Here is a 57,671-nt window from a genome sequence, read left to right as displayed (position 1 = left end):
GGTTGGCACGGGTGGCGTGGGGCGTGCGGTGGCCTTTGGACTGGCTGCACTTGGCGTCCGTGATCTGCGCCTTGTTGATTGCGATATGGTCAAGGCGGACGCGTTAGGGGACGTGCTCCGTCAGATCGCGCCAAGCACCAAGATCAGCGTTTGGGACAATGCGGAAAATGCAGCACAAGGTGCCGCCGGTGTTGTGAATTGCTCACCTGTTGGAATGGTTGGTTATGGTGGCACACCTTTGGCGCCAGCTGCAATGTCAGGTGCTGAATGGGCGTTCGATGCCGTATATACGCCGATCAACACACAATTCCTGACCGACGCGTCAGACCAGGGGGTGTCGATCATTTCAGGGTGGGAGTTGTTCTTTTACCAAGGCGTCCACGCGTGGCGTCTTTTCTCAGGAACCGACCCGGATGAACACGCGCTTCGGCAAGCGTTGAACTCTCAATAAACGCAAAATAAGACCGGTGCAGGTGTCTTTGAGTTCGTATGAAAATCCTTTCTTGCAGAACGTCGCAAAGCCGCTAACGTGTTAGCGCAATCAGACGAAAGGGCGGAAATTAACCCCTTCAAAACACCTAAACTTAATAATCTGATGCAATTCCATTGGGAGGAATAAAATGAAGAAACTGCTTTTGGCCAGTATGGCCGTTGCTGCGATGACTGGTAGCGCTCTTGCAGAGCGTTACGTGATGATTACCCACACGCAAGGGACCGATCCGTTTTGGCCGGTGGTCGAAAAAGGCGGACGCGATGCCGCTGCTGCGATCGGTGCCGAGTTTGAATATAACTTTGCCGCCTCTGGTGACATGTCGGACATGGCCAAGCTCATCGAAGCTGCCACCGCGACACAGCCGGACGGTATTATCGTTTCCTTGCCGGATGCCGATGCGTTGGGCGGAGCCATTAAGTCCGCGGCTGACTCGGGCATTCCGATTGTTACGATCAATTCCGGGCTGGAAAGTTCCAAGACCGTTGGCGCGTTGATGCATGTTGGCCAGCCAGAGCGCCTCGCGGGTACATCTGCAGGTGAGCGGGCGAAAGCCGAAGGTGTCACCAAGGGGCTGTGCCTGAACCAAGAAGCGTTCAATACCGCGCTGGTTGACCGGTGCTCCGGCTATTTCGACGCGCTTGGCGCCGACCTGAACCAGATTGACGTGTCCAATGACGTGGCGCAGATCAAGACCCGTACAGCTGCCGCTATCCAAGCTGATCCGTCGATTGACGGCGTTCTTGCTGTCGGCCCGCATGTTTGTGAAGCCGCCGCCGAAGCGATCGAGGAAGTCGGCGCAGACGTGCATTTGTCTTGCTTTGACATGACCCCCGGCGTGATCAACCTGATCAAAGACGGCAAAGTCCAGTATACGATTGACCAACAGCAGCGCCTGCAAGGGTATATTCCGGTTATCGTTTTGCATCTTTACAATACAAACGCTGGCATGCTCCCGGGGGCTAACGTCCCATCGGGCCCGGGCTTTGTTGATGCGTCGAATGCCGCCGCTGTGGAATCACAGGCTGGCGTTAATCGTTAATCGGATCGTCACTTAGAAACCAATCACGCAGCCGGAATGCTCCGGCTGCGTCCAAATAAATTTTGCCACATCAAGGGGTCGCCGATGTCCGACCGGAATGAATCTGACCGTCTTCAGCAAGAAAGCACTTTTCAGCGGCTGATCCGACGCCCGGAGGCGGGGTCTTTCGCAGTGATGGTGGTGGTGCTGGTGCTGATCGCGTTCGCGTCCAACGGCAACGCGATGAATGCGCTTGGGATCAAAAACAACCTCTCTATCATCTCCCAATTCGGGATTATCGCCACTGGGGCGGCACTTTTGATGATCGCGGGAGAGTTCGATCTGTCTATCGGATCGATGATCGGGTTCGCCGGCATGTCCATGGCGATGATGCTGAAATGGGGCCTCCCGTTCGGCCTTGGCGAAGCCACGCCGTTTTCGGCGTTTTTCATAACACTCGCAATGACGCTATCCTTGGGCTGGCTGATCGGCACAATTGTTGTGCGCTCCGGTTTATCGAGCTTCATCGTTTCGCTGGGGTTCTTGTTTGGCTTGCGCGGCGTGACCGAGGTCACATTCCGCCTGATCAACCAATCGACGCAAATCTCCGGCTTGCAAGACTTCAAGGAAACCAGCTTCTTCGCGCGCCTGTTCGGTGGTGAAAGCTTCGGGTGGTTCTATGATCTGGCCTTTGCCTTGGGCTTCAACCTGAACCGGCGGGGCGAGCAATGGGTCACGGGGCTTGATGCTCGTGTCGTGTGGTGGATGCTCGTCGTGCTGATCGCGTATATCATTCTTAGCCGCACCCAGATCGGTAACTGGATTTATGCCACGGGCGACAACAAAGAAAGCGCGCGTGCCAATGGCGTTCCGGTCAATCGTGTGAAAGTCGGCCTGTTCATGACGACCGCCCTTTGCGCGACCATTTTTGCGGCCTGCCAAGTGTTTGACACCAACACGGCCGATGCGGCTAAAGGCAACCTGAAAGAGCTGGAAGCCATCGCCATCGCAGTTGTGGGTGGTATCTTGATGACGGGTGGTTTCGGCTCGGTCATCGGGGTGGCCTTCGGGGCTGTGACGTTCGGGCTGGTTGCCAACGCCGTATTCTACATCCCGTGGATCGACGGGTCATTCTACCGCGTTTTTGTGGGTGCTGTGTTGCTGGCTGCGGTCTTCGCCAACGAGCGTATTCGCAAACGTATCACGGGGGGGATTTGAGCCATGGCTGAGCCATATGTAAGACTTGAGAATATCGTCAAGCGCTTCGGTCCTTTCACTGCGTTGAACGGCGTTAACTTGGATGTCCATTCCGGCGAGGTGCATGCGCTTTTGGGGGATAACGGCGCAGGGAAATCGACCTTGATCAAGGTCATGTCCGGCGTCCACGCACCCAGCGAGGGGACGATTTACGTGGAGGGTAAGCCCACGGTGTTCAATTCCCCGCGTGATGCAACCGTGGCAGGCATTGGTACAGTGTATCAAGACCTCGCTATCAACCCGCTGATGTCCGTCACCCGCAATTTCTTTATGGGCCGCGAGCTTTATAAGGGTCCGCGCGGTTTGGGCATCATGAAGATGGGGGAGATGAACGAGATCGCGCATGACGAGATGCTCAAGATCGGCATTGATATCTCGGACCCGACGCAAGCCGTCGGCACCATGTCAGGTGGCCAACGCCAAACGCTCGCCATCGCCCGCGCGATCCATTTCGGGGCCAAGGTACTTATTCTGGACGAGCCGACTTCGGCACTTGGGCAAAAGCAACAAATGGGCGTTCTGAAGACGATCAAGAAGGTGCGCAAGCGTGGTGATATCGCTGTTATCTTCATCACCCATAACGAAATTCATTCGCAACTGGTTGCAGATAGATACACCTTCCTTGCCCTAGGTCAGGTCATCGGTGCGGGCAAGAAGGACGAGCTTGAGCATAATGAAATCAGACGCCTGATGGCAGGTGGCGCGGAAATGCGCGATCTGGAGCAGGAGCTGGCTGACATTTAAGGCAAGACGCCATGACCGAGATGGAAACCCTCAACGGCCCCAAGCCAAGCTTTAGCACGGTCAATGAATGGCTGCGCGGGCTGAATGGTGACGACATTCCGCCGCAGGTTATGACAACCGCCAAGCTGCTGGTATTGGACCTGCTTGGTGTTCTCGCTGCCGCCCATAAGTTGGACGCGGGCCGTATCGCCCGCGACCATGCCGTCCGGCACTGGGCCGCGGGAGCAGATGCACCCCATGCGCGGCTGGCCTTTGACGCGCGCGCGGCGTCGTTGCCCGGTGCTGCGTTCGCCATGGCGACACAGCTCGACAATCTTGACGCCCACGACGGCTGGCAGCCCTCCAAAGGTCACGCAGGGGCGGCATTGTTACCCGCTTTGATGGCCTTGGCCGAGGATGCGGAGGAGCTGCCAGGCCGTGAGGCATTGGTGTTGATGATTGCGGGCTACGAAATCTCCTACCGCGCCGCGGCAGCGCTACATGCGACGGTGCCCGACTATCACACATCCGGCGCTTGGAACGCACTTGGGTGCGTCGCCATGGGCGCGCGTTTGCGCGGGGTGTCGAACGGCGTGTTCCGGCACGCGCTTGGCATCGCAGAATACCACGCGCCGCGCAGCCAGATGATGCGCGAGATTGCCAACCCGACGATGCTCCATGACGGGACGGGCTTCGGCGCGCCCGTGGGCTTGTACGCGCTGCTCGTGGCGGAGGACGGCTTTACAGGTGCGCCCGCCGCAACCTTTGAGTTTGATGATGCGGCAGAGCATTGGAGTGATCTGGGACAGAACTGGCTGACCTGCCAGCAATACGTGAAGCCCTATCCGATCTGCCGCTGGGCCCATGCGCCGATTGATGCGGCGTTGGGGCTGCGGGTGGCCCACAACATCGACCCGCAAGATATTGTTTCTATTGAGGTTCACACCTTCAAGTATAGCGCTGATCTAAGCGCGAGCGTCCCCGACACATCGCCCAAGGCGCAATACTCGTTGGCATGGCCCGTGGCCTGCGCCTTCGCGCGTGGCGGGGTAGGCGTCGACGAGGTAATGCCAGAAACGTTCGGCGATCCTGAATTGATCCGGCTCACAAATCTTGTGACGCCCTATGTCGATGCGGCGTTGGAGGCGGACTACCCCGCGAGGCGGCAAGCGTCTGTACGGGTCATCCTGCGCGATGGACGCTGCTTTGATAGCGGTGTTGTAGAGGCGTCAGGAGGCCCTGACCCGCAGCCAACCGAGGCCGAGATTGTTACGAAATTCAGACGCTTTGCAGGCAGTGTGCTGGGCGCGGATCAGGTGGCTGAATTAGAGAAAATGGTCATGGAACTGGACAGCTTTGGGGCCGATTTTAAAGCCCTTGTCGATCTCGTATGTCACATGAAGGTCGATGCTTAACTATATGGCTTCATCCAGCTAATGCCATCCGCCATAGATGTTCTAGGCTTGTATTCCGCGCCAAATGGCGTGGTCCAACCCAAACGTACCAACTCGGGCAGCAACCAAGTGTAATTCACCTCTCCGGCGTCGGGCTCGCCCCGATCCGGTACGGCCGCGAATTGCACGTGGCCGATTTGGTCTTGGCACCCCTCGAACAGCTTTGCCAGATCGCCCTGCATGATCTGCAAATGGTAGCAGTCGAACATGATCTTAAGGTTTGGCATGTCCACCGCGGCCAGCGCTTCTTGGGCTTCAGGGACGGTGCCGATGTGGTATCCCTTCGCGTCACGGCTGTTCAGCGGCTCGATCAGGATCGTGCGTTGCGTCAGGGCGGCTTGCGTACAGGCATAGCGCAGGTTTTGCACAAAAGTCTCCTTGGCGGCAGCGCTTTGGTCGGTGAACCCCGCCATCACATGGACGCTCATCGCATTAATGTCACGTGCATAGACCAACGCTTCGTCGATATAACCGCGCGCTTCCTCCTCGCGGCCCGGAATTGCCGCGCATCCATTGTCACCCTTCGCGACGTCGCCGCGCTGTGTGTTGAGGCCAAGGCAGGGCAGGCCGGTTTCGTCCAACGCCGCTTTGACGTCCGCAGAGGGCGTGGCGTAGGGCCAGTGCAATTCCACCGCAACAAAGCCCGCGTCTTTGGCTTTACGAATGGCCTCGGGCAAGGGCAGGTCGTTCCACAGAAAGCCTAGGTTGGCCGAGAATTCTACCATCAGTCCCACTCCACTTCGAATTTGGTTACAAGGTTTTGCACCTGCTCCGGGCTCAGTGCCTTCGCATCGTATCCGCGCATCAGCATGGCCAGACGGGCGGTGTCTTCAAGCTCTTCAATCGCGTTGCAAGCCGCCTCGATGTCCTTGCCGGCCACGACCGGTCCGTGATTGGCCAGCATCACCGCCGAGCGTTTTCCTGCAAGCCCGCGCACGGCGTCCCCCATCGCCGGATCACCGGGCATGAAGAACGGCAGCAGCTTCACTTTGCCAAGTTTCATGATGGCATAGGGGGTCAGGGGCGGCAGGAAATTGTCCTCATCGACATCGGGCATCATCGACCACGCAACGGAGTGACAAGAGTGCAAGTGAACAACAGCGCCAGCGGTCGCGCGCGTGTCATAGAAGGCAGAGTGCAGCGGCATTTCCTTGGTCGGTTGGTCGCCGTCGATCAATTGACCAGCGGCGTCAAACCGTGACAGACGGGCAGGGTCCAAGCGCCCGAACGACGTTCCCGTAGGTGAGACCAGCAACCCGCCATCATCCGTGCGCGCGGAGATATTGCCGGTCGAGCCGCCCGTCAGGCCGCGATCAAACATGGATTTGGCAAGCAGGCAAATCTGCTCGCGCAACTGGGTCTTGGTCATGGGAACCTCCGCTGGGTTGCAGTGTTCATCGCCGGAAAAGGCCGTTTGATCAAGCTTTTACCGAAGCCAGTCGGGGGCGAACTCCAGATTGGTGACAGACGCAAGCGCCGTGCTGCGCGCGATGGCACTGGTCAGGGCTTTGGTGCGACCGCTGCCCATGCGCACGCCGACTTCGGGCCAGAACGCCCGCACCGCCATTTTATCGCGCGCACGGTCTGCCTTCATGTCGATGCGCCCGATCAGGCGGTCGCCTTCCAGAACGGGGAAGACGTAGTAGCCGTATTGACGCTTGGCCTCAGGCACGAAGACCTCGATGCGGTAGTGGAACCCGAACAGCCGTTCGGTGCGTTTGCGGTCCCTTAACGCAGGATCGAACGGTGACAATATGCGGATGCGCTTGGTTGGCTCCATCAGTGGCACGTCCAGCACATTGGGCCGCGCGAAAGAGCGGCGCGGTTTGCCTTGCGCTGTCTCTAGCTCCACTTCGATCAAGCGGCCCACTGACAGCTCTGCCGCGCACCACTGCTTGGCCTCCGCCGGTGTGACGAGGTCCCAAAATGCAGCGAGTTCGCCAGAGGTCGCGAACCCTAAGTTGTCCAGCGCCGTCGTGCAGGCGTGGTTTATCGTCTCTTCTACCGCGAACTGCGCGTCCAAATGCTGCTGCGGGATCACGCGCTCTGTCAGGTCGTAGAACTTGCGAAACCCCTGTCGATGGGTGACCGACAGCTTGCCCGCGCGCCACAGGTACTCCAGCGCGGTCTTTGACGGATGCCAGTCCCACCAGCCACCTGAGCCCTTTTTCTCGTCCTTGCCAACATCGGACGAACAGCACGGTCCGTGGTCGGAGATATGCTTCAGAACGGTGTTGAATTTCTCCTCGTAGCCGTCGCGCCGCCAGTTCTTGTAACGGGCTTTGACGATGACCGCGTCGCGGGCGAATTTCAGCTTCCAATGGCCAAAATTCTCCATGTCGATGATGGAGGCATCATGGGTCCAATGCTCGAACGCCAGCCGATCGGCCAGCAACTTGTCCAGCGCCTTGGGGCGGTAATTCGTGCGCCGGGCGTGCAGGATCATGTGATGCGCGCGCGACACTGTGTTGATGCTGTCGAGCTGCACAAATGTCAGGTCTTGCAGCATTTGATGCAGGTCTTGCCCTTTGCCAGCACCCGTCGGGGCCTCGCACAGCCTGTGACGCGCCAGATGATGGTGGCGCACGGTTGCAAGAGAGATCAGTGGAAGGGTCATTGGGGGCGGCTCCAGCGGTGTTTTGCCACTATGGCCAGCTACGCCCTTTCGCGCCACCCGTATCCTGCGTATCGTCCGGCAAAACAAATCGGGGCAGCAGAATTCCATGACGAAAAGACGCGCAGTGATTGCGGGGGGTGGCATAGGCGGCCTTGCTTGCGGGTTGGCTTTGGCGAAGACTGGCTGGGACGTTGAGGTTCTCGAACAGGCACCGGAGCTCAGAGAAGTCGGCGCAGGTATCCAAGTCAGCCCGAACGGTATGGCGATGTTGGAGCGTCTTGGTGTTTTGCCGTTGATTGAAGACACGTTGTTCGAGCCGGACGCGATCGAGCTGCGCATAGGGCGCACTGGGCGCAAGGTTTTCCGGCTACCGATGAAGGGGTATGCGCAAAATCGCTGGGGTCACCGGTTCATCCAAATCCACCGCGCGGACCTGCATGATGCACTTGTGAACGCGCTGCGCGCGCAGCCCTCAGCGCAACTGCGCACAAATGCCAAGGTCACCGGATATGTGCGTGAGCGGGGCGGGGCGTCGGTCTATCTGGAGCGCGGAGACCGCGTGTTTGGCGATCTGCTGGTTGGTGCAGACGGTGTGCGGTCTGAAATTCGCGGGCAAATGTGCGGCCCGGACCGCGCGCGGTTCACGGGCAATGTCGCGTGGCGCTCGGTGGTACCGGTCGCGGCCTTGGGCGACAACGCGCCGCCACCGTTCGGTGTGATCTGGGCAGGGCGCGGCAAACATGCGGTCACCACGCGCGTGAAAGGCGGCAGCCACGTCAATTTCGTGGGCATCGTCGAGCAGGACGACTGGACCGAAGAAGGTTGGTCGATCCCCGGCAGTATAGAGGACGCCTTGGCGGATTTCGGCGATTGGCAACCCTGTCTGCGGTCGGTGCTGGAGGCGTCCAGCGGGTTGTTCCGGTGGGCACTCTATGGCCGCCCGCCACTGGCTATGTGGTGCGATGGCCCGGTGACCCTACTGGGTGACGCGGCGCATCCGATGCTGCCGTCCATGGCACAAGGTGCGGTGATGGCGTTGGAGGACGCGGTGGTGTTGGCGGACGTGTTATCGCAAGACAGCGACCGCGCCCGTGCAGTGCAAACCTACGAGGCGCTCCGCAAGCCACGTGTCACACGCGTGCAGGCGCGATCGGCGGCAAATGCGCGGATGTTCCACCGTCACAACGGCTTGGCGCAGCTTGGCACCTACGGACCAATGGCGGTGGCGTCGCGACTGTCTCCTACGATCATCCAACAGCAACAAGACTGGATTTATGGCTTTGATGCAGGGGCTTGACGGGATATCTTCAAGTGGAATTTGGCGGCATATCGTCAACCACATACTCTACCGCAAACTCTTCTGATTTGGTGGCTTTCGCGAAGGCGGCCCACATGGTGTCGAACTCGGAGCCTGAATGGGAGTCATGACGCTGCGGTTCATGCGGCTCGATCATCAGCACACGGGATCGGGCTTTGTCGATCAGCGCGTGCTCAATCGCTTTCATCGGGTGCCGCCACGGGCGCTTTTTGCCCCACGCCCATGTTTTGTTTGACGGAACCATAGCCACAAAATCACCCGCATAATCGCCAAGCGCCATCCAGTTGAGATTGGCGTGAGGGCTGTCCAGCGTGCCGTTTAACGTCGCGTTGTGCGAGCCGTGATGCCCCGCCTTGTAGAATGTGCAGCGGGCCAGCAGGTCTTTGGCGGTGACGGTGGTGCCGTCCACATCCCACGACAAATCGGACCACGAAACCCAAGAGCCGCGCTGCGCGTCGCCGGTGAACAGCAAGGTGCGCCCGCTACTTTCCAACTCAAACGCAAGGACCAGCGAGGTGTTGTTTACCTCGGAATTCAGCCGTAGCGCCAACGCCTGCGCTTCGCCCATCCAGTCACCGTCTATGCGGCGGTCCTCGTCGTTCTCGGCCAGGTAGGTCATCGACAGATAGGCCAGTTCTGGGGCTGCGTCTTCTGCGATGCTGTCTGAAACCTCGTCCTGCCTGATTACGTATCGGGGGGCGAACGGAGATGTCGAGCTGGCATCCTCGCCGCCGTCAAAGGCCGCAAACAGACCCGCACCAGGTTCGCCCATGGCAAAGGGGCCAACGTGAAATTCCTCGGACTGGCGCGGGTTGAGGCTGGTGAGCAGCTTCTGATCACGCGGTGGTCCGAACGGGAACACACGCACGCCCTTAACACCTTTCAAGGGTAATGGCGGGTCGCCGGGGGACAGGAACTTGATCTCGCCTTTGACCATCGCACGCAGCCCTGCAAGGCGCTCTTTGTAGCGCTTTCCGCGGATTTTGGTACGTCGCGCGGCGGCAAAGGCTTGGGCTGGCCCTGCGCTGATGTCGCGCGGGGCAACACCCATTTCGATGCAGGCCTCTTTGAGAACTTCCGCACCGGTGCGGTGGCCGGTTTCCAATTCCAGAAACTCCGCAATCTCATCCGCCACACCGTCCGGTACGCCGACACCTTGCAACGCGCGCAGCTTTTCGTGGGCCAACGCCAAGGTCAGCAACTTATCGCCATACAACTCGCGAAAGCGATTGGCGTCAGGGTCCGCGCCGTCTTCTGTCCATGCGAGCCAAAGGTCTTCCACATGGAATTTGGAGAACGGATGCGTGTCGTCTCCCGCCTTGGGAAAGCCAGAGACGTGATCCTCGTGCTCATGGGTGACCACGACCACGTCAAGCTTGCCTCCGGTATCCGTCCACAACGCTTCGATCACGGCGTCCATGTCGATGTCTTTGTCTTTCAGATCGGCGGGGGTGCTGCCTTTCTTGCGACCGCAATCTATCAACATAAAGAACGGCTTGGTGCCGCGGCTGCGCCTGAACGTCAGCAGAAAGCAATCGCCATGGCCTTGGCGATACATGCGCACGCGTACGCCGGATTTTGGGGCTTTGATACGGGGGGTGGGGGCCTTGGTCATGAGAAACCGTCCTTGATATGGGGCGGATGGTGGAGGGCTGCAAAGGCCGCAGATCGAGGCGAGCGGCCCGAGTAGAAGGCGTTCGGCGCTTGGGCGTCGGTGCCGTCGACATAGGCGCGACATGCTTCCAAGCCAACGGGGTCATCGACCGCATATGCGGTGCGGATCAGCCGCCGGATTTTAAAACTGCGGGCATCCACAAGGAAGGTCGTGCCCGCGCGGAATTTGAAGTCACAGTCGCGGTTGGAGTCTTTAGGGTCCACAGGTTGCGCGTCCTCGTGAAGCTGCCTGTCGATGTCAAAATATCCGCGCCGCGTCTGGATGACCTCAATTACATATTCACGCTCTGGCTGGCCGCGTTGGCCCTGCCTGCGGGCAATGCGTACGGCTGCGACATGCACCGATGGCAGCTCGGTGATCTGCGACCGGCGCACGGTGGCGGGGGCATCGGGCGAGAAGGTCAGACCGGTCAATTCGGCAAAGCGGGGCGAGCTCGCGGAATTCATCAGCAACCACAAGAGTCGCTGGTAGTGGCATGACGCATGATAGACAATTTCGCGGTCGCGGCTATCATCGACCTCAAGCAGGTTGACGTCCATGTGTAGCGTTCGCGCGGGAACTTTTTCGCGCACGATCATGGTGGTGCTGGCCTCGTTGAAACGGGTCAGGCGTTCGTGGACCAGCTGGCCGACCCTTTGTGCCTCCTCGGCGGTGCGCTCTACTTCTAGCTGATAGCGTGCGCGGCGGTCCTTGCCGTCAATGCTCATCGGGCTGGAGAAATATGACAGCATTTTGCGCGGTTGTGACAGCATAAGCCCCAAGTTGGAGTGAATTTTGTCGAGCCATTCCGTGTCTTCCGAGATGCCACGCCGGGCCTGACGATCCGCCTCGGCGTTGGCGACAGTTGGCCAACGCAGTGAGGGTTCGGATATCGTGGGCATGTTGGCAGGCAGAATGCCCCAGCTGGCGAAGGCTTCGATAAAGGCGGCGCGGTAACCTTGGGTATCCTCGGGGAACAGGTCGCGGTCGGCGGTGATGATTGCACGGAGGTAGTCGCCAAAAGTGACATTGACCGGCGGGGTGTAATCCATTGCACGGATGCAGATGCGCATGACGCGGCGCGCGCACTGCGCGGCCTCTGCGGCAAGGCGACGTTTGAGATCGGGATCAATCGTGCCATCACGCAACACGCCGGAGCCGTTAGACGCGATGCGGAACAAATCTTCCACACGGGTTTTGTAAATGGTCATGAAGGCGCGGAAGACTGCTGCCACAAGGACCGCGCCACGCTCATGGGGCGCGGTGGAATTGCGCAGCTTCGTTGGGTCGGGCTCTATCGGCTTCCAGACACCGTGTTCGTTGGTCTCGCCCAGAAAACTGCGCAACGCACAACCGCGCCCGACCGCTTGTCCGAATTCCTGCGCCAGTTCTCCCAGCAGGTTTTGGCGGCTGAGGTCGCCACGGGTTTTGGCGATCTGCTCTTCCAGCACCGTCGGAAACGAGAACAGCTGGAACAGCGCGATGATGTCGGCAAAGGCCTCGTGCAGCGCGCGCATGTCGGGGTTGGAATCTTCGGCAAAACTGGGGTGCAACCCGTCCAGAATAGCGTGGACAGTCTCATGCACGATGATGTCATGGCTCAGACAGGTGAAAACGGTGGTGCCAGAGGGTGCGCTGGTGCTTTCGGGACCGGCGGTGAAATAGCCGAATAGCAGCGCCTTCTTGTCAGGATTGTAATAGGCGTTGGCCTCGCGCAGGGCGTGCGGGTAGATGCGCAGCCGCCTCGTGAAATTGTAATGCCATTCAGCTTCTTTGCCCTTTTTTTCGACCTTCTTGATGGTGGGCGCCCATTGGATTACCCGGCCTAACGCCTCCTCGAATGCGGAAACGGTGTTCATCGACACCGCATAGACCATTTGTTGATGAAACTGCGGGTCTTCGGGCGAGGGGGGCAGCCCGTCGTTGAACATGACCGCATCGTCATTCAGATTGATCGGCGCATAAAACGCACCGCTCGCCGGATCGTAATCGACCACCTCCACGTATTTGCCCTTGGGACCGAAAAATGGCTCGCCCGGATCTTGGGGATCCAACTCATAAGGTAGCGTGATCTTAACCGTGCGCGCGTTGCGGTTGGCAAAGCTGCGCGCGGTAGATGGGTCAAATGCGAAGACGTTGAGCCTGCGCGGCGGGCGGAACTCGGTGCTCATGGCAAGACTGGGGCCGCAGCCGGGGCCGGTGCTTCTGGCATGACAAACCTGCGGATCGTCCCGTCGGCGTAGGAGTAGCCCGCCAGTACCGCCGCGCGTTGAGTCTCGACCGGAAATTTCTTGAGCCGCGTGGCCATGTCAGCGGCCAGTTTCATCTGTGCAGGGCTGGCTTTGAAACCGTCCCACGCAAGATTGTGCGTCGGTGTTTTGATGGTCCAATAGGCGCCATTGCGTTCCTTCAGTTCGTCGGCCAGTTGGTTGCGGAACATGTTGACCAGCATCTGTTCGCGCCAGTTCACCGAGACATCAAGGAAGGTATTGACCACCCGCATCATCATGCCCAAGCGGAATTGCGATGCCTTGGCGGGGTTGTTCGATCCCGCGTTGGACGCGAACAGGATACCGCAACGCTTCCAGATCGGCTCCAGCCCGATATTGTCGTAAACGCCGCCATCCACCAGCACCGGGTTTTTGCGCAAGGCGTCCGAGTCGTAGCGCGCACCAGCAGGGGCGGTCACCGTTTCGTCGCTGAGATCCAACCGCAGCGGGGCCAGAATGGGCGGAAATCCGGATGACGCGGCAACCGCCTCACTGAGTTTGATATTGTGCGTCGTAGAGAAGAACGCCTGCCAGTCGGCAACGTATTCCTTGGTGAACCGCACCAACCCGCCGGTTTGCAGGTTCGCCGCACAGAACAAGAAGCGACGGCTGTCGGTTATGGTATTCAGCTTTGCGTCGTGAAAAATGTGCTTGTCGTAACTGCGCGCCAGTTGATTGCCACCGGAAATCCCCGGCACGAAACCCAGTATCGAGACACCGACGTCAATGCTAAGCGACGTCGCATCCATCAACGGCTTGATGAAATGTTCGGTCATGGCCTCGTGGGTGGCAACACCTTCGGATTTGCTGTTCCAGTCGATCTTGTCCCAGTTCATCGCCAGAATGCCTGTGGTGATCGATCCGCCCGACACCGACGCGATGCGGCTGGCTTTGGACAGAATGCCCAGCTCGTTCAAGCGGATCACCGCACCAGCGTGAAACAGGGACGCGCGGTAGCCCCCGCCTGAAAACGCCAAGCCTATGGCGGCAGGGTCATACTTGCTGTCCCGACTCTCGGACGAGCGGAAAAAGCCTAATTCGGTGGAGGCGGGATCTAGGGGCATGCGTCGTTCTCCAAGTCAATTTTGTTTTTTAATTAAATAGCTTAACGGTCTCGGACTCAGCTTTTCTTAGGGAAACATACAGGTTCTTCAAAACAACTTTCATCTTGCGATCGGCTCCGGCCGCGTCGGCGTTGATGGCCTTTACCTTAGCCACTTCGGGCAAATAAACCTCGCGCACAGCGTCGGCGTGGTTGGCCGTCCGCGCTTCCAAGACGCGCCGGATCGCGGCCCGTTTCTTGGCGACGAAATCCTGCCGTCCTTTTGGTGCGCCTGACCTTAGATAGTCCGCAGCGTCGCTGGCAAAGCCGTTGGTATCGACCGGTGCCGTGACAGTGTCGGCGGGATGTTTGACGGTCGAGGTCACCTCGGCCGCCAACGGGCGGTAGATAGGCACGGCGAAGCCGTCATCGTCAGCATAGCCCAGAATTTTCGGTTTGTCGGCAAATAGCGGCGTGGCCTGCAATTCGGCCAATCGGTCCAGCCGCGATTGCAACTTGCTGGTCGCGTTTTTGTCGGACGCGAGCTTGATCTTCTGTTTCTCTTGCGGATCAATAATTTTATGGGATTTTGCCTGATGAACGAAGGACTTATCAAGAATATGGTCGTATTCGACAAAGTCTCCTAAGCCCGCAGTTCTGGCACCATATTTTTTGCCGATCCCTTCGATCTTGATCAAATTCTCGCCGCCGGCTTGGCCGCCTTCAAACAAGATGTCACTGCCATTTTTGGTTGCCATCTTGCTGATGTCATGTGCCGTGCGTTTGGGCTGGATACGGTCCAGACCATAGAGCGCCATGTTCTGAGACTTTAACGTGGTGAGCCCTTTGCGCACGTTCGCTTTCACCGCCTCGGACGCGTTAGGGTCGGCGTTGTACATTTTTTCGACCTCAGCAGCCTCGGCGTTGAGTTGCGCCTTGATCGCTGATTTGACGTCATTGACCCGCTCGGGAACGGTTTTCTTTTTCATCGCCTCGGCGATGATCGCCGCTGCCTTGGGCAGGCCCTTGCCTTTCAGGTTGATGTGGTTGCGATGGTAAACCGCGATGGCAGGGAAGCCGCCTGCGTCCGGCCCGATCTTGTCTCCGGTGGCCTTGCTGTTGAGTTGGCCAAGAACTGGTGCCGCACCTTTCTGAACACTGGCGTTCAAACTGGTGCCGGGCAGAGGGTTCGCGCCGGTTTTTTCAGCCTTGGCTTTGCGAGATGCGCGCAGAAATTGGGTATCGGGTTGCGGTGTGGCGGACAGGTCGTTGAGCGTGTGCAGTTGTTCGAACACGCCCAAGGGAAAGCGCTTTTCGATGGTGTGATCCAGCTCGTAGAACCGCGACAGGCGATAGCCGTCTTTGGGGTCGTTCTTGGACGCGGCATCGGTCAGCTTGCTGTAGGTCTCCACCTGACCTTCGAAAAACTCGGAGCGGGGTTCTTTCGCGCGCAGCAGCGCTTGGCCGTCCCCATCGGTGTCAAGGAACGGGTCGGTTTCGATGTCGCGCCCCAACAGTTCGAATTCCGCAGCGGCCTCTTCAAGTTCGGCGTGCAGCGCGGCAAATTTGGTTTTGTTGTTTTGCTTTTCGGATTGCGGGTCGATCCCTTTGGTTTCCGCGTTCGTCTCCTCGGTGGACTCGTTGCTGGATTTCTCCAGCTTGTTGGATCGCTCGGTGGCGGTTTTGTCGTCGATATCCTTGGTCGCGGCGTTGGTGGCGGGACCTTTGCCTTTCAGCGGCCCTTCATCGCTGGCCATGTAAACCTCGATCTTGCGGCCAACTTTCTTGCCAAAGATCGTGTGAGGTGTGCGCCCGATCTTGAACGCCTTGGAGGGCAGCTTGCGCTTGCCGTTCAGCTTGCCGATCAGTTTAGAGAACAGCGCTTTGGCCTTCTTGATCACGAAGGCGATCATCTTGCCCATCGCCTTTTTAACAGGCGCTTGCAGCTTGGTGATCACCGCCTTGATCTTCGACGAAATGCCACCAAGCCCCAGGGCCGCGGCGAGGAAGGCGATGACGACCGGCACCGTGCGCCCGATGGTTTGCTCGACAAAGTTGGCCGCCGCCTCGGTCTGGCCGCGCGCAATGGCCCCGACGGAGGAGAAGATGGACTGCGCCACATCCATGATCTGTTGCAGCCGCTCGATGAAGGCCACGATCAGATCGTAGATGCCCAAAACGACCTTCACCACGGCCCCCACGGGATTGGACAGACCCGCCAACCACGAAATCCCCGCCTTGATCACCGTCGTGATCACCATGGTCGAAATGCCGCCGATCAGAGTGGCTTTGAAGTTCTCGATCATCTCCAGCATTTTTTGCCAGATGCCCGCGAAGCCTTCTTTCAACAGCACCTTCACGATCTCGACCGATTTTTCAATCAGCGCCACTTTGCGTTCCCCTGATGGCCCCAGCTGCTTGACCAGCTGCGCGCGGAAGGTGGCGTAGGTCAGGCCGAGGATTTGCATGACCAGCGACATCAACCCCTTGAAGTCGAACTTGGCGGGCAGGGTGATCCCTGCGCCTGCAATGGCCCCGAACAGCCAGCCGAGCAGACCCTTCTTGAGGTGCTGCAATATGTTGGCCCCGAATTTCATAAAGCCGCCGCCGACGGCCTTGATCAGGTTTTTGGCAAAAGCGAGCGGGTTCTCGACGATCAGATCCAACACGTCGCCCGCTTGCTGGATGATGGCCCAAACCTTGTCCGCGTAAGGCCCAGCCAGTTTCAGCGCGCCGCGCACGGTGAATTCCAACACCTTCTTACCCACATCCACCGCGAAAGTGCCGATGTCACGGACAAGGGGCAGGAACTGCTCCATGATGAACTCTTTCGCGCCCAAAAGCGGCGGGCTGAGGGCTTTGGCGATCACCCCCTTCAAACGCGACCATGTCAGGTTCAAATCGCCAAGGCGGGTTTGCACCCATTGGAAGGCCTCGTCGACCATGCGGGTCTCGCGCAGCTTGTCGAACAGGACCGTGCCAAGCGGGTGCAGACCAAAGAGTCCACCCAGCAGGTTGGTAGCGGTTTTCAGGACCTTTTTGCCCGAGAACAGCGTGCGACCCATGATCACCGTGATCAACGTGTAGCCCGGAACGTAGCGGGCGAGCGCCTCTATCGCGCCGCTGCCGAAGCCGCCAGCTTCAGGGGCGTCTTCGCGCCGGACGGGCTCGCGGCGCAGGGGCAGGGCCTCGGCCCCTTTGGTTTGCTGCACCACATGGGTCAACTCATGCGCCATCAGGCGGGTATTGGTGGGGCTTTCCCCACGGCCAAGCCAGATACGGTTCTTATGGGCAAAGGCGCGCGCGCCGATGCGGGCGGCGGCGTCTTGGTCGGCGGGGCTGTCATGCAGCCGCACATCTTCGAAACTGGTGCCGAAATGCGGCTCGACGCGCGCGCGCACGCCGCTGGGCAGCGGACGGCCAGGCCCGGGATTGACAACAAGCCGCGACACATCGGAGGGGGCGGGGCCGCCCATACGCCCGACAACCGCAGTGGGCGATGCAGAAGTCTGAAGCTCGCCCTCCGCCACGCCGCCGGTGTCAACGGGCGCGCCGCTTTCGAGTTCCCCCATATCGGCGGCGTCCAGCCCTTCGGTGGCCACGTCATTCTCGGCGGGCAGGTCGAAATCCTGTTGGTCCGCAGGGGCCGGAACCGGAGTCAATTCGTCGAGGTTGGGCTGGGTCTCGGCATTGCGCTGTAGGGGTGCGGCCGTACCGGCTGCGGGCGCTGCAACAGAGGTTGAGATCGCAGCTGGTGCCGTCGCCCCAACGACACGGGCTGCCATGGTTTCAGCCTCGCGCTCCGCCGGATCATTGACGGCCCCGACGGTCAGGCTGGGGCTCAGAACGGTGGGCATCGGGCGCAGGGTCGAGGGCTGCGGGCGGCGCACAGGAACCACGGACCGCGAGGGCCGAGCGGTTCGTGTTACTGTGCGCGCCTTGGTTTTCATGACCTATCCACGTGTTCCATCACTTCTTTGGCTTAGGTTTTGTAGATCGACGCCGTTTGATAGGTGTCGTGGCGCGACGTTTTCCCTTAATTGTCCCGGACCCTTTTGCGGATTTCGGCGCAGACGGGCTTGGCGCGGTCGGACGCCTGCTTGTTACAGATACAACGGGTTTGCCCGGATTGGCCGATAGGATGCTGTTCACGTCCTTGGCCACAACGATCTTTGGTGGAACGATCCTTGGTTTGATGACGTCCTTGATCGGCTCTTTCACGATGTCCTTAATGGGACCCCTGATAACGCCGCCGGGCGAGACCTTAACCGTGCCGGGGGTCATCTTTGGACCTTTGTCGCCGCCACGGGGGCCGGTCAGATCGTCAAGGTTCAGGTCTAGTAACCCAGCACCGAGCAGACCGCCCAGTTTGGGCCGGAAGCGGTCGAAAAACGACGCTTGCTCGGTCACCACGAATTCCGTTGCCAGCTTTCCGTCACTCAGGATTACGACGGTGTCACCCGCCTGCGGTCGCCGGTTTAGTAGCGGCATGCCGCTTGGGACGAGGGCGATAATCTCCTTGACGCTTTGCACCACTGCCGGATCGGTCAGTTTGAAGCCTTCGTCTTTGAGTACGCTTGTCGCCTCGCTGATCTCTTTTCCTCGAACGCTGATGATGTCGGGGTTGTCGCCGCGTTGCCATTCGTTCAGCACCGAGGCCGCGCCGCCCACGGCCTGACCTGAATTGGTCGAGTTTGTGTGCCCGCCATAGGTGGGTTTTGGCGGCCAGAGCGGCGTGCCGTAGGGCGGATCCCATGGAGCTGGCCCTGCGTCGCGCAACCATTCACGCAGGCGCACAGCCGGGCTGGCTTGCGCACGCAATTGCTCCTCGGCACATAGCTCTTTGACGCCAGCGAGGATGTCGCCGACTAAATCGCCCAGATAGAAGCGGTGGCTGCGCGGGGTGTTGGCTTGCTTGCGGCAGCACATCATACACACCTCGGAGGCGGCAATCTTGCCCTTGGTGTAATTGGTCAGGGTCACGCAGGCCAACGGGATCAGGGTCCATTCGCTGGTATCGAGGGCGGGGCAATCTGGAATGACGCTGTCGCACAGACAATCGAGCCTGAATTCCTCATCCTTTTTCATGATCGCGGCGTATCGCAACGCCATGCTGACGAGGTTCAACTGATCCGCAGTACCGGTGATGCCCGAATTGGGAAGGTCCTTTTGCAAGGCTTCGTTGATCTCTTGCAGTTCATTTTTCTTAGCGTCCCAAAGCGGATCGCCGGATTCTTTCAGGGCCTTTGCATATTCGTTGATCAGCTCAGACAACAACGCATTGCCCTCCACGACCTCGCCTTTATTTAACTCCAACTTTTCAACGGGACGGATGGAGTTGCGCAGGCAAACATGGACCTTTGTCAGCACTTCGAGCCATCCCGGTTTTTCAGGCAGTGACTGGAACATATCGGACTTGGTCAGCGCGCCTTTTCCACGCAAACACAGGCGAACCTGATCCGATAATGTCAGGTCGGCCACCCCGTAGATCAAACTGGCTGGCGCAAGGAAGACGCTTTGGTGAGTGCCGTTGACCGCGAGTGCGACGCAAATCTCGTCATTGCTTTTGGAGTAGGCTTCGAAGTCTTTCACATTGTCGCCATGCAACAGCTGACCGGAGTCCAGTTCTTGCAGTTTCACGGTTTGGCGGTCGACTTCATGCAGGATGCCTTTGCGGTCCAACGCGACGCCACCGCTCAACTCGATGCCGTCCGGGCCAAGCTCTGCGGTCAGGCCGCAGACCACGCCCCAGTCCATCATCGTGCGCATCATCAGCTGCAACTGCTTGTTGTCATCTGCGGCGCAGAGGGCGTTCAGCGCATCGTCGACCGAGCGCGCGTTTTTCAACGTGTCGCACGCCGCGTCGGATGGGGTGAACGCCACATGGGTTGCATCAATCTCGCAGACACGATCCAACGCCTCTTGTACGGTGTCGGTCTGTCCCAGCAGGTCGCAATCGGGGTCGGCGTCATAGCCGATATGGCTGGCGGGCAAGTCGGCCAGCGTTGGGAATGATAACCGACGGCGCAGCGCGTCGGGGAACGGTTCCAGTGTTTGACCATCCGAGATGCCGATCGGGCAGAAGTGGTGTATCGGCCCTAAGGGTGGTTGTGGACGGCCTAGCGGTGCCCCGTTCAACAAAGCCTGCGCATCTTCGGGGGCGTAGCGGCGCAACTCCGCCAGCCAGTAATCGCCCGCGACCATCTCGTTGTCAGCGTGGTTCAATGTGAGGGTGAAGAACTCCGTGGCAAGAGTAATGTCGCTTGTGCTGACGCTTGGTTCGGCGCTGGCTGCACTCGGGCCGGTCGGCTTGGTGGTGGTGTTCAGCGGCACCCTGACCATGCCGTCCCAGCGGCGCACATGGGTGTAGCCCAGTTCCGGCGTGTCTTTGGGCAATGTCGCGTCACTTGGCGTGTCGGAGCGCAGGTCAGTGGTAAATGCCCCGCGGGCAGGTACATGGCTGCGGTGAAAGTAGCCCAATTGCGCTTCGGTCGTGGCCGAGAAATATTCATAGACCGCGTTGTCCCGCTCGAGGGCTGCACGGGTATCGAGCGGCTCGACGGCTTCCGCGTTTTCCGACGACCAGGCCAGGCGGATGGCCGCTATGGCGCCGCCTTTGTTGCGCTCGACCGAGACAACCTCGAAGCGCACCAACGCATTGGGCAGCACTTTGTCGACACTAATCAGATCGGCGCAGGGATCACAGGCGTCCAGCTCGGTCGAAGCGTTTGCCAATTGCAGCAACAGTGTCGCGTTGCCGCGTGTCTTGAAGGCGGGATGCGCGCTCAGCGCTTTGGGCAAGGCAGAAATTTCACCCAGTTCGGGCAGGCTTTTCAGCTGGACCATCGTGCGGGTGCGGTACGATGTTTCCGCCCCGTGCAGGCCCGCATCTGCCAGATAGTTGTCTTCATGCGCCATAATCGGGCGCTCCCAAACGTCCACGTAAACCAACCCTTTGGTTAGGGCGGGGCCGTCGGGTAAATCGACCTGTGCCGCAAAGCTTTGAGACAGATCCGCGGTATCTTTCTCGAAAGCGCCAAGGCGGAAATGTCCTTGCTTGCCTTGGGCGAAAACAGTGCCCGATTGCAGGCGTATTTCGCCTTCCTTACCCAACGCGACCATTCCACCGACCGCAGGCACACCGGAGCCTGCGAACGCAGCCCCCTGTGCTTCGTCGCGGTCCTGGTGGATTTGTCCGGCCTCGGTCAAATCGGCATCGGTGATCATCGCCCCTTGGACATGGGCGATGTTGGAATAGCGGTGCTCCTCGCGGAAGCTGAGCCTTGAATGAGAACCCTTCATCTGAAATCCCTCTCTATATGTCGCTGTCGGCGGAACCCGAAATGGGTGGGCTCAGGGCCAGCATGGGGTCGTAAAAAATGGCGATCTCCTGCCCGAGCGGCAGAAATTGTTCGAGTTTGTCCTTGAGCGCGCGCAGGCTGGCGGCGTGGTACAGGCCGTGGCCCACGCCCATCTCGCCCTCGTCCTCCGCGCCAGCGGTAATGGCGGCGGTAGTGTCGGTGTCGAGCACGGCGTATCCGGGCTCGCCATAGCGGGCGATGCGCTTGACGCAGCCTTCGCCATCCTTGTGCCAGCGGTCGATGAACTGCGGCAGGGCGGTGGTGTTGGACCCGCCGCGTGCGTCAAGACAGCGACGTGATTTTTTGCTGCCAAGATCGCGCGGGGCGAAGCGTGAGTAACGGATACAGCTTTGCGGGGCCTCGGCGTCCGCGCAGATCAAGGTATCCGCCAAAGAGTTAAAGAGGCAGTCCGATGCGTCCAGCCGCGTGAACTCCGCGCCCTCCATCACCGTGCAATATTCCATCTGGCCGTGGCGCCGGTCGGCAAGGATCAGCTCGAACACGGAATTCTCTGCGCGGAAGGTGATGCCTTGGGTTTTTGGCAATGCCAGATCAACGGTGTGAACGGCGCAATCAATGAAGGTCACGTCGGTGTTGGCAGTCCCCTTCAAGGTCACGGGGCCCTTGGCACTGGCGAAGCGAATGCCTTCAAAGGTCACCGCGCTGTTGGGCAAATTTAGTGTCGCGGGGGTCCTTGCCATGACCGCCGGACCTGTGATCCCCTCGCCAAGTTGCGCCATCGACAACAGATCTTCCGCCCTGAGGACCTCCTTGCCTTTCAACAACGTGTCGAGCTTGCTCTGATCCAAAGCGACCTCTGGCAGACCGCCGTGAAACACGCCTTGGGGTGGGCGTACATGGATCAGCGTGCGGCGCGGGTGTGGGCCAATGCGGCGCACGCGCTCAGGGTCGCGCAGGTCAGGGCTGCGTGCGGTGCTGTCGTCATAGGCGCGCGGAAAACACGGGACACCGTTCGGTGCCAGCGCGCGCCAATACAGGCTTTCAGCCCCGTCATCGTGGTGGTCTGGTTTCAGGTGATAGAGCGGGTTCGATCCGTCCTCATCCACCACCGCACGGTTTAGTTTGCGAAAATCGGGCGTGATGACATTCGTAGGCTGTGCCGCGTCGGGGTGTTGCGTGAAGGGCGGCAAATCCATGCGCGGCGTTTGCGCAGTCATGCGCCAGCCCTCTTTGGCAACGGTTTCGGTGCGGACCACCACATCGCCGATATCGTCAATGGATGACAATGTGCCTTTCGACTTGAACCACGCGACTGAGTTGTTCAACTCGTCGGCGCGCGCCACAGGGTCGGGTGCTGTCAGCTCTGCGCCCAAAAGCTCCGCCAGATAGGGGACAACCCATGGCTGGATCGCCCGCCCGTCATCCAAGGGTTCGGCAAAGCTGTCTGCAAGGGCTTGCTCGGTTGTCGCGCGGATCTGGTCCAGCAGGTGGCCAAAACCGTGCAACATGGCTTCCAGATCGCCAAGCTCGCCTTCGGGACCGGTATCGCGGTACCGGTATTCTTCGGGCAACTCGCGATAGAGGATGCGTCCAGCCCGCGAGCGGAGGTCGTTGATGTTCTCAGTCATGGAGGCCTCGCACATTTATGGAAATTGAAGGCGCGCCGGAGAGGGTGGCTGCGGCGGAGCTTTGGCCGATATGGGCCACCTCGTTGGCGCGGGGGAAGATCGTTACGATCTGGTCGTCTCGGACCATCACGCGCGGCAGGTCACGGGGCGTGTTCGGGCCGTAATCGAACCGGGTGACGATGCTGGTGGCGACGCCGGGGACGGCTTCGAGCGCGGCAATCGCCTCGGAGATGTATGCAGGCTGGCCAAAGTCGCGCTGTTTCAACGCGAAACGGGCGCGCAGGGCGGCGTCACACGCACCTGCAATGTCTGTGGCGTCATAGGAGGTAAGATCGGCGCGAATGTCGGCCCAGATACGCAAGTATAGCGGCGTGTAAGGTTCAAACGCCAGCGTGACCCCGGGCAAGACCCGACCACCAAGCGCCTCTTGCAGGTCCAGTTTGAGCTGTTCGTTCAGCTCTGCGCCGCCTGCGGGTACGACATGGAGCCGCACCAGTCGGGTGCGCCGCGCCGTGGCCACTTCATGCGCGCGGGCGCGCCAAATCGCGGCATGCCGGTTGCACAGCATTTCAGTGTCGCGCAAGGATACCGCGCGCCCGTTTGACGACAGACGTGCAGGGGCGGACGTGCGCAGGCTTTCAACCGGCTCGCGATCCGCACCGCCCGAGGACGCGAAGGGCTGATAAACCGCCTTCACGGCGGCGTGCTTCTTTGAGGTCTCGACTAAGGAAAAGGGCGGCATTCCGGACCCGCGCGCACCGGTTCCGACACGGTGCCGCAACAAGGTGACGTTGTTGCTGCCGGTTGGCAGACGCCTGCGGAAATGGATGGTCAGAAAACCGTCCTCGCCCAAGGTGGAAGACCAAGAACGGGTCCCGTCAGCTGCCGGATTGATGTAATCCGCATAAGGCCAAACCTCGCCCTCCACGGCGACATCCAAGGCGGGCATGACCCCGCTTTCAGGCACGGGGGAAGCGATGTGGCTGATATCGGCGAGTTGCAGCAGAAAGCTTTGGCGCATCTGTTCGCCATCGCCGGAGCCCAACGTCTTTGGCCCTTTGCTTTCGCCATGACCTGCGGTGACTGCGTTCAGCTGGAACACGGTATCACCACGGGTCATCGACGCGATGGAGCCTGCAATTTCCAAGCTGATTTCGACGCGCCCGCCGCCCAGCGGCTTGATCGTGGCAAGGCTGGCCTGCACATCGGTCATGGCATCGCTGATGATCAGCGGGCGGCCGGGGCGCAAAATGTCCAAAGCCGCATCGGAGATGTTTTCGAGCGTGAGCAGAGCAAGATTGCCAAACGGCGCAGGGTTGTAGTCATGGCCGTCAGGGAGCAGGGCCTTGCGGAGCGGGCCGATGAACTCGGACTGGTGCGGGGCGGGGATGTTCGCGTCGAATTCGACGTGGAACTGCCCTTTGTCCTGACGCAATCCGCGCACGCGCAGCGCTTGCATGGACCCGTTACGGCGATTGCGGCGAATGAAATATGCGCCACGGCTCAAACCCTTGGGCAAGGCCCCTTGAAACGACGCGACGCGCGCGCTGTCTTCGCCCGTCACTTTGGGGTCTTTCACCACTTTGGCCGATACGGATTTTTCGCCCTGCAATTGCATGTAGACGACATCGGGGCTATGGGGCGGTTTGAAGGTGTAGCCCACGAGCGGTGCGCCGCTTTTGTCCGAACGGACCTCGCCGACGCCATCACGGATAACCGCCAGCCCTTCCAGATCATCCGTGTCGTCGCCCCAGACCTGCGCCACCACGTCACCACCGTTGATGTAGAAGATGCGGTCGACCTTCGGGGTTGGTCCTTGGAATAAACCTGGCTTGACGCTGGCCAGCGGTGTCAGCGGGATCAACTCGAACGCGTCCGGCAACTCCACGTCCTTGGGCAGGGCAAGGGTCACGCGGCTTTCATTGCGGTCCACGACGCGCAGGATGCGCGAGGCATTCCCGCCGCGAAGCTCCACAAGGTCGCTTTTCTGCAGGGCGTTGGGGCGCTCCAGCTCGACGACGCTTGTGTCTTCGGTGCTGCGAGGCAAGGCGCGCAGCACATCCGCCGGATCGCGCCAAAGCATCGCGCGTGACCTCTCCGGGCGGCGCGCCAAGCCTTGCGCGAAGGTTAGTGTCAGCACGCTGTCATCGCCGTCTTCGCTTTGGTCACTGACATCTGTGAGGGTCACCACCTGACCCCTGCCTTGACCCGCGGCAATTGCCAGCTCTCCGGGGCTGATCGCGTCTGCGTCTGGGTTGAGCCAATTGGCGTTCTGCGCGGGCAGGGGCGTGGTGTTCACGTCCCAACCGACCACGCGGGCGGCATTCAGGTCTGGATGCGCAAGCAGTTTGGAGAGGGTTTCAAAGACCAGCGGCTTTCCCGTGGTGGGCGTATGTTTCATCGCCAGCCCTGCGGCGATTTCCGTGCTGTCGGCGTCGGGCTTCAACTCAAACGCGACCAACGTGCTGGCAGAGGCGGCGGGCGTCGGTTGGTAGTTCACCAAGGCGGCCAGACGGCGCAGGTTGTCCCATTGGGTTGCCGTGCGCAGATAGCCTTCGTTGGCATAGGCGTTCAGATGGCCCAGCGTGACATGGCTGGCCCGCGCAAAGGCGCGCAAAATGTCCCAAGCGTAGTCGCCGTCGCTTCCGGCTTCATATTGCGCACGAACACGCAGCCCGCGCTGACCGCGGCTTTCCAGCTTTACGCCGTCCTCGGTTGCGGGAGGCAAGGCCTGTGCCAGTCGCTGCCAGACCAAGGAGCGTCGCAGCGCCTCCACATCCACTTCGGCGCGCTCCAGATCGGAGGTTTCGGTCAGAAACAGATCGCGCAAGGCCTCGGGCTGGCGCATCTCGACCGGAACGCCCTTGGCGTAAAGCCCCGTCAAAATTTCGCGGAGGCGTTCCAGCCAGATCGCGGCGTCGCCGTCGAGATAGTCGAACCGGCTCATGCCAGCGCGGTTCCAGCGGGTCAGGTCGGTGGGCATCAGGTGGCTCATCCGGTTTCCCCTCCTTGGACGGTGATGCGGAACGCACCGCGTTCTGGGGCATGTGCGTCGCTGGCACACAGGACGTAGGTGTCGGGATCGACGGCGATGAAGCCTTCGGCGCTGCGATCCTCGAAGCTGCGCCCGACACGGCGGAAGCGGTTCAGGCACGCCACCGCCACGCCTTCGATCTGCATCGCGACCTCGATGATGTCGGAGGCATAAAGCGCCTCGCCAAACCCCATGCGGCCCGGCTCGAAGAAGCCGCCTTGGTCGGAGGTAAACACTTCGGCCACCGCTTGGCGCAACTCGGAGCGGAAGAAGCCGGGTTTTGCGCGCACGGACAGCGTGATGTTGATCGGCGCTGCGCGGGCGGGTTCCAAGAACACCTCGGAGCCAATCATCCGGTAGGCGTCGATCAATACGCGCAGGATGGCACGGCCCGTCAGCTTTGGCCCGATAGGTGGCAGGGCCAGATTGCGGTTGGAGTGGAACGCCACGATCTGCTCCCAAAGCTCCGCACGCAGGCGGTTGGGGCGGGGTGCGGTCGCAGCCCCGTCATGCAGGGGCGCATCCATCGGCAGATCGTCCTCCAGCAAGGTGGCGATCAGGATCGAGTTCCACGCCCCCGACCACACCAGCCGTGCCTGTGCCAGTGCCACCAGCGGGTGGCTTTGCACGGTCGCGCTGTGGTCGTCCAAGGTGACCATCCGGTGTTGTGCTGCGATCTGGCTGGGACCGTCTTGACGGGCGCGCTCCATCGCGGACGGCACCCGCAGCCAGTATTGCTCCAGCGCTTGCGCGTCGGTAGGTTCGGCGTTCGCGGGGCGGTAAAGGCGATGTGCTTCTGCCAGTTCGGCGTCATCGGGTTGCCAGCCGATCATCGCCAGCAACCTGCGCACAGAGCCGGGGCGGCGGGCGGTGTCCAAAAACCGCTCGGCCTGCACGCGGTCCAATGCGTGGGAGGCGCGGTCCAATGCGGCGGACAGGACTTCCACCAGTACGACCTCCATATCGGCAGGGGTCCAGCGGCGGCGGTCGGGGTAGCGTGAGGCGAGTTCCTGCATCATGAACAGCCGGAAGCTGTCATAGTCGCGGACTTTCCAGTCGAAATCGTCCTCGACGTCCGGAATGGGCAGTGGCAACACCTGTTCGCGGGTTCCGCAATCGGGGCAGGTCCCGTCGAAAATCAGTTTGGCTGCGGCAAGCTCCGCCATCACGTCACCTCAAATCTATGGGTTTCTTCGCGGGCAAGCGCCGCAATGGTGTAGCTGATCTGGACCATCAACACCTCGGGCTGGTCCGGTGGCGCGCCGATATCGACGCGGATGGTTTTCGGGTCGACCTCACCTGCCAATGCTTCCGACAACGCGCCGTAAAGGCGGTTTTGCGCGAGTTCCCACAAGCCAACGGCGTTCGGCTCGAACACATGCTGGCGCGCGCCAAAGCCGTATTCGGGGCGGAACACCCGCTCGCCCGGCGAGGTGAACAGAACCTGCTCCACCTGCTGGCGGATATGGTCGAACCGCGCGACCTGTGCGGCCCCGTTTTCCGTCATGCGGAAGGGGAAGGCCATGTAGCCGACACGCGGTAGGGTGCTTTCATATTGGGACATCAGCTTGCCGTGCTTTTCGTGGTTAAAACAGACGGAGTGAGCGGGACCAGCGGTGGCGAGGTCGGTGCGCCGATCGAGGTCGCGTTATGGGTGTGTGCGTTGAACAACGACAAGAAGGTGGAGCCTTTGATCAAAGGCTCCCCGCCCGATCCGGCGACCGTCACCATGGAACCTTCGATATTCACAGTGGCGGAGGATTTCACTTCAACTCCGCTGCCTGACATGCTGATTTCATTGCCATTCGCATCCGTGCAGGTGATGCCGGAGGAGGTCATGACCAGCTCGTTCCCGTTGCCATCGGCGACCGTCAACTCACCGCCCGCCGCGTCCAGTGTCACCGTCGCACCCGCCGCATCGGTGAGGATCATGGAGCCGTCCTGATCCAATACCATCGAGGCATCAGCGGCGGATTTCAGGGTTAACACCTCGGTGCCGTCAGTGTCGTCGAGCGACAGCACATGTCCGCTTTCAGTCTTGATCAGCTTTACCGCTTGGTCGGTATATTCCTCGGGCACTTCGCCGCCTGTCCGCCAGAACGTGCCGGTCCACATCGGGCTGGCGGCGTCGCCTTCCAAAAACTCCGCCACGACCTGCGATCCCACTGGCGGCACGGCGAGCATCCCGAACCCTTCGCCGCCACCATACGGGACAACCGGCAAGGCCCAGTCCGACGTCTCGGTGCCCAGAACGGACGGGATCACCAGCTTGCAGCGGCCGCGCAGATCGGGGTCTTCCACATCGGCCACAAAAGCGCGGTACTTGCCGAAGTAGCTGCGCTGTTGCTTGCGGATCGTGCTCTCGAGGGCTTGGAAGATTTCGGACATTGCGGCCTCCTCAGAACAGGTTTTGGATGGCGGACAGAACTGGCGATAGCGGTGCTGTGCCCACGGCTTCGGTTTCACCCACGGCGTTGCGGATCAGTTGAAATTGCTGGCGGTAGAAGTCGGGGGAGAACTGGTGCGTCACCGTATCCACGTAATAAACGCCGCCATTGCGCGACCCCACGCCGTCGACGGTCACCGTGCCGCCGACCCGCAGGACATGGCCGTAAAGCGTGCCGTCCAACTCACCATTGGCTTTGATGCGAAAGCTGGCCTCGTTGACCATGCCTTGGGCGCGGGCTTCGATCTCGTCGACGGTTTCGTCGCCTTCGCCCTTGATGCGGGCAATGGCGGGGGTTCCCAGCCCTGCGCCCTCCGATGCGGCGGGGTATTTGCCCAGCAAGGGCAGGTCGGCCACGGCCTCGCCTGTTACGGCCTCCGCGCCGTCCGTTGCGGGGGCCTTTTCCCATGCCACGACATCAGGTTTGTTGGCCTCGTCGGACACCGCGAAGTTCAGGCAATTCGTGGCGCTGCCCGCATAGACCATGATCGGCGCTTGCGGGTCAGCCTCCAGCCGTTTGGGGCCGAAATAAACTTCGCCCCGCTCGAAGATCATCTCGAACCCGTTGGCCTTGGCGCGGTCTTGCAGCAAGGCAATCGGGGTGGAATCCTGCGTAAGCGCGCGTGCGCTTGCCCCGTCCGGCCCGTCGAGAAGCTTCAGGGGCAGGGGTTTGATTAACTCTTCCACAATCGCGCGGTCGGTCATGGGGGCGGTCTCGTCGCCCCACACCTTGCGTTGATGTTCGCGTGACAGCGCCGCGCTATCATCCAGACACTCGATCACCAGTTTCGCCTCGCCGCCATTTTGCGGGTAGCTGGGCTTCAACTCCATGATGTAGCCGCGAAACACTTCGTCGATATGGGGCTGGAAATCAGCGTTGATGACAATGGTTTCCCACCGCGCAAACAACCCCGCATCGGCGGCCATGTAGTCGCCATTGGTGTCGCGGCGGTCGTCGATGGTGATCGTCGCACTGGCGGCCTCCATGCGCGCGGCACGGACCTCGATGGAGGAGACAAGTGCGGCGAGCGAGCCGATATCCGTCTTGGCGGAGCCTACCAGTATTTCTACCGATGCGGCCTGCCGGAAACCGGGGTCAAGGAGTTGATCGAGCAAGCCCATCAGCGCACCTCCCGCCGACGCGGGACAAGCAGCGTGGTGCCGAGTTTTTTGGCGGCGACTTCGGGCTTGTCGGGGTGGCCGTCCGGCCCGTAGACCATATCCTCGGGAAACATCATTTCCGCATTGCAATCGGCTAACCGTCGCCAATCCCTTGGATTTGCGTAGTAATTCTGCGCCATCTGGTCGAGGCGATCTCCTACGGCGACGCTATGCTCCAGCACTGCTTCGGGGTTCGCTATTGCGCGGCCTCGCACGCCGCGAAAGCCGCGGGTGCCGTCTTCGGGTGGCTCGAAAAGGGCGGTGGTTTCGTAGTAGCTGCCTTTGAAAAATGCCATCGCGCTAGGCCCCCAATCCGGATACGAGGTTCAGCCCTGTGCCAATGGTTTGGCGCACCTTGTCGGCAAGGAAAAAAGGGTTGGCGCTTTCGATCACTTGCATCGTCAGCCCTATTTCGGCGCGGTAGGGCATCAGGTTGGGCAGGTGCATCGTCTCTTTCTGGGTCACGCCTGTCAGGAACACCGGAAGCAGCTGCATCCCCCACGCAAAGACCAGCACGGAGGCGGTTTCATCCCGCTCGAACGCCCGCGCGCCGGACAGGCCGAGCGAGGCCAGCACTTTCACGCCACCGGGGCCTTGCGCCTTGGGCTCCGCCATCGACCGCAGCGTGTCGATCTGCGGCTGTACGCCAAAGGTCTTGGCGATTGCGTCCCCGTCATTCAGCGCGTCGGTGGCGTCCAGCAGGATGGTGACGGAGAAGCTTTCCGCCTGCATTTCAACGCCTTGCGCGACGCGGGAGGTTTCCAGCGGTGACAGGAAGTCATAGCCACCGCGCGACCCCGGCGCATCGCCGGTTTTGACGGTAACGGTGCGCGAACGGCTGATTTCTTGCGGGTTGAACTTGAAGATCAGCGCCAGCGGCGGGATCGTCAGCCCGTATTCGAACAGCATGCCTTTGGTTTCAACCGCCATTGCGCCCGCCTTTCAGACTGGAGGTGACTTGGCTGGCCAGAACCGCGCCGCGTTGCCTGTGGCTTGGGATTGTGATCGGGCCATCGGGTTGCGCGCCCTTGGCCAAGGCTTGGCCCACGGCTTCGGCAATGGCGCGGGCGTCATGGGACGCGGTTGCAGCCATCGAGGCGGGAAGTTTCACGGTGAGGCGCTTTAGCTTCATGACGTAACCTCCAGAAATTCAGCAAGATATCCGATTTCCGACGGGCGGACTTGCCGCGTGTCCTTGGTCAGCTCTGCCCAGATCGCACGGGCGATATGTGGCAGGTCGATCGTGCCGTTGTCTGCATAGGCCAACACGGCGGCATAGGTCGCCGCATTGGCGATGGAGCCACCGGACAAGCGCACCGCAGCGCCAAGGGAGTCCAGCTCGACCCGCGTCGCGAGCGGCGCTTTGGGGGGCAGAAGCACCTGCCACAAGGCAGCGCGCGCTGCGTCGTCGGGTGTTGGGAAATCCACCACGAGTTGAAAGCGGCGCAAGAAGGCGGGGTCCACGTTGGCGCGCAGGTTGGTGGTCAGGATCACGGGACCGGAATGCCGCTCGAACCGCGCCAGCATATGGCTGACCTCAAGGTTTGCGTACCGGTCACGGGCGTCGCTGACTTCGCCGCGTTTGCCCAAAAGCCCGTCCGCCTCGTCAATTTGCAGGATAGCGTTACGGCCCTCCAGACTGTCGAGCAGTGCGTTGAGGTTCTTTTCCGTCTCGCCGACATATTTCGACATGATCCGCCCCAAATCGAGGCTATACAGCGCCCAAGGCTCACCGGTGCGTTCGCCCAACTCCGTTGCCAGCACGGTTGCCGCGAAGCTTTTGCCAGTACCGGAGGCGCCCGAGAACAGCGCCAGCGGGCCATGCACAGCGCGTGCGCCCCAGTCGCGGGTCATGGCGTGGCGGTGCTCCACCCAAGCGCCGAACTCGCGGAGCTGGCGTAGGGTTGGGGCGGGCAGGACCAGTTGATCCCATGTACCGCGCGCCATCGCCAGCGCAGCACCTGGCGGGGGGGACAGTTCAGGGTCGCGATCCAGCATCGCTCGGACCAAAACGGGGCCGGGGCGCAAGGTCTGGGACGGTGTCGTGCCTTCGATTTTCAGCAATCCGGATGCCACCAAAGGCGATGTGGGGGTCAGACGGGCGATCAGCGCGGCGATCTCGTCGCTGGTTTCCAGCATCAGCAGCTCTTGGACAATGGCCAAGCCGGGCCATGGCGTGCCAAGCTGGGGTTGCAAGGACTGGATGCGCGGGGCGAAAGCGGGACGGGCCACGGGGGCCAAAGCCAAGGCCATCAGGTCAAGGTCTTGTGGTGAGAGTTGATCCAGAACGTCGCTGGAAATTGTTGCGCTCAGACCTTGCCAGCTGCCTGCTGCGCGCGCGTCAACAACGCTGTGTGAAAGCGCTGCGACACGTTCTGCAAAGCCGTCATCCAACGCACTTCCGGTGCGCAGTGCCTCGGCGAGCGACAACAGGTTGTGAATGCGCGCCCATTCAATGTCCATGGCGGCTGACATCAGCTCGTTCGCTGGAGTGGGGGCTTCGATATTCATGTGACCACCACCCGAACTGTATTGCCCGCGGGCATGTTTGCGCCATCAGGTCGTATGATCAACGTCGCGACATCGCCTGAAGCGGCGCTATCCAGCGTGACCGCGGCAGTTGGCGTGTCGAGGTCCAGCGAGATAGCGGCGGTGGCTGCCGTCTGATCGACTTGGGTATCAGGCGTGCCGTCGGCGCGCTGCCAAGCTACCTTGACCTGAACGCTTTCGCCGCTTGGCCCAGAGATGGCGAGGTCCACCAGTGCCGTGCCAGACACGACGGAGACATCAGAAGACAACGCGTCGCCTACGCGGATCATCGAAAACGGCAGCCAGTTCACGGGCGCGTTCGGAGCGGTGATGGCGATCGGCATCGGGCCGATCTCTGTGTCGGGTATGGCGTCGGCTCCGAGATCCAGAACCACGCTTTCCACCGGTGTGGGTGGTGGCAGATATGCCAAAGGCTCGACGGGAATGAGAGCCAGTTCGTAAGCCACGGATAGACGGTAGGACATCTCGCTGCCCTGAATGGACCAGATGTGGTTCATTTCCTCCATCTCGGTCGCCTGCAACACGGCTTGTAGCCGGTACTGGCTGCTCTCCGGTGCCGGGACGCCGCCGGGGAGGATCGTTGGGATTACCGGCTGCGACTGCAAAACGCGCACGGCATGGCCGAGCACTCGCAAATCCTTGTCCTTCACGCTGGCATCTGTGGCGTTGGAAAAGGCCGTCAGCAGCACATGTGCACGAACAAATGTCGGCTCGTTCGGGGACAGATCCGGGTGTATGCCGGAGGGCGAGATTCTGTAACAGAACACGTTCAATACGGCCTTGTCGGAGCCTTTGGCCTGCTCGGCGGCGGCATTCGGGTTATCAACAGTTACGGTCACATCTTGCGTAAAATTCGCCGCCAGATGGTCTGCAAATCCTTGCATGGCGACCGAGATGGAACTTGCGTCAATCGACATCTCAGAAGCCCCCCAAATAACGGCGGCGCGCCATTGCGGAGAGGTCAGCCACGGGCGACGCGGGTGCTGACGCGCGGGTGGGTTCGTGGATGACCACATCGACCTGATCTATCACCACTTTGGCTGGTCCCTCTGGCGAAATCGGATTTTGTTGGGGGGGATCAAAACGGGCAGGGGCGTTAGGCTCAGCGTCTGTGTAGGGGTGCTCAAACGGTTCGAATTGCGCGGGGGCGGTGTCCGTTTGCGGCAACGGACCCGCTTCGGTCATGGCAGCCGCGTTTGGGGCCACGGGCGGGCCTAACACCGGCTCGCGGCGCAAGGTCATAGCGGGAGGCTGATCATCCGTGCTTGAGAGTGACGCGGGTTTGGGGCCGTTTTCTGCCGTAAGTTGTTGGTCATCCGGCGGGGATAGGCGCGCTAATGGTTGCGCGTATTCTTCCAAGCGGTGCAATGGCTGCGCAGCCTCCTCCTCGGACCGGCGGAGGGGCTGTAAGTCGTCATCTGTTGCGCGCGGTGCCTGCGTTCGGTCCAGGGCGCGCGTTTCGTCTTCTACCTCCGCGCGGTGCATCGCTTGCTCCTCGTCGTCAGTCCCCGCGCGCTGGAGCGGTTGCGCTGCGTTTTCGTCCTCCGCCCTGCGACAGGGCTGCGCTTCTTCTTCCGGCGCGCGGTTCATTGGCTCAGCTTCGTCATCTTTGGCGCGATGCAGGGGCTGCGCTTCTTCATTTTCAGAACGCGACAGTGACGCGGACGGGCTCACCTCGCTCGGCGAGTGGCTCGCTGCGTTGTCTTGCTGTTCCACCCGATGCAGCGGTTTTGCGTCTTCGTCATCCATCCGGTGCAGGGGGTGCGCGAGATCCATGGCTCCGGTGCGGGCGATACCTTTGGGCAGCGCCAACGCTGTGGTGCTATGCCCCGCGCGGGGCAAAAGGCGGCTCAATAGACTCATCTGCTGCCACCCTCCGCAATGAGCTTGGCATAGGCCCTGCGGCGGCTTGAAGGCATGTCGAGGATCGCGTCTTCGCTCCAGTGATAAGCAGTCGCCAACGCGTGTATCTGCTGCACCAACGCAGCAGCATTTGGAAAGGCGAATGAAAGAGGGTCTATGCGGGCCGAGGTTTCGGCCTCACAGGTCGGGCATGTGCTGGTCAGCGTATCGGGGATATCAGGAGTTGCCGCGTCAAGCTGGGTGTCGATCAGCGCCAGATCAGACGGGTTGAACAGCGCGGCCTGTGCTGACGCTTCGCTGTCCAACCCGCACGATGCCGCCAGAACGCGGGGGGCGTCTGTTGGTGCGGCATCTGCCAAAGCCCGTTCCGTCGCTCCGTTGGGCACTTCGAAACGGCGCGGGCCAAGAGATGTGTCGACTTCAATGACGGGGAAGGCGACAGGGATGTCAGATCGTGGGGTGTCTGCCAGAGAGACAGACAGATCGTAGACCTCCCCACAGGACGTGCAGCTGGCTTGAAACCAACGCAGGCCCGGCAGGAAGGTCAGCGCCGCGCGAGTAAGACACCACGCTCGGGCACCGGTGGCCAAACGGTCTACTAGATTACGAGTTACTGGCAGGCCACCAATGGAGGAGAACAGCGCATCCAAAACGCCGCTGGCCCGTTCTGGTCTGGTCGGCAAGCGCAAGGCGTCCGCCAAGGCAAGTTCGACCCGACCCGTCAGGGTGTGAGGTGTAGCCGTTGGAAATCCAACAGCGAGTGTCGTGGGTGCGCGGTCAGGCATTACGATTCCGCAGGTTCGGCCACAGCGGCGTCGCGGGTAAAGCCTTCATAGGCGAGGGTGACCGACTGGATTCCCACGGCGTTCATGCTGTTAGAGTCCATCTCGGGCAGCGCTTGATATTCGGTCACAAAGGCCCGACGCAGGACATAGGAAATCGCGGGTGCGCCTTGCAGATTCAGCACGTTGATCACCACATCGCGGCGGAAGTTCACAAGGCTCATGCCTGCATCGCCGTCAGCGACGTTGTTGACCGCGTTGGCCCACTCTTCGAACGCGGGATCATGACTCAGACCTTGCTCCAGCGTAACATTTTCGAATTTGGTGCCACCGGGCATGGCGCGTTGATAGCTGGGGTCCCCGGCGGCGCGCCAGTTGACCACTTCTGTGGTTTTCTTAAGGGCGCCCATCTTGGACAGACCTGCGATGACTTTGCCACCAATCACGACTTGGAACTTGAATGTTCGGTAGGGATCGTAGCGATGGGCATTGGCGGGGAACATAGGGGCTGGCATTGGGAATAATCCTTTCGGAGTAACGTTTTATGGCTGCAAGTTTAGGCTGTTTGCCCAACTATTTGGCTGATCTGAACCACGACAAACTCGGCAGGTTTCAACGGCGCGAAGCCGACGGCGACCCTGACGATACCGGCGTCGATGTCGCCTTGCGTCATGGTGGAGCCGAGCCCGCAATTGACGAAATAGGCGTCACTGGCCTTCTCGCCTTGGAACGCACCAGAGCGATGCAAACCGTCCATGAAATTGCCGACCGAGGCGCGTAACCCACCCCACAGTTTGTGGTCGTTCGGCTCGAACACCACGGCCTGCAAGGCGTTGTAGAGACTTTCGCCGATCATGTTCTGGGTGCGCCTTACCGAAATGTAGCGGTATTGTGGCTTGGCCTTGGTTGCGGTTGTGCGCGCCCCCCAAATGACCGTCGGGCCAGTGATGGAGCGCAAACAGTTCACGCCCCATTCGTTGAGGTTGTCCTGCACGCCATTGCCGATCAGCCGTTCAGGGCCGAAGGTGCCGCGTATGCCAGTCTCCAAGCCTGCCGGGGCCTTCCAGACTCCGCGTGTGCCGTCGATCCGCGCCCACATGCCAGCGGCTACGGCAGCCGGACCAACGGGGAAACTGCGCGGCTCGTTCGGAGCCAGTTCGGCGTCGAAATGCGGGTTACCAACGGTGACGCGCGGATAATAAAGCGCGGCGTACGGAGAGTTGGTGAAGACTGCGGCCTTGGCCTCTTTGGGCGTCGTGATGGCGGCGTCGCCGGGGTCGACGATCACCATCCGATTTTGCATCTTCTCGGAATGGCCGATGGCTTCTTGGTAGATGACCTTGCCCGCCGTGTCGGGTTTTATGTCTGGCAACACGATGATGGACACATCGCGGTAATCCTCAAGCTGGCCCAACGCTTCGATATACTGCGCCTTTGCGGGGGACCCTGAGTCTGCGCCGTTAGCCGTGATGTCCGTCACGGTCGTTTCAGTTGTTGGCATGGCCACATCTGCACCAAAGGTGACTTCGACCAGAGAGGAGCCTTTGTTGATCGTCTCCGTGGCCAAATCTGTTGCAGCCTTCAGCTTGACGGCGGCGGTGCCTTCGCCAACCTCCCAATCAAAGCCCATGAAGCTTTCGATCACCTGATCCAGCTTTTTGCTGCCATCGGGCTGTTCGGCCCATGTTCCGATGCTGATGTCAAAGGTCTTGGCGGTGTTGTCGCTGGTCATCGACACCATCAGGTTGTTGGCCCATGTCCCATTGTCCTTGGCGGCCACTGCCACGGATTTGGGATCCGTTGCGCCTGAGATTTTCAACTGCGCCGAAGCTTTGGTGCCGCCTGATCCCTGCACGGGAACGATATAAGCCTTGGTGCCGCCATTGGAGAAATACGCGTTCACCGCGAGCCCGAAGTAATCCACTTTGGTTGTGTCAGGCAGGTTCTTGACGCCACCGGCGGACCCGTCGCCCGGACCGAACAGCGTGTTATACTGGGCGGGTGAGGTGATGAACGTGGGCGAACCGCCGGATTTGGTCACGGGGCTTCCGCGTCGTACATGACCGATGAAGGCCGTCACGGATGTTGAAGCCGCTTCGATGGACAACGCGTTGGAAGGGACGTGTTCGATATAGACGCCTGGATGTTGATACATGGGGCTCTGGCTCCTTGGCAGCATGAATGTCAGCAGTTTAGGACCGGTCCCGCGCCGACAGGCACGGAACAGGTGGCGATGTTTTGTCATTGCCGAAACGGCGAAGCCCGCTGACCCTCTTGCGCGGGGGAGAGCCACGCGAGAGGGTCGAACGTCGCGACACTGAAGGGGACGGTGCTGGGGGGCACCTATCAGCGCCGTAACGCGGAGCTTGCGGTGCCCGACGGCCTGCAAAGGGTTAATCCTCGTCGAAAGCAGTGCGGCCGGGCGGCAAGTAGAGTTACGTCATAAAAATAAGCGGTTCACTCTTCGCTTATGACGAAAACTCTGCGTTATTCCCCGCAGATCGATCAAGAGCGGAGTTAACCTTAGGGTAAGGCGTTGAGGTGAAGTTGTTTAAAATCAAAAACTTACCTGCCGTGAATAAGGTGTGAAGCCAAATTCACGCCCGTGAAACGACCAGAATTGGTGTTTGGGAGAATTGTTTTGCAGCTGAGCTGGAGACTTCAGAGACTCACCTCGCGTAGCTCAATCTTGCGCTGCGAGATAGTTTGCACAGCCGGTAAGAGCGGCGAAGTCGTCTTCGATAACGCCGACCTCGAAATTGCCCATGAACCCGGCAAAGCGGCCTTTGTCGCGAAACGCGTCTGAAAACCCAAGCGGGACGAAATGGCGGGCGAAGGCACGTGCTACTCCACCCGAAAAGAATACTCCGCCAAAGGGCAGGTGGATCAGCGACAGGTTGCCCGCCACGGTTCCGAGCATTCGCACAAACATGGTCGCGGCTTCCAGCGCGCGTGGATCGGTTCCGTTCTCAAACCCTGCCATAATATCAGCCGCGCGGGCTTCGCGCGGATCGTCGGCCTCGATGCCAAGCCACGCATAAACACGCTCCAACCCACGACCGGACATCATGTCCTCCACTGCAGGGAAGCCGTGGGCGGTTTCGAAATATTGCGCCAGTCGCAATTCGCCCTCGGATCGCAGCGGCAGGTTGGCGTGGCCGCTTTCAGATGGCGGGACGTGCCGACCCCATCGGGTCTCATAGACAGGGGCGATGTTGAACCCGGTGCCGACCCCGATGACCAGTTTGGTGGCTTTCGGGTCGTGATCCACCTCTTGGGCTGCGACCAGTTGAGTTACCGCGCCCTCGGGCAACGCGCCCAAAGCGTGGCCCTGCGCCTGAAGGTCGTTTAGCAGGCAGGCGGTTTCAGCTTGAGTGGCGCGGGCGAGCGTTGCTTCGTCTAACGCCCAATCGAGGTTCGTCATGGAGCCTCGCCCGTCTTTCACGGGCCCGGCCAGTGCCACGCAGGCGCTTTTGCAGTCAACTTGCTGTGCGTCGATATAGGCCGTCAGGACCGTTTCAAGGCCGGGGTAGTCCGCATTGGCATAGCGCGTCACAGTGTCAGTCAGAAGGTGCGTGCCTTCGGCCAAGGCCACGCGGGTGTTGGTGCCTCCAATATCGGCAACGAGGGAGTAGATATCTGCGGGACGGGTCATATGGTCAGGCTTTCAAGGCGCGTGCGAGTGCGTGGTAGGAGGCTTTCGGGGAGCGTTCAAGGGTGTCGAAGTCCACATGAATCAAACCGAAGCGTTTCTCGTAGCCCAAAGCCCATTCGTAATTGTCCATGAGCGACCAGAAGGTGTAGCCTTGCAACGGAACGCCGTCGGCCATGGCCTGCCGTGCTGCCCCGAGGTGCTGGTTAAGATACTCTATGCGCGCGGTGTCCGGCTCATTTGGCATGTCAGGGTTCGCCATGCCGTTTTCCGTCACATAAAGGGGCAGTCCTTTGGTGTAATTTTCGTTCACCCAGTTCAGAAAGTGCCGCAATCCCTCGGGGTAGATCTCCCAACCCATCTGCGTTTTTGGCAAAGGGCCGTCGACCTCTTCTAAGGAAGGCCAAGCACCGTTGGTGGCGGAAATTCGTTTGCAGGTGTAATAGTTGAGCCCCACCCAATCGAGTTTTTGACCTATCAGCGGGAAGTCATCCTGCCAGCCTTTCGGCATGTGCGGTTCCAGCCTTTCCATGACGTTTTCAGGGTAGGCCCCTTTGAATAACCCACCAAGGAAGAAGCGGTTGTAATAGCCGTCATAAAGATCGGCCGCGTTGCGATCTGCCGCGCTGTCGGTGGCGGGGTGGGCGTATTCGAAATTACACACGGCCCCCACGTTGGGCACGTTCAGGTCGCGCAACACCTCCACTGCGCGGCCATGGGCGCATAGAACATGGTGCATAGCATGGGCCGTGGCGCGAATGTCGCGCAAGCCGGGGGCGTGGTGACCCAAAAAATGGCTGAGCCAGCTGACACACCAAGGCTCGTTCACCGGGGCGACGGAGAACACACGATCTCCGATCCGATCCATAATAACGCGAGTGTATTCACCGAACCAGTTGGGCAGGTCTGGATTGCGCCATCCGCCCAAATCGGCCAGCGCTGAGGGCAGCTCCCAGTGATAGAGCGTCGCCATGGGCTTGAGGTTTCGCTCCAGCATGGCGTCTACCAGCCGGTCGTAGAAGTCGAGACCTTCCGGGTTTGGTGCGCCGATCCCGTCCGGCATCACCCGCGCCCAAGAGGTTGAAAACCGGTAGGCGTCCAAGCCCATCGCCGCCATCAAGTCCAGATCTTCCTCGTAGCGGTGGTAGTGATCGCAGGCCACTGATCCATGCTCCGCACGCACCACGTTGCCGGGGGTGGCTGCGAAGTCGTCCCAATGTGTGCAACCCGCGCCACCGAAGCTGTGCCCCTCGATCTGGTAGGCGGAAGTTGCAGCAGCGAACAGGAAACCGTCAGGGAAGTCAGCGCGGGTGTGTTGCATGATAAAAAACCTCTAGCGTTGCGGGGCAGGGCCGGTGGAGCCGCCCACGACAAGTTCGGCTTCCCACAATTCATGAACCGGTCCAGCGGTGCGGTCTTCGATTTGGTCCATCAGCATCTCGCCACACCGCCGACCCGCATCGCGCACCGAGGAACGCGTGGCGGTGAAGATTGGCGATCCGGTACCATTTGGCAGATATGAAAGCGCGTCATCAAAGCAGATGATAGAAACGTCTTTTCCTATAGTTAAACCGCGTTCTTCAACCGCCCGACGCACCCCGAGCGCGGGTATTAGAGAGGACGCGATGATGGCTGTCGGCGGATCATCCGAGCGCAGCATTTCGCAGGTCTTGGCGTAGCCGAACGGCTCGGTCATCTCGAAAGCGTGTGTTAACATGGGATCAACGGCTATCCCGCGCGCCTCTAGTGCCGCGCGATAGCCGTCACGGCGACGCATGGCGAAATCCATTTCCTCAAACCCGTTGACGAGGCCAATGCGCACATGACCGAGATCCAGTAAAAAATCGGTCGCGCGGCGGAAGGCGGAGCGGTTGTTCACATCGAGCCAGCTATAGGGTGCTGTGCAATTGCTGGACCGACCATGGACCACAAATGGCAGGCCCAATCTGTCCAGAAGCGGGATACGCTCATCGTCAATTAGGGGGCCATGCACGATGACGCCGTCGACTTTTCCGGTGGTGGCCAAGCGCTCATAGGCTTTGGCTTCGTCAGAATCGTCGACAACAGAAACCCGCATGTCATAGCCCTGACGGGCATAGGCCTCGCCAGCGCCCGCGATGAAATCGGAAAACACGCAGTTCACCATTTCATGCTGACTGGACAGGGGGATAACATGACCAATGGACATGGTGCGCCCAGTGGCCAAGCTTTTTGCGCGGGTGTTCGGGTAGTAGTTATGGGTCTCGGCAGCCTCGGTTACGCGTTTGCGGGTCGCTTCTTTGACCTCTGGATAGCCGTTCAGTGCGCGGCTGACCGTTGTTTGAGACAGACCGAGAAGATCCGACAATTCTCGTAAATTCAACTGACGGACCTCCATTATTCGCTTCAAAGCGCTTTGAATATCTTGATAATTATTAGGGTGCGTTTGGGGTGCGGTCAAAGGGCATTTGGACGCTGCGTCGCGGAATGTGCGTTCGCATGTGCAGAAAAGATAAGGAAAACATTACCTCGCCGCTACGATTTGTTGACACAGGCAAGACGCTGGGTCACTTTTAAGATTATCCAAAGCGCTTTGGAAAATGATTCTCAAACGCGCGAAAGATACTTAAGCGCAGCATGCGCTGAAACTGGGAGGATTTTATGAAACTTAGCCTATACACCTCGGCGGCCATCATCGCGCTGAGCAGTTCATCCGCATTTGCTGACGGCCATCTGGCCTATGGCACCGAAGGCGGCGATTTTTCGTGGGACAGCTACAACGCGTTTGCAGAGGCCACCGATCTGAGTGGTCAATCGCTGACCATCACGGGTGCGTGGACCGGGAACGAGAAAGAAAAGGTCGAAAAAGTATTCGCCTATTTCAACGCCGCCACCGGCGCTGATGTGACCTATTCCGGCTCTGACAGCTTCGAGCAGGACATTGTTGTGTCCGCGCGCTCCGGCTCCGCGCCGAACTTGGCCGCGTTCCCGCAGCCCGGTCTAGCCGCCGATATGGCAAGCCAAGGCTTGTTGACGCCGCTTGCCGACGGTACCGCCGATTGGGTCGCCAACAACTTCGCGGCAGGCCAGTCATGGGTCGATCTGGGCACCTATGCCGACAAAGACGGCGCGGACCAGATGTACGGCTTCTTCTACCGTGTCGATGTGAAATCGCTGGTTTGGTACTCGCCTGAAGCCTTCGATGAAGGCGGCTATGATATTCCGGAGTCCATGGAAGACCTGAAGGCCCTGACCGACCAGATCGTCGAAGATGGCGGCACACCTTGGTGTATTGGTCTGGGATCGGGTGCGGCGACTGGCTGGCCTGCGACTGACTGGGTCGAAGACATGATGCTGCGCACCACCTCGCCAGAAGACTATGACGCCTGGGTCGCCAACGAGATGAAGTTCGACGATCCCAAAGTGATTGCCGCCATCGAAGAGTTCGGCGCATTTGCCCGTAACGACGCCTATGTCGACGGTGGCGCCGCTGCCGTGGCCAGCACAGATTTCCGTGACAGCCCCGCAGGTTTGTTCGCAATCCCGCCAAAGTGCTACATGCACCGTCAGGCATCGTTCATTCCGGCGTTCTTCCCTGAAGGGACAGCGATGGGCGAGGACGTAGATTTCTTCTACTTCCCTGCATTTGCGAGCAAAGATCTTGGCAAACCCGTTCTCGGGGCAGGGGCGCTGTTTGCGATCACCAACCCGTCCGACGCGGCGAATGCCTTCATCGAGTTCATGAAGCTGCCAATCGCGCATGAGTTGTGGATGACCCAGGGTGGCTTCCTGACCGCACATGCGGGTGTCAATCTGGCGACTTATGCCGATGACAGCTCGCGGGCGCAGGGCGAAATCCTGCAAAACGCGACGACGTTCCGCTTCGATGCATCCGACTTGATGCCGGGCGAAATCGGCGCGGGCGCGTTCTGGACCGGCATGGTGGATTATGTCACCGGCACCCCTGCCGCTGACGTGGCGAAGGGTATTCAGGATCGCTGGGACGCGATCCAGTAAACTCTGACAACATGATTGCAGCGAGGGGCCAACACGCCCCTCGCTGCCAGACCGCTGCCCCTATCGGAGGACTGCCCCATGTCACCATTGATCCAAGGTATGCTCACCATTCTTATCGGTGTGGGCGGCTGTATCGGATATTTTTTCGCCTCGAACCTGATCCTTGATAAGGTCATCTTCCCGCCGCAGACGAAAAACCCCGGCAAGAACATCAATCGCGCCAACATGGTGCGCCCGTGGTTGTTCCTATTTCCGGCGCTGGCGGCGCTTAGCCTATACCTGATCTATCCGGTGGTCGGATCATTCTACCGATCTTTGTTCAACCGCAGCGGCGAGGATTTTATCGGCTTTGGCAATTACAGCACGATGTTCGCCGATGATGGCTTCCAGACGGCGCTATTCAATAATTTCATGTGGGTGCTGGTCGTGCCGGCAGGGGCTACGTTTCTGGGGCTTCTAGTCGCGCAACTGACCGATCGCCTGACATGGGGTAATATTGCCAAGTCGCTGATCTTCATGCCGATGGCTATTTCCTTCGTCGGCGCGTCGCTGATCTGGAAATTCGTCTATGCCAACAATCCCGATATCGGCCTGATCAACGCAATCCGCGACAGCTTCGGCGCAGCCCCGCTGGACCCGCTGCAACTGCCGTTCTGGAATAACTTCTTCCTGATGTTCATCCTTGTGTGGATCCAAACGGGCTTTGCCATGGTGATCCTGAGCGCCGCTCTGCGCGGCATCCCCGAGGAGACCATCGAGGCGGCCATCATCGACGGCGCAAACCCGTTCCAGATATTCTTCAAGATCAAGGTGCCACAGATTATGGGCACCATCGTGGTTGTCTGGACCACCATCACCATCCTCGTGCTGAAGGTGTTCGACATCGTCTACACCATGACGGGGGGGAATTTCGGCACTGAAATCCTGCCGAGTTACATGATGAGTTATATGTTCCGCGATGACGGCCGCGCCACCGCGGTGGCATTCGTGATCATGATTATCGTGCTTCCCGTGATGATCTGGAACATTCGCCAAGCCCGCGCGGAGATGAAATAATGGACAATATTGCTGGTACAAAGTCTTCGCTGTCTTGGGCGGTAAATATCTCGGTCGTGCTGCTGGTTGTGATCTGGCTGATCCCCACAGTGGGCTTGCTGGTGTCATCCTTCCGCGACCGCGACCAGATCAGCGCGACCGGCTGGTGGTTATCACCATTCCCGGTCTCGCAAAACTATCAGGCCAAAGCGCCTTCTGATGACGCGAAAGCGGAGGGCGGGGTCAATGTGATCACGGGTAACGTGTTCGAGGACGGCAAAGGCAAAGTCACCCGCTTTGGCGGCAAACGCGCGGCACCGACCGAGTTTAAAGCGGGGGAGATCGCGCAGCTGACCAAGGACCGGACGTTGACGGTGCAGTCAGACGGTTCCTACGTTTATACCTCGCCCGCCGAGATCAAGCGCGACCCGTCGATCTATTATGCGGCCTCCAGCCCGCCGGACTTCTCTCTGGACAATTACCGGACTATCATGGCCTCCGACAACATGGACCGCGCGTTTATCAACACGCTGACGGTCACGATCCCCGCGACCATCATCCCGATCCTGATCGCCGCCTTCGCGGCCTACGCCTTGGCGTGGATGGATTTTAGAGGCCGCGGCTTCCTCATCGCGCTGGTCGTCGGGCTGCTGGTCGTGCCGCTTCAACTGGCGCTGGTGCCGCTCTTGACGCTGCACAACAAGGTGGGCATCGGGCAGAGCTTCCTTGGTATATGGATGGCGCACACGGGCTTCGGGCTACCTTTGGCGATATACCTTTTGCGAAACTACATGGTCGGCCTGCCGCGCGACATCATCGAGAGTGCCAAGGTCGATGGGGCCACGGACTTTCAGGTGTTCACCAAAATCGTGCTGCCGTTGAGCTTCCCGGCGCTGGCCAGTTTCGCCATCTTCCAGTTCCTGTGGACATGGAACGATCTGCTGGTGGCCAAGGTGTTCTTACCGTCGAACTCGGAGAGCTGGGTGATGACCGTCAAGATCGCCGATGACCTGCTGGGGTCGAAGGGCGGCGACTGGGGCATCCTCGCGGCTGCGGCCTTCATCTCGATCGCCGTGCCGCTGATCGTCTTCTTCACAATGCAACGCTATCTGGTGCGCGGTCTGTTGGCCGGCTCCGTCAAATAGGACACGACTTCCATGACGAAAATGGACCCCAAACTGAAAGCCTCCACTACCGTTGACAAAGATTGGTGGCGTGGGGCGGTAATCTATCAGATCTACCCGCGCAGCTTTCAGGACAGCAATGGCGACGGGGTGGGCGATTTGCTCGGGATTGTCTCGCGCATGCCCTATATCGCATCGCTTGGGGTGGACGCGATCTGGATTTCGCCGTTCTTCACCTCGCCGATGAAAGACTTCGGCTATGACGTCAGCGACTATTGCGACGTTGATCCGATGTTCGGCCATCTGGGTGATTTCGACGCGCTGATCGAGGCCGCACATGAGCGCGGATTGAAGGTGATGATCGACCTCGTGCTGTCGCATACCTCCGACCAACATTCTTGGTTTCAGGAAAGTCGCGGCAGTCGCGACAATGCCAAGGCCGATTGGTATGTCTGGGCCGACCCCAAGCCGGATGGCACTCCGCCCAATAACTGGCTGTCGATCTTCGGCGGCCCTGCATGGCACTGGGACGCGCGGCGTGAACAGTATTACCTGCATAACTTCCTCGCCACCCAGCCGGATTTGAACTTCCACAATCCGGAAGTGCAGGACGCGCTTTTGGACGCGACCCGCTTCTGGCTGGATCGCGGCGTGGACGGCTTCCGCCTTGATACAATTAACTTCTACTTCGCCGACAAGGACCTACGCGACAATCCAGCCTTGCCGCCCGAAAGGCGCAACGCGACCATAGCGCCGTCAGTGAACCCGTATAACCATCAAGAACATCTGTATTCCAAGAACCAGCCAGAGAACCTCGCATTCCTCAAACGCTACCGCGCGTTGCTGGATGAATACCCGGCGACAACCTCGGTGGGCGAGGTCGGTGACGCTCAACGCGGGCTGGAACTACTGGGCGAATACACGGCCGGCGATGAGCGGGTGCATATGTGCTACGCGTTTGAATTCCTGTCCTCCGAAAAATTGACCGCCGCGCGCGTGGTCGAAACCATGAAGCGGCTCGACGACGCAGCCCCCGATGGCTGGGCCTGTTGGGCGTTCTCGAACCACGATGTGATCCGGCATACCACCCGCTGGAACCTGACGCCTGCGGCGCATCGCGGCTACACCACGATGATGGGTGCGCTGCGGGGATCGTTGTGCATTTATCAGGGCGAAGAATTGGGCCTGCCAGAAGCGGATGTTGCCTTTGAGGATCTGCAAGATCCCTACGGCATTGAGTTCTGGCCCGAATTCAAAGGTCGCGATGGCTGTCGCACGCCCATGGTTTGGGAGCCGTCCAACCAAAATGGCGGCTTTACCATCGGTGCGCCGTGGTTGCCGGTCAGCCACGACCACGTGATGCGCTCGGTCGAAACCCAGGAACATGATCCGGCCGCGCCGTTGCACCATTACCGCCATATGCTGGCCTTCCGCCACGCGCATCCGGCGCTGGTGAAGGGAACGCACGCGCATATGAAAGCCGACGGTGATGTGCTGAGTTTCACACGCACGCACAAAGGCGAGACGATATTTTGCGCCTTCAACCTGTCTGACACGCCGTCGGAATTGGACATGCCGACAGGCGACTGGGTGCCCATTGGAGCCGAGCTTGGCTCCACCGGACCAGCACCGGACGGAAAACTACATTTAGGGCCGTGGCAGCCATGCTTCGCGCTGAAACGGTAACGGGGAGAGAACGACCATGGCAGACCTGAAACTCACGGGCGTTGGCAAAAACTACGGTGGCACGGTCGAGGTCCTGAAGGACATCAACCTTGACATCACCACGGGCGAGTTGATCGTTTTCGTTGGCCCATCCGGCTGCGGCAAGTCCACACTGCTGCGGATGATAGCGGGCCTTGAGAAAATCACCGCAGGCGAGTTGCAAATCGACGGTGAGGTGATGAACGACGTGCCGCCCGCGCAACGTGGCATCGCGATGGTGTTCCAATCCTACGCGCTGTATCCGCATATGACCGTGCGCGACAACATGGCGTTTGCGCTGAAGCTGGCCAAGAAAACACCGGATGAGATTGACGCCGCCGTGAACCGCGCCGCCAAGGTTCTGCAACTCGACGAATATCTCGACCGCCTGCCTAAAGCTCTGTCAGGTGGGCAACGCCAACGGGTCGCCATTGGCCGCTCGATCGTGCGCGACCCCAAGGTCTATCTGTTTGACGAGCCGCTTTCGAACCTCGACGCGTCCTTGCGTGTCGCCACCCGTATCGAGATTGCGCAGCTTAAAGAGAGCATGCCGAATTCCACCATGATCTACGTGACCCACGATCAGGTGGAGGCCATGACGCTGGCCTCGCGCATCGTGGTTCTGGCCAACAAGGGCATCGCGCAGGTCGGCTCTCCGTTGCAACTGTACGAGACGCCGGAGAACGAATTTGTCGCGCAGTTCATCGGCTCGCCAGCAATGAACCTAATGGCAGGTGAGGTCGTAAAAACCGGCAAAGTCACTACCGTGTCACTGCCAGAGGGCAAAGGCACCATCACCGCCAACATCCCGACCACCGCAGATGACAAGGGCCTGAAAGTCAATGTAGGCATTCGCCCGGAGGACATGATCGCGACCGACGGCGAAAACTACGCCTATGCAGGCACTGTCGCTATCGTTGAGGCATTAGGCGAGGTCACGCAGCTCTATTTCGCCAAATCCGCGCCAGAGAATGAGCCGGTCATCGCCAAGCTGCAGGGCATCCACACCGATATACGTGGCAAGGTGATCAACATGACTGCAGACCCGTCCAAGGTACACCTGTTCGCGGATGGCAAATCGCTGCTCTACCGTTAGGCGAGGGATTTCCGGAACCGCTGCCCTGTTGCCTGTTGCATGTCGTATCCTTGGCTTTTGTAGAAGCCATGCGCCTTTTCGTTGTCCGGATTGGCACCGATGACGATGTAGGCCACGCCATGGTCCGTCGCCAAGGATTCTGCCGCCTTGAGCAATGCGGTGCCGACGCCGCTGCCCTGCGCGACGGGTTGTACGAAGAGATGATGCAGGTCCAGTCCACGAAGACCGAACTGCGCCTGTGCTTGCCGAGTTAACAGGGCATAACCAGCTGGCCCGTCCGCATTGCGGGCAATCAGTCCGTAAAGCCAGCCACCGGACAGGTCTCGCTCAAGATCGGCTTCGGTCACGCGCGGGATGTCGCCATGATGGGTCGCCAAGGCGTGCACCATCGGCAAAATCGCTTTAGCATCGGCGGGTCGGGCTGCGGTGATGTGAATGTTTGCCATCCGGTAGGGGTAGCGTCTGCGTCATTCCGGCACAATAGGGGCTACATATGAGGGTTTACTGTTAGCGCTAACGGAGGTATACCAAACGTAACTCACGGAGGTCTCTATGCAGCTTAATTCCAGAATCGAAGACGTCACCCAACGGATCATCGCGCGCTCCAAAGACAGTCGCAGCACCTATATGGCCCGTATGCGTCAAGCCGCCGATGAAGGCCCGCGCCGCGCGCATCTGACGTGCGGCAACCAAGCCCATGCCTATGCGGCGATGGAGGATGACCAAGCGCCGATGCTTGACGGGCAGGGTGGTAATATTGGCATCATCACCGCCTATAACGACATGCTTTCGGCGCACCAGCCGTTCAAGGATTTCCCCGACCTGATAAAAGCCACCGCCCGCGCCAATGGAGGCACGGCGCAGGTTGCGGGCGGCGTGCCTGCCATGTGTGACGGTGTCACGCAGGGCCAAGTCGGCATGGAGCTGTCGTTGTTTTCGCGCGACGTGATCGCGCTGGCTGCTGGCGTGGGTCTCAGCCACAACACATTCGATGCCGCCGTTTATCTTGGCGTGTGCGACAAAATCGTGCCGGGCCTCGTCATCGCGGCTGCCACTTTCGGCTATCTTCCTGGCATTTTCCTGCCGGCGGGTCCTATGCCCTCCGGCTTGCCCAACGACGAAAAAGCCAAGGTCCGTCAGAAATTCGCCGCCGGTGAAGTTGGCCGTGACGCGCTCATGGCCGCGGAGATGGCGTCCTACCATTCCCCCGGCACCTGTACGTTCTACGGCACCGCCAACTCCAACCAGATGCTGATGGAGTTTATGGGGCTGCATCTTCCGGGTTCCAGCTTCGTCAATCCCGGCACTGACATGCGCGACGCTCTGACCAATTACGGGGCGAAACGCGCGTTGGAGATCACCAACCTTGACAATGACTACACGCCAGTGTGTGACATCCTTGACGAGAAGACCTTCGTGAACGGCCTCGTCGGGCTGATGGCCACTGGCGGCTCCACCAATCTGGTGATCCACATCATCGCCATGGCGCGCGCCGCTGGTGTGATCCTCGACCTGCAAGACCTGTCCGACATCTCCGACGCGACGCCTTTGATGGCGCGGGTCTATCCCAATGGCTTGGCAGACGTGAACCATTTCCACGCGGCAGGCGGGCTGACCTACATGATCGGCGAGCTGCTTGACGCAGGCTTGTTGCACCCCGACACCCGCACCGTGATGGGGGATGGTCTTGGCTTGTACGCCCGCGACCCCAAGCTGCGTGACGGTCAACTGACATGGGAAGACGCGCCGCGCGAAACTCAAAACGACCGCATCCTGCGCCCCGCATCGGACCCATTCGCCCCCGAGGGCGGGTTGAAACAACTCACGGGCAATCTGGGTCGCGGGGTTATCAAGGTCTCTGCAGTCGCGCCCGAACGTCACATCATCGAAGCCCCTGCGCGCATCTTCCAAACCCAAGAAGCGGTGAAAGCTGCGTTCAAGGCGGGCGAGTTCACCTCCGACACCATCGTCGTAGTGCGCTTCCAAGGCCCCAAATCCAATGGTATGCCAGAGCTTCACGGTCTGACCCCGATCCTTGCCGTGTTGCAAGATCGAGGCCTCAAGGTGGCGCTGGTCACCGATGGCCGCATGTCCGGCGCGTCCGGCAAGGTGCCAGCCGCCATTCATGTCTGCCCCGAAGCCGTCGATGGCGGTCTTATCGGCAAGCTACAAGACGGCGACGTGATCCGACTTGACGCGACACAAGGCACGCTGGAGGTTCTGACCGCCGATGTGCAATCCCGTGCCTCTGCGACGCCTGATCTCAGCGACAACTCCCATGGTATCGGGCGCGAGCTGTTCTCGATCTTCCGCCAAACCGCTGGAATTGCTGCTGACGGGGCAGGGGTTGTGGTCTGACCGACTTCATTGCTTAACTAAAATTCATGCCGGGATTTTATCCGGTCACTACAAAGGACGATTCCAACATGACCCCATTGCAAGCCAGCCAACTCGCACTCCAAATCTGCGAGCTTGCCCCGATTGTGCCCGTTCTGGTGGTCGATGACGCGGCCCATGCGCAGCCCTTGGCACACGCGCTTGTCGCAGGTGGTTTACCTGCGTTGGAGGTCACACTGCGCACTCCAGCCGCTCTGGAGGTTATCGCGGAGATGGCCAAGGTCGACGGTGGCGTGGTCGGGGCAGGTACATTGCTAACGCCTGATGATGTGCACGCGGCCGTTGATGCTGGTGCCAAGTTTGGTGTCTCTCCCGGGGCAACAGACCGCCTGCTGGATGCCTGCGAGGAAGCCGGCTTGCCGCTGCTCCCTGGTGTCTCTACCGCGACCGAGGCCATGCGCCTGTTGGAGCGTGGCTACACCATGCTGAAATTTTTCCCCGCCGAAGCGTCGGGTGGTGCACCTGCCGTCAAAGCCATCGGCGCGCCAATCCCGCAGATCAGCTTTTGCCCAACAGGCGGCGTTAGCCCGGCCAATGCCGCCGATTACCTGAGCTTGTCCAATGTGGTATGCGCAGGTGGGTCTTGGGTCGCGCCAAAGGATAAAGTTCAGGCGGGTGACTGGGATGGGATCACTGCGCTGGCCAAGGACGCAGCGGCATTGCCGCGATAGACCTCCGGACGGACAACATGAATGTCTCCACGCAAAAGATATTTTGAGGGCATTGGACTTCGACTTCTTGCCGTATTTTTGATGACGGCAATGTCTGCGGCAGTTCATGGAGCCGCCGAAACTGCGCCAATCGGACAAATCATGTTCTGGAGGTCTGCGGTCGCGTTGATCCCGATCTGCCTCTACATGGTTTGGCGAAAGGAATTCCCCGGCACGCTTCGCACCCGTCGCCCATGGCTTCACGTGACAAGAAGCCTTCTGGGGGCGGTTTCCATGGGGGCATCATTCCTGTCGCTTGCGTATCTGCCGGTCGCAAACGCGCAGGCACTTGCGTATCTTGCGCCAGTTTTGGTTCTGCCTCTCGCAGCGTTATTGTTGCGTGAGACGCTCACAAGCAGCGTAGTCATTGCCGTTTTACTTGGATTTTGCGGCGTCTTGTTTCTGCTTTGGGATGCGTTTGCAGTTCCCGGCGAAGGTGCCATCATCGGTGTGCTGGCTGGTTTGGCATACGCGTTTACCATGGCGTTTGTTCGGGTCCATACGAAGACCATGACGCTCACCGAAAGTTCATCCAGCATTGCCTTCTATTTCGCTATCGTCTCGGCTCTCGTTGGATTGGGTACGTTGCCACTTGGCTGGATTCCCTTGGATGGGCGCCTGTTTGGCTGGCTCATGATCGCCGGTCTCCTTGGTGGAGTCGGCCATATCGTCTCCAACGAAGCCGTTGCTCGGGCTCCGGTTGGCGCGCTTGCCCCGTTCGAATTTACAGGGCTGATCTGGGCCTTGGGGTTCGATCTGCTTATCTTCTCGACCGTTCCCGGCGGTGTCGGAATTGCTGGCGCAGTTGCGATCACTCTTGCCGCGTTGATGGTCTCCTTTTTTGTTCCACCATCAGGTCGATCCGCGCGTTGAGCGGGTTGTCTGGTCCGCTCAGGCGACTATCATACTCGATGGTTTACGCAGTTAAACACGATTCCATCACCGTGCTAATCGGCCAAGTGGATCGCAAACCTGTTGCGGATTGCCCGATCCACTACCGGATCAAACTCCGCATTTGACCGCTGTGCCAATATCGCTTCTTTCTTAGCGGTGGCGTTTTTCAGCAAATCCGGTTTGTCCTTCTCGGCCCATTCCTTGGGTGACGTCCGGTCGCCAAGCTCAGGGTAGACGTAGTCGGTTTCCATCCGGCTCAGCGTTTGATCCGCGCCCAAATAGTGCCCCACACCCTTGGCCCCATCTACGCCCAGACAGGTGGCGCGCATTACATCTAATGCGAGCGTTTCGTCATTGACCTCGATTCCGCGTACACAACGCAGCGCCTGACCGATCAGATCATTGCCCAAGATCAAGCTCTCGTGGCAAAATCCCAGCAAAGATGCATGCATTCCTGCCGCCTCGTAGACCATGTTCAGCCCTGACAATCCGGCCATGACGTTGGAGCACATCTGCTCCCACCCCGCCTGCATGTCCGGCAGTTTGGAATCGGACGCGCCTGCGGCGGCCCCGCCCGGAATGCCGTAGAACTGGTGCATCTGCGCGCAGCCAGCAGTCAGCAAAGCCTGCTCGCCAGAGCCGACCGACATCGCCCCGGTACGAAGGTCCAAACCGAAGGGCCACGTGCCGAACACCGCGGGATGACCCGGCTTGATGGCGTTCACATAGACCACGCCCGCCAGACATTCCGCCACCGCCTGCACTATCGCACCAGCAACCGGCGAGGGCGCCGTGGCACCCGCCATGCCCGCCGACAGCAGCAGCACCGGCATGCCACCTGCGATGCATTCCTCCATCACACGGCAGGCCTCGGTGGCGAATTTCATTGGCGGCACGACAAAGCAATTGGTGTTCGACACGAAGGGCCGCGACCGCCACGCATCCTCACCCCCTGCGATCATGTGCAACATCTCCAGCGCGCCCGCGACGTAGTCCGGCTCGGTGAAAGACACGCCGACATGCTTGGTGGTGCCGCGGGTGCAGGCGTAGATGGTGTTCAGGTCCATTTCGTAATTGTCGGCAATGTCGCGGCACACCATGGGCCGTTGCAGAAAGTGGATGTTGTCCAACTGGTCGGCAATTCGGGCGGCGTCAAACAAATCTTGAACGGTGCTTTCGCGGTAGTCACGGCCTGCCACGTCCACCACATGGACCGCAGCGCCAGCCGTGCCGAAATGCACCTTCCTGTCGCCCAAATGTAGGTCGTTCTCGGGATCGCGTCCGCATAACGTCATGTCCTTGCAGGCGACCGCCAGCATGTCCTCTACCAATGCGCGGGGGAAGCGGATACGCCCATCTTTGCCTAGAATTGCCCCTGCGCCGGTCAAAATTTCAACGCCGCTTTCCGGCGCATCCGCCAGTCCGATTTGCTCCAGCGCCGTCAATGCGGCTTCGTGGATATTGGCGATGTCGATGTCGGACAGAACGCGCAATTGCCCGCCTTCCATACCGGCGCGAATGGGGCGTTTGTCAGTGGCAAGGGGGGCTGCGCGCATGGCACGGCGCGCGGCGCGGCCTCCGGCGCGGCGGGGAGAGCTTGGGGACTGGTCGTTCATATCAGGAGCTTTCGCGGGGGAATGTCAGGGCATGGCTTGCGGTCAAACCTGCACTGGGCGCCCTCGCGCGGCGCGTCCTCGGCGGGCGCCAATCGTGCGCACCACCAGAACGTCTATGCATCCGTGTTGCTGCATATATGTCCTCCTGGACGCCAGTTTTGGTGTCAGAAGTGCGTCATTCTGTCCTGTTTGCGCCAAACGGGTCTGTTTGCGTCATCAAAACGCTACCAACTGCCCGATGATCCGCCACCGGAAGAACTGCCGCCGCCGAAGGAGGAGGATGAGGAGCCCGAACTGGACGAGCTCGAGCTACTGCTCTGGGTCACGCGCGGGATTGTGGTCGTCTCAGTGGCAGTGTGTCCGCAATTTTTGCAGGCATGATCCAACTGCGCGATGCCCGTGCTGGCGGTGGTTGCAGGGCTCAGCACGGTCCGTGTGGTCTCGTAGGTATGGTATTTGCATTCGGGGCAGGCGGCGTGTTTGGAGAACCACTTAGGGTAGCCAATCACCGTGACGTGCTCATCCCTAGGGCAAAACCAGACGCCATAGTCCTTTGATTTGACTTGCTCCTCGATCAACTGGCCATGATCCAGATATTGGTCCTCCTGCGCGTCTCCCAACCGCATCATCATCTTCCCGCATTGTGGGCATTTGCGGGGCCGGTTGCGTTGGAAGCCTTGAAAACCAAAGAACCCCGCGACCGCCGTAACGGCAGCGAGGATTGTCGCGAAAAACGGGCTGCTTTCGAAAAACGCCAATATCCGGTCCACAAGGCCCACGACGCGCGGTTCTGGTGCTTGCTCAAGCGCGCGTGGTGTCAGCGGGCTTGAGGATTGTGGTTGGCTACCGGTTGCAGCCGCTTCCTCTGGAAGTTTGATGCGGCTCAGCGCGGCACGGGTGCCCGCCAAAATGCCATCCGCCACACGGCCCTCTTTGAAGGCGGGAATGATTTCGCTTTGAATAATGCGGGCCGCAACGCCGTCTTGGCGGGCTGGGTAGCCGGCCCCTAGAGCGATCCGCACTTCTCGGTCGTCAATTGCCACCAGAAGCAGCAACCCGTCATTTCGCTCGGCATTGCCGATGCCCCAAGCGTTGAACAAGGTTTTGGAGAAGCTGGCGATATCGCTGGATGGTAGATAATCATCGCGCGAACGGATGGTCACCACCGTCATCTCGCGGCCCCGATGATCGCGGGCGGCCTGAAGCTCTGCGTTGATCAAAGCTTCGGCTTCCGGGCTTAGGATGTCCGCAAAATCATTGGTAAGAACGGTGTAGTGCTGCGGGTAGGGCAGTTTGTCCTGCGCAAAGCCAAGCCCCGGCAGAAACGCCATTACAAGTACAATAAGAAACCGACCCATCACTCATCCTCGTCTAAAAACCTTAGACGATGTGATGCCCGTTAACGCATCAGCTTGTCCACCTCTGCGCCCGAGATTCCTGTGCCCAAGGCGGTGAAATCACCATCCCCGAACATCGACAGGCCAGCGTCATGGATAACTCGATGCGTCGCTCGCGCCAATGCCGAGCCAAGCGAGATGCGCGCTACTCCGAGGGCGGCGTATTCCTTAAGCGAGTGTTTCGAATACGGACCCGCCGCAAGCACGTTCACCGGTTTGTCCGTGGCGTCGATCACCCGCTTTAAATCGTCCAAGCTCTTGGGCATCGGTACATACAGCCCGCCCGCGCCCGCGTCGTCAAAGGCGCGGATGCGCCGGATCGCTTCGTCAATGTCGTAGGCCCCGGTCATCACGCCATCAGCCCGCGCCACGAAAAAGAAGTCGTTCTTCAACGCCCCTGCCGCGCTGGACGCAGCCCGCACTCGCTCGACCGCCAGATCGAAGTCATAGACGCGGTCGGATGCCTCGATCGTGTCCTCGATGCAGATCCCCGCCAGCCCGATCTCCCCTGACAAACGCACCGTCTCCGCGCAGGTCTCCGGCGCTTCGCCGAAGCCGTCCTCGAAGTCGCCCGAAACGGGAACATCCACGGCAGCCATCAAATCCTGCGCATGGGCCAGCGCTTCATCGCGGCTGACTTGTCCACCATCGCTCCGTCCCAAGGTGAACGCATGGGCCAAGGAAGAGGTGCCGATTGCCTGCGCCCCCAAAGCCGCGAGCATCTTGGCCGAGCCTATATCCCACGCATTCGCCAGAATGAACGGATCGCCCTTCTTGTGCATTTCACGAAAAGTCATGGCTGTATCTCCTTGGCAAAGCCCACCAGCGTCTTCAGCGACGCTTCGAATGCGCTGTCTTCAACCGTCATTGCCACCCGCACATGCCCCGCTGCTGATGCGCCGAAGCTCTCGCCCGGCATCACGGCGATATGGTGCGCCTCCAGCAACTTGTCCGCGAACGCCTCGCCGCTCAGCCCCGTGCTGCGCACGTCCAGCATCATATACATGGCCCCTTCGGACGGGACCAAGCCAACCACATTCTGCTCCGCCAGAATGTTCTGGCCGATGGCGCGGCGGCGTCGGAACGGTTCCGCCACCTTCTCCTCCAGCGCCAGCCCTTCGCCCAAGGCAAACACCGCCGCGTCCTGAATATAGCCCGGCACGCCGTAGGTCGTGTGGGTCGCCAGATTGAACAGGTTCTCCACCACGTCTTCCGGTGCCACAACCCAGCCGATCCGGCTGCCCGTCATCGCGTGGCTCTTCGACATGGAGCCGACCACCAAGGTCCGTTCCGCCATCCCGTCCAGCGTGCGCGGGCTGATATGGGTGCCGTCCCACACCTGCGTGTCATACACCTCGTCAGAGATGCACCACATATCATACTCGCAACACGCCCGCGCGATGCCCTCCACGGTCTCCCGCGAATAGACCACACCGGTCGGGTTGTTCGGCGTGTTCACCAGCAGCGATTTCGCGCCCGCAGACTTCGCTGCAATGTCCGCAAATACTGGCTGGAACGCGTTCTCCGGCAGGCACGGCACGGCACGCGGCACGGCGCCTACGCCCCGCAAGGTGCCGGGGTAGGTGGCATAATAAGGGTCGCAATACAGCGCCAAGTCGCCCTCGTCGCAGACCGCATGATGCGACGCAAACAACGCTGACTGCCCGCCGGGCGTTATCAGCACATTGTCGCGCGTGGTATGCACGCCCGTCCGCGCGGTCAGCCGTGCCGCCACCGCGTCACGCAGCGAATCCGTACCGGGCACGGTGGCGTATCCCGTATTCCCGCCGCTTGCGCTCCGGTGCATGGCGTCCAGAATGCTCTGATCCGTGCGGATGTCATGCTCGCCCTGCGTCAGCTCCGTCACGCCGACGCCTGCGCCGATCATCCGCCGCGCTTTGTAAAACACGTCCCACCCGTCAGAGCCGCCACCCGTCAGCCCCTGTATCCTGTTCGACAATTCCATGTGCGCCTCCTTCGAAAGTCCGCAGACAGGGCCAGCCCGCGCGCCCCGTGTCAAATCGAAATTTGTGATTGCGGACAAAACCACGCTCGACCGACGCGGCCCGACCTGTTACCAACGCCCCATGACGACACGCACCATCATTTGTTGCTGCATTACCATCTGAGATTTCTCAGGCGGGTCGTTTTGCGTTTTCCATCTTTGGTCAGTTTCGCTAAACCCGCCGCAACACCCGCGCGCGAGGCCAAAATGACGATCAAGCTCTACAACACCAAGACACGGCAAAAAGAGGTCTTCAAACCACTCGTTGACGGCAAGGCGTCGATGTATGTCTGCGGCCCCACCGTCTACGAGCGCGCCCATCTGGGCAATGCCCGCCCCGTGCTGGTCTTCGACATGCTTTACCGCTTGCTGCGCCATGAATACGGGGCGGAGAACGTCCAATACGTGCGCAATTTCACTGACGTGGACGACAAGATCAACGCCCGCGCGGCGCAGACAGGCCGCCCAATCTCCGAGATCACCGACGAGACGATCGGGTGGTTCCTCGACGACATGGGCGCACTTGGCGCGCTGGAGCCCACCGACATGCCCCGCGCCACCGCCTACATCGCCCCGATGATCGCGATGATCGAAGACCTGATCGCCAACGGCCACGCCTATGCCGCCGAGGGTCACGTGTTGTTCAAGGTGCGCAGCTACAAGGACTACGGCAAACTGTCCGGCCGCTCCGTCGACGACATGATCGCGGGCGCACGGGTAGAGGTTGCACCCTATAAAGAGGACCCGATGGACTTCGTCCTGTGGAAGCCATCCTCCGACGATCTGCCCGGCTGGGACAGCCCATGGGGCAGGGGCCGCCCTGGTTGGCATATCGAATGCTCCGCCATGGCCTATAAGCTTTTGGGCGCGGCTTTCGACATCCACGGCGGCGGCAACGACCTGACCTTCCCGCACCACGAAAACGAAATCGCGCAAAGCAAATGCGCAGGCCACGATTTCGCAAATGTCTGGATGCATAATGAGATGCTACAGGTCGAGGGTAAGAAAATGTCCAAGTCTCTTGGCAACTTCTTCACCGTCCGCGATTTGCTTGAGCAAGGCGTGCCGGGCGAGGTGATTCGCTTTGTGATGCTGAGCACGCATTACCGCAAGCCGATGGACTGGACGGAGAAGAAGCGGGAGGAGGCTGTGTCTCATTTAACTAGATGGCGAGCTTCGCTTTCCCAACGAACTGCGGGCACAATTGATCCTGAAATTGTTTCAGCATTATCCAATGATCTGAATACGCCTTTGGCGCTCGTTCGCCTCCACGCGCTTTGGAAGAGCGGGCAGCAAAGCGACTTAGATTCCATGGCTGCATCACTTCGTTTCATGGGAATTGACCCAGCGTTGCCTAGTGTGGACCCGTTTGATGAAGAGCCACAAGTTGGTTACGGATTGACCTCAGGCGAC

General features: G+C 60.1%; 46 protein-coding genes (2 of these 46 only partly in view). 15 read left to right on the top strand and 31 right to left on the bottom strand.

Annotation, left to right across the window (positions count from 1 at the left end; translation table 11 throughout):
- The 5 genes from BCF46_RS00485 to BCF46_RS00465 form a co-directional block, all read left to right on the top strand.
- Nucleotides 1–451, top strand: the 3' portion of a protein-coding gene (locus BCF46_RS00485) for a shikimate dehydrogenase family protein (RefSeq protein WP_121020662.1). 377 nt of this gene lie to the left of the window's left edge; the window shows 451 of its 828 coding nt (coding positions 378–828); its start codon lies off the left edge, out of view; the stop codon is at nt 449–451.
- Nucleotides 452–620: 169 nt separating this feature from the next.
- Nucleotides 621–1,532, top strand: a complete 912-nt coding sequence (locus BCF46_RS00480; protein WP_121020660.1) for a substrate-binding domain-containing protein — start codon at nt 621–623, stop codon at nt 1,530–1,532.
- 84 nt (nt 1,533–1,616) lie between these two features.
- Nucleotides 1,617–2,729, top strand: a complete 1,113-nt coding sequence (locus tag BCF46_RS00475; protein ID WP_121020658.1) for an ABC transporter permease — start codon at nt 1,617–1,619, stop codon at nt 2,727–2,729.
- 3 nt (nt 2,730–2,732) lie between these two features.
- A complete protein-coding gene (locus BCF46_RS00470) occupies nt 2,733–3,512 on the top strand; it encodes an ATP-binding cassette domain-containing protein (protein WP_121020656.1) in 780 nt (259 codons plus the stop codon).
- 11 nt (nt 3,513–3,523) lie between these two features.
- Nucleotides 3,524–4,906, top strand: a complete 1,383-nt coding sequence (locus tag BCF46_RS00465) for an MmgE/PrpD family protein (protein ID WP_121020654.1) — start codon at nt 3,524–3,526, stop codon at nt 4,904–4,906.
- Here the strand turns inward: BCF46_RS00465 and BCF46_RS00460 are convergent.
- From BCF46_RS00460 to BCF46_RS00450, 3 genes are read right to left on the bottom strand one after another with little or no spacing between them, the layout of a single operon-like run.
- On the bottom strand, nt 4,903–5,670 hold the full coding sequence (locus tag BCF46_RS00460) for a hydroxypyruvate isomerase family protein (RefSeq protein ID WP_121020652.1): 768 nt from the start codon (nt 5,668–5,670) through the stop codon (nt 4,903–4,905). The two genes, BCF46_RS00465 and BCF46_RS00460, sit on opposite strands and share 4 nt — an antisense overlap.
- A complete protein-coding gene (otnC, locus tag BCF46_RS00455; protein ID WP_121020650.1) occupies nt 5,670–6,314 on the bottom strand; it encodes a 3-oxo-tetronate 4-phosphate decarboxylase in 645 nt (214 codons plus the stop codon). The genes BCF46_RS00460 and otnC overlap by 1 nt, the downstream gene beginning before the upstream one ends.
- A gap of 57 nt (nt 6,315–6,371) precedes the next feature.
- Nucleotides 6,372–7,562 (bottom strand): winged helix-turn-helix domain-containing protein, encoded by a 1,191-nt coding sequence (locus tag BCF46_RS00450; protein WP_121020648.1) that lies wholly within the window; start codon nt 7,560–7,562, stop codon nt 6,372–6,374.
- Nucleotides 7,563–7,668: 106 nt separating this feature from the next.
- Between BCF46_RS00450 and BCF46_RS00445 the strand changes: the two genes are divergently transcribed.
- Nucleotides 7,669–8,859, top strand: a complete 1,191-nt coding sequence (locus BCF46_RS00445) for an FAD-dependent monooxygenase (protein ID WP_121020646.1) — start codon at nt 7,669–7,671, stop codon at nt 8,857–8,859.
- A gap of 10 nt (nt 8,860–8,869) precedes the next feature.
- On the opposite strand, the gene BCF46_RS00440 is transcribed toward BCF46_RS00445, so the two are convergent.
- From BCF46_RS00440 to BCF46_RS00330, 23 genes are all read right to left on the bottom strand, one after another.
- The gene (locus BCF46_RS00440; RefSeq protein ID WP_170157823.1) at nt 8,870–10,495 is read right to left on the bottom strand and encodes an MBL fold metallo-hydrolase; all 1,626 of its coding nucleotides are present in this window, start codon (nt 10,493–10,495) and stop codon (nt 8,870–8,872) included.
- On the bottom strand, nt 10,492–12,705 hold the full coding sequence (locus tag BCF46_RS19650) for a gluzincin family metallopeptidase (RefSeq protein WP_170157822.1): 2,214 nt from the start codon (nt 12,703–12,705) through the stop codon (nt 10,492–10,494). Before BCF46_RS19650 ends, BCF46_RS00440 begins: the two co-directional genes overlap by 4 nt.
- Nucleotides 12,702–13,868 (bottom strand): patatin-like phospholipase family protein, encoded by a 1,167-nt coding sequence (locus tag BCF46_RS00435; RefSeq protein WP_121020642.1) that lies wholly within the window; start codon nt 13,866–13,868, stop codon nt 12,702–12,704. The genes BCF46_RS19650 and BCF46_RS00435 overlap by 4 nt, the downstream gene beginning before the upstream one ends.
- A gap of 28 nt (nt 13,869–13,896) precedes the next feature.
- Complete coding sequence (locus tag BCF46_RS00430) at nt 13,897–17,796, bottom strand: eCIS core domain-containing protein (protein ID WP_121020640.1); 3,900 nt, start codon at nt 17,794–17,796, stop codon at nt 13,897–13,899.
- A gap of 19 nt (nt 17,797–17,815) precedes the next feature.
- Complete coding sequence (locus BCF46_RS00425; protein ID WP_121020638.1) at nt 17,816–21,148, bottom strand: hypothetical protein; 3,333 nt, start codon at nt 21,146–21,148, stop codon at nt 17,816–17,818.
- A gap of 13 nt (nt 21,149–21,161) precedes the next feature.
- Complete coding sequence (locus BCF46_RS00420; protein WP_121020636.1) at nt 21,162–22,796, bottom strand: hypothetical protein; 1,635 nt, start codon at nt 22,794–22,796, stop codon at nt 21,162–21,164.
- Complete coding sequence (locus BCF46_RS00415) at nt 22,789–25,791, bottom strand: baseplate J/gp47 family protein (RefSeq protein WP_121020634.1); 3,003 nt, start codon at nt 25,789–25,791, stop codon at nt 22,789–22,791. Before BCF46_RS00415 ends, BCF46_RS00420 begins: the two co-directional genes overlap by 8 nt.
- On the bottom strand, nt 25,788–26,996 hold the full coding sequence (locus tag BCF46_RS00410; RefSeq protein WP_170157821.1) for a baseplate J/gp47 family protein: 1,209 nt from the start codon (nt 26,994–26,996) through the stop codon (nt 25,788–25,790). The genes BCF46_RS00415 and BCF46_RS00410 overlap by 4 nt, the downstream gene beginning before the upstream one ends.
- Nucleotides 26,996–27,394, bottom strand: coding sequence for a GPW/gp25 family protein (locus BCF46_RS00400; RefSeq protein WP_121020628.1), 399 nt, complete (start codon nt 27,392–27,394; stop codon nt 26,996–26,998). Before BCF46_RS00400 ends, BCF46_RS00410 begins: the two co-directional genes overlap by 1 nt.
- Nucleotides 27,394–28,218 (bottom strand): phage baseplate assembly protein V, encoded by an 825-nt coding sequence (locus BCF46_RS00395; RefSeq protein WP_121020626.1) that lies wholly within the window; start codon nt 28,216–28,218, stop codon nt 27,394–27,396. The genes BCF46_RS00400 and BCF46_RS00395 overlap by 1 nt, the downstream gene beginning before the upstream one ends.
- A 10-nt stretch (nt 28,219–28,228) precedes the next feature.
- A complete protein-coding gene (locus tag BCF46_RS00390; RefSeq protein ID WP_121020624.1) occupies nt 28,229–29,398 on the bottom strand; it encodes a phage late control D family protein in 1,170 nt (389 codons plus the stop codon).
- Entirely contained in the window at nt 29,398–29,733 is a 336-nt protein-coding gene (locus BCF46_RS00385) for a hypothetical protein (protein ID WP_121020623.1), read from the bottom strand. Before BCF46_RS00385 ends, BCF46_RS00390 begins: the two co-directional genes overlap by 1 nt.
- Before the next feature lie 4 nt (nt 29,734–29,737).
- On the bottom strand, nt 29,738–30,367 hold the full coding sequence (locus tag BCF46_RS00380; protein WP_121020621.1) for a hypothetical protein: 630 nt from the start codon (nt 30,365–30,367) through the stop codon (nt 29,738–29,740).
- Nucleotides 30,357–30,569 carry a hypothetical protein gene (locus tag BCF46_RS00375; protein ID WP_121020619.1) on the bottom strand — a complete coding sequence of 71 codons (213 nt, stop codon included), beginning with the start codon at nt 30,567–30,569 and terminating at the stop codon, nt 30,357–30,359. The genes BCF46_RS00380 and BCF46_RS00375 overlap by 11 nt, the downstream gene beginning before the upstream one ends.
- Nucleotides 30,566–31,948 (bottom strand): ATP-binding protein, encoded by a 1,383-nt coding sequence (locus tag BCF46_RS00370; protein ID WP_121020617.1) that lies wholly within the window; start codon nt 31,946–31,948, stop codon nt 30,566–30,568. Before BCF46_RS00370 ends, BCF46_RS00375 begins: the two co-directional genes overlap by 4 nt.
- A complete protein-coding gene (locus BCF46_RS00365; RefSeq protein WP_170157820.1) occupies nt 31,945–32,904 on the bottom strand; it encodes a Pvc16 family protein in 960 nt (319 codons plus the stop codon). Before BCF46_RS00365 ends, BCF46_RS00370 begins: the two co-directional genes overlap by 4 nt.
- A gap of 1 nt (nt 32,905) precedes the next feature.
- Nucleotides 32,906–33,850: a hypothetical protein gene (locus BCF46_RS00360; protein ID WP_121020613.1), complete on the bottom strand. Its 945-nt coding sequence runs from the start codon at nt 33,848–33,850 to the stop codon at nt 32,906–32,908.
- Nucleotides 33,847–34,635: a hypothetical protein gene (locus tag BCF46_RS00355; protein WP_121020611.1), complete on the bottom strand. Its 789-nt coding sequence runs from the start codon at nt 34,633–34,635 to the stop codon at nt 33,847–33,849. The genes BCF46_RS00360 and BCF46_RS00355 overlap by 4 nt, the downstream gene beginning before the upstream one ends.
- The gene (locus BCF46_RS00350; protein WP_121020609.1) at nt 34,635–35,147 is read right to left on the bottom strand and encodes a phage tail protein; all 513 of its coding nucleotides are present in this window, start codon (nt 35,145–35,147) and stop codon (nt 34,635–34,637) included. The genes BCF46_RS00355 and BCF46_RS00350 overlap by 1 nt, the downstream gene beginning before the upstream one ends.
- A gap of 41 nt (nt 35,148–35,188) precedes the next feature.
- On the bottom strand, nt 35,189–36,787 hold the full coding sequence (locus BCF46_RS00345) for a phage tail sheath family protein (protein WP_121020607.1): 1,599 nt from the start codon (nt 36,785–36,787) through the stop codon (nt 35,189–35,191).
- Between the two features lie 528 nt (nt 36,788–37,315).
- On the bottom strand, nt 37,316–38,287 hold the full coding sequence (locus tag BCF46_RS00340) for a glucokinase (RefSeq protein ID WP_121020605.1): 972 nt from the start codon (nt 38,285–38,287) through the stop codon (nt 37,316–37,318).
- 4 nt (nt 38,288–38,291) lie between these two features.
- Nucleotides 38,292–39,605, bottom strand: coding sequence for a GH1 family beta-glucosidase (locus BCF46_RS00335; RefSeq protein WP_211332753.1), 1,314 nt, complete (start codon nt 39,603–39,605; stop codon nt 38,292–38,294).
- Between the two features lie 12 nt (nt 39,606–39,617).
- The gene (locus tag BCF46_RS00330) at nt 39,618–40,646 is read right to left on the bottom strand and encodes a substrate-binding domain-containing protein (RefSeq protein ID WP_121022201.1); all 1,029 of its coding nucleotides are present in this window, start codon (nt 40,644–40,646) and stop codon (nt 39,618–39,620) included.
- A 278-nt stretch (nt 40,647–40,924) separates the two neighbouring features.
- On the opposite strand from BCF46_RS00330, the gene BCF46_RS00325 reads away from it, so the two are divergent.
- The 5 genes from BCF46_RS00325 (at nt 40,925) to BCF46_RS00305 (ending at nt 47,239) form a co-directional block, all read left to right on the top strand.
- Nucleotides 40,925–42,280, top strand: coding sequence for an ABC transporter substrate-binding protein (locus BCF46_RS00325; RefSeq protein WP_121020601.1), 1,356 nt, complete (start codon nt 40,925–40,927; stop codon nt 42,278–42,280).
- Nucleotides 42,281–42,358: 78 nt separating this feature from the next.
- Complete coding sequence (locus BCF46_RS00320; protein ID WP_121020599.1) at nt 42,359–43,336, top strand: carbohydrate ABC transporter permease; 978 nt, start codon at nt 42,359–42,361, stop codon at nt 43,334–43,336.
- Nucleotides 43,336–44,460 carry a carbohydrate ABC transporter permease gene (locus BCF46_RS00315; protein ID WP_121020597.1) on the top strand — a complete coding sequence of 375 codons (1,125 nt, stop codon included), beginning with the start codon at nt 43,336–43,338 and terminating at the stop codon, nt 44,458–44,460. The genes BCF46_RS00320 and BCF46_RS00315 overlap by 1 nt, the downstream gene beginning before the upstream one ends.
- 12 nt (nt 44,461–44,472) lie before the next feature.
- A complete protein-coding gene (locus tag BCF46_RS00310) occupies nt 44,473–46,125 on the top strand; it encodes an alpha-glucosidase family protein (protein WP_245989669.1) in 1,653 nt (550 codons plus the stop codon).
- 16 nt (nt 46,126–46,141) lie between these two features.
- A complete protein-coding gene (locus BCF46_RS00305; protein ID WP_121020595.1) occupies nt 46,142–47,239 on the top strand; it encodes an ABC transporter ATP-binding protein in 1,098 nt (365 codons plus the stop codon).
- Here the strand turns inward: BCF46_RS00305 and BCF46_RS00300 are convergent.
- Complete coding sequence (locus BCF46_RS00300; protein WP_121020593.1) at nt 47,236–47,685, bottom strand: GNAT family N-acetyltransferase; 450 nt, start codon at nt 47,683–47,685, stop codon at nt 47,236–47,238. The two genes, BCF46_RS00305 and BCF46_RS00300, sit on opposite strands and share 4 nt — an antisense overlap.
- A 106-nt stretch (nt 47,686–47,791) precedes the next feature.
- Between BCF46_RS00300 and edd the strand changes: the two genes are divergently transcribed.
- The 3 genes from edd (at nt 47,792) to BCF46_RS00285 (ending at nt 51,219) form a co-directional block, all read left to right on the top strand.
- Complete coding sequence (edd, locus tag BCF46_RS00295) at nt 47,792–49,597, top strand: phosphogluconate dehydratase (RefSeq protein WP_121020591.1); 1,806 nt, start codon at nt 47,792–47,794, stop codon at nt 49,595–49,597.
- A 68-nt stretch (nt 49,598–49,665) separates the two neighbouring features.
- Entirely contained in the window at nt 49,666–50,307 is a 642-nt protein-coding gene (locus BCF46_RS00290; protein ID WP_121020589.1) for a bifunctional 4-hydroxy-2-oxoglutarate aldolase/2-dehydro-3-deoxy-phosphogluconate aldolase, read from the top strand.
- Between the two features lie 21 nt (nt 50,308–50,328).
- On the top strand, nt 50,329–51,219 hold the full coding sequence (locus tag BCF46_RS00285; protein ID WP_121020587.1) for a DMT family transporter: 891 nt from the start codon (nt 50,329–50,331) through the stop codon (nt 51,217–51,219).
- 74 nt (nt 51,220–51,293) lie between these two features.
- Here the strand turns inward: BCF46_RS00285 and BCF46_RS00280 are convergent, their stop codons facing one another.
- The 4 genes from BCF46_RS00280 to BCF46_RS00265 all read right to left on the bottom strand — a co-directional run bounded on the left by BCF46_RS00280 (nt 51,294) and on the right by BCF46_RS00265 (nt 56,219).
- Complete coding sequence (locus tag BCF46_RS00280; protein WP_121020585.1) at nt 51,294–52,856, bottom strand: trimethylamine methyltransferase family protein; 1,563 nt, start codon at nt 52,854–52,856, stop codon at nt 51,294–51,296.
- Nucleotides 52,857–53,080: 224 nt separating this feature from the next.
- Entirely contained in the window at nt 53,081–54,214 is a 1,134-nt protein-coding gene (locus tag BCF46_RS00275) for a TPM domain-containing protein (RefSeq protein WP_121020583.1), read from the bottom strand.
- A 41-nt stretch (nt 54,215–54,255) separates the two neighbouring features.
- Entirely contained in the window at nt 54,256–55,050 is a 795-nt protein-coding gene (locus BCF46_RS00270; RefSeq protein WP_121020581.1) for an isocitrate lyase/PEP mutase family protein, read from the bottom strand.
- The gene (locus tag BCF46_RS00265) at nt 55,047–56,219 is read right to left on the bottom strand and encodes a pyridoxal phosphate-dependent aminotransferase (RefSeq protein ID WP_121020579.1); all 1,173 of its coding nucleotides are present in this window, start codon (nt 56,217–56,219) and stop codon (nt 55,047–55,049) included. The genes BCF46_RS00270 and BCF46_RS00265 overlap by 4 nt, the downstream gene beginning before the upstream one ends.
- A 246-nt stretch (nt 56,220–56,465) precedes the next feature.
- Between BCF46_RS00265 and cysS the strand changes: the two genes are divergently transcribed.
- Nucleotides 56,466–57,671 carry the 5' portion of a cysteine--tRNA ligase gene (gene cysS / locus BCF46_RS00260; RefSeq protein WP_121022197.1) on the top strand. 207 nt of this gene lie beyond the right edge of the window, so 1,206 of the gene's 1,413 nt are visible here — the first part of the coding sequence; the start codon lies at nt 56,466–56,468; its stop codon lies beyond the right edge, outside the window.

Source organism: Litoreibacter meonggei, assembly GCF_003663885.1.
Classification (GTDB): Bacteria; Pseudomonadota; Alphaproteobacteria; order Rhodobacterales; family Rhodobacteraceae; genus Litoreibacter; species Litoreibacter meonggei.
The sequence above is the reverse complement of the archived record's forward strand: the minus strand, read 5'-3'. Positions and strand labels throughout refer to the sequence as shown.

Coding starts and splice junctions, on each gene's coding strand:
- BCF46_RS00480 (WP_121020660.1), top strand. CDS start 621: ATGAAGAAACTGCTTTTGGCCAGTATGGCCGTTGCTGCGATGACTGGT.
- BCF46_RS00475 (WP_121020658.1), top strand. CDS start 1,617: ATGTCCGACCGGAATGAATCTGACCGTCTTCAGCAAGAAAGCACTTTT.
- BCF46_RS00470 (WP_121020656.1), top strand. CDS start 2,733: ATGGCTGAGCCATATGTAAGACTTGAGAATATCGTCAAGCGCTTCGGT.
- BCF46_RS00465 (WP_121020654.1), top strand. CDS start 3,524: ATGACCGAGATGGAAACCCTCAACGGCCCCAAGCCAAGCTTTAGCACG.
- BCF46_RS00460 (WP_121020652.1), bottom strand. CDS start 5,670: ATGGTAGAATTCTCGGCCAACCTAGGCTTTCTGTGGAACGACCTGCCC.
- otnC (WP_121020650.1), bottom strand. CDS start 6,314: ATGACCAAGACCCAGTTGCGCGAGCAGATTTGCCTGCTTGCCAAATCC.
- BCF46_RS00450 (WP_121020648.1), bottom strand. CDS start 7,562: ATGACCCTTCCACTGATCTCTCTTGCAACCGTGCGCCACCATCATCTG.
- BCF46_RS00445 (WP_121020646.1), top strand. CDS start 7,669: ATGACGAAAAGACGCGCAGTGATTGCGGGGGGTGGCATAGGCGGCCTT.
- BCF46_RS00440 (WP_170157823.1), bottom strand. CDS start 10,495: ATGACCAAGGCCCCCACCCCCCGTATCAAAGCCCCAAAATCCGGCGTA.
- BCF46_RS19650 (WP_170157822.1), bottom strand. CDS start 12,705: ATGAGCACCGAGTTCCGCCCGCCGCGCAGGCTCAACGTCTTCGCATTT.
- BCF46_RS00435 (WP_121020642.1), bottom strand. CDS start 13,868: ATGCCCCTAGATCCCGCCTCCACCGAATTAGGCTTTTTCCGCTCGTCC.
- BCF46_RS00430 (WP_121020640.1), bottom strand. CDS start 17,796: ATGAAAACCAAGGCGCGCACAGTAACACGAACCGCTCGGCCCTCGCGG.
- BCF46_RS00425 (WP_121020638.1), bottom strand. CDS start 21,148: ATGAAGGGTTCTCATTCAAGGCTCAGCTTCCGCGAGGAGCACCGCTAT.
- BCF46_RS00420 (WP_121020636.1), bottom strand. CDS start 22,796: ATGACTGAGAACATCAACGACCTCCGCTCGCGGGCTGGACGCATCCTC.
- BCF46_RS00415 (WP_121020634.1), bottom strand. CDS start 25,791: ATGAGCCACCTGATGCCCACCGACCTGACCCGCTGGAACCGCGCTGGC.
- BCF46_RS00410 (WP_170157821.1), bottom strand. CDS start 26,996: ATGGCGGAGCTTGCCGCAGCCAAACTGATTTTCGACGGGACCTGCCCC.
- BCF46_RS00400 (WP_121020628.1), bottom strand. CDS start 27,394: ATGTCCCAATATGAAAGCACCCTACCGCGTGTCGGCTACATGGCCTTC.
- BCF46_RS00395 (WP_121020626.1), bottom strand. CDS start 28,218: ATGTCCGAAATCTTCCAAGCCCTCGAGAGCACGATCCGCAAGCAACAG.
- BCF46_RS00390 (WP_121020624.1), bottom strand. CDS start 29,398: ATGGGCTTGCTCGATCAACTCCTTGACCCCGGTTTCCGGCAGGCCGCA.
- BCF46_RS00385 (WP_121020623.1), bottom strand. CDS start 29,733: ATGGCATTTTTCAAAGGCAGCTACTACGAAACCACCGCCCTTTTCGAG.
- BCF46_RS00380 (WP_121020621.1), bottom strand. CDS start 30,367: ATGGCGGTTGAAACCAAAGGCATGCTGTTCGAATACGGGCTGACGATC.
- BCF46_RS00375 (WP_121020619.1), bottom strand. CDS start 30,569: ATGAAGCTAAAGCGCCTCACCGTGAAACTTCCCGCCTCGATGGCTGCA.
- BCF46_RS00370 (WP_121020617.1), bottom strand. CDS start 31,948: ATGAATATCGAAGCCCCCACTCCAGCGAACGAGCTGATGTCAGCCGCC.
- BCF46_RS00365 (WP_170157820.1), bottom strand. CDS start 32,904: ATGTCGATTGACGCAAGTTCCATCTCGGTCGCCATGCAAGGATTTGCA.
- BCF46_RS00360 (WP_121020613.1), bottom strand. CDS start 33,850: ATGAGTCTATTGAGCCGCCTTTTGCCCCGCGCGGGGCATAGCACCACA.
- BCF46_RS00355 (WP_121020611.1), bottom strand. CDS start 34,635: ATGCCTGACCGCGCACCCACGACACTCGCTGTTGGATTTCCAACGGCT.
- BCF46_RS00350 (WP_121020609.1), bottom strand. CDS start 35,147: ATGCCAGCCCCTATGTTCCCCGCCAATGCCCATCGCTACGATCCCTAC.
- BCF46_RS00345 (WP_121020607.1), bottom strand. CDS start 36,787: ATGTATCAACATCCAGGCGTCTATATCGAACACGTCCCTTCCAACGCG.
- BCF46_RS00340 (WP_121020605.1), bottom strand. CDS start 38,287: ATGACCCGTCCCGCAGATATCTACTCCCTCGTTGCCGATATTGGAGGC.
- BCF46_RS00335 (WP_211332753.1), bottom strand. CDS start 39,605: ATGCAACACACCCGCGCTGACTTCCCTGACGGTTTCCTGTTCGCTGCT.
- BCF46_RS00325 (WP_121020601.1), top strand. CDS start 40,925: ATGAAACTTAGCCTATACACCTCGGCGGCCATCATCGCGCTGAGCAGT.
- BCF46_RS00320 (WP_121020599.1), top strand. CDS start 42,359: ATGTCACCATTGATCCAAGGTATGCTCACCATTCTTATCGGTGTGGGC.
- BCF46_RS00315 (WP_121020597.1), top strand. CDS start 43,336: ATGGACAATATTGCTGGTACAAAGTCTTCGCTGTCTTGGGCGGTAAAT.
- BCF46_RS00310 (WP_245989669.1), top strand. CDS start 44,473: ATGACGAAAATGGACCCCAAACTGAAAGCCTCCACTACCGTTGACAAA.
- BCF46_RS00305 (WP_121020595.1), top strand. CDS start 46,142: ATGGCAGACCTGAAACTCACGGGCGTTGGCAAAAACTACGGTGGCACG.
- BCF46_RS00300 (WP_121020593.1), bottom strand. CDS start 47,685: ATGGCAAACATTCACATCACCGCAGCCCGACCCGCCGATGCTAAAGCG.
- edd (WP_121020591.1), top strand. CDS start 47,792: ATGCAGCTTAATTCCAGAATCGAAGACGTCACCCAACGGATCATCGCG.
- BCF46_RS00290 (WP_121020589.1), top strand. CDS start 49,666: ATGACCCCATTGCAAGCCAGCCAACTCGCACTCCAAATCTGCGAGCTT.
- BCF46_RS00285 (WP_121020587.1), top strand. CDS start 50,329: ATGTCTCCACGCAAAAGATATTTTGAGGGCATTGGACTTCGACTTCTT.
- BCF46_RS00280 (WP_121020585.1), bottom strand. CDS start 52,856: ATGAACGACCAGTCCCCAAGCTCTCCCCGCCGCGCCGGAGGCCGCGCC.
- BCF46_RS00275 (WP_121020583.1), bottom strand. CDS start 54,214: ATGGGTCGGTTTCTTATTGTACTTGTAATGGCGTTTCTGCCGGGGCTT.
- BCF46_RS00270 (WP_121020581.1), bottom strand. CDS start 55,050: ATGACTTTTCGTGAAATGCACAAGAAGGGCGATCCGTTCATTCTGGCG.
- BCF46_RS00265 (WP_121020579.1), bottom strand. CDS start 56,219: ATGGAATTGTCGAACAGGATACAGGGGCTGACGGGTGGCGGCTCTGAC.